The organism is Comamonas sp. CMM02 (assembly GCF_014851485.1).
Taxonomy (GTDB): Bacteria; Pseudomonadota; Gammaproteobacteria; order Burkholderiales; family Burkholderiaceae_C; genus Comamonas; species Comamonas avium.
This window is the reverse complement of sequence record NZ_JACUZW010000003.1, coordinates 861,949-912,318: the sequence shown is the minus strand read 5'-3', so window position 1 is coordinate 912,318 and position 50,370 is coordinate 861,949. Positions and strand designations below refer to the sequence as shown.

The window sequence follows — 50,370 nt, the reverse complement described above, 5'->3', positions numbered from 1 at the left end:
GGCGGTAACTTTGAAAATCTGGACACCACAGCCACGGCAGACGTGGTGGTGGCCGATACGCCTGACACGGTCAAGGTGACCTTGGTGGGCACCAGCGCCGTCGAAGGCAGCACAAACGTGACCGTGGGCGGCAGCCTTGACCATGCCCCACAAACCGAACTGGTGGTGACGCTGAGCAACGGCGCCACGATCACGTTTGGCGTGGGCTATGTGCCGGGCACGGTTGTGCAATCGACCGCGTTTGCCGTGCAGGGCGATGACGTCTACAAGGATGGCGCCACCGAGACACTGACCATTACAGGCACCAATGGCGGCGGTAACTTTGAAAATCTGGACACCACAGCCACGGCAGACGTGGTGGTGGCCGATACGCCTGACACGGTCAAAGTGACCTTGGTGGGCACCAACGCCGTTGAAGGCAGCACGAACGTGACCGTGGGCGGCAGCCTTGACCACGCACCACAAACCGAACTGGTGGTGACGCTGAGCAACGGCGCCACGATCACGTTTGGCGTGGGCTATGTGCCGGGCACAGTGGTGCAATCGACTGCGTTTGCCGTGCAGGGCGACGACGTCTACAAGGATGGCGCCACCGAGACACTGACCATTACAGGCACCAACGGCGGCGGCAACTTTGAAAATCTGGACACCACAGCCACGGCAGACGTGGTGGTGGCCGATACACCTGACACGGTCAAGGTGGATATCCATGCCATTGTGACCAAGACATCAGTGATCAATGTGGACAACGTATCGACCAGCCAAAGTTTTGTGGTCAAGGCTTATGGGGTGGATGGCAAGCCTGCTGATATCTCTACGGTGCGAGGTACAGATCACGACGGTTTTGGTGTGGCTGGTGCGGCATCGGGTGACGACAAAGAGTTGGGCTACAGCAATGGCAAGAGTGAAAAGATTGCCATTGAGTTCAAAAACGAGGTCAAGAATTTTGATGTCCAGTTCGCTTGGCGCCATAACGGCGAAGCAGCCAAGGTGGAGTTTTTTGATGCTGCTGGCAAGTCTGTAGGTTGGGCCATTGTTTCTGGCGGAGGCTCCAGCACAGAGGCGCTGGTCAAGTACTACGACGCCAGTGGCAACCTCACCAGAACAGAAAAAGCGGCAGGGGGCTCGGACAAGGTGGACTTGGCCTACACCTTTGAACCTGGCAGCGGGCAGACCTTCGCATCGGCGGTATTTTCTGCGGTAGGTGCCGGAGATGATTACTTGATTCACTCCATTGCTTATCGAGAGGTGGTGGCGGGTGGTGTGCAAAGCATTTCAGGCGTCAGCGATGTGACGTTTGAATTCCGGACCACGCATGCGCCGGATCCCAGCAAATATGATTTCGTGAATACGTTTCCTACCGCACAGGTTGATATTGCGGGACAGATTTATCGCGTGCAACTGGATGCCAATGGCTACGGCAAGCTTTCTGTGATTACCGATGGGTCAACAGATTTGCAGGCAACAGTGGTTGCTGTCGATGGCAATTTTGAGCATGTTGATGTCCCGGCGAGTTTGACTTTGACAGCTACTGATGTCGTGGCGCGCGATGACGCCTTGCAGGGCGGTGACGGCAACGACATTTTGGTTGGCGGACTGGGCAATGACAGCTTGAGCGGCGGCGCTGGCAAAGACATTCTGATCGGCGGCAAAGGCCATGACACTCTGCTGGGCGGGCCGGGTGATGACATCTTTGTCTGGCTGAAAAATGATGCAGGCACTGCCCAGGCTCCAGCCAAGGACGTGATCAAGGATTTTGGTGAAGGCGGTGCTGCCAAAGGCAATGACGCGCTGGATTTGCGTGATTTGTTACAGGGTGAAGAAAACTCAGGTGATCTGAGTAAGTTTCTGCACATCGACCGTGCTGGCAGCAACACGGTTGTCAAGGTATCCAGCTCTGGTGTCTTGGCCAGTAACGGCAATGGGTTTGATCAGCAGATCACGCTGGAAGGCGTGAAGTGGACAGATCCCGGTAACGATGCGGGGGCACAGAATGCTTTGATCAAGCAACTGATTGCACAAGGCAAATTGCTGGTTGACGGAAACCATTGATCTTGATGCTGCTGGCAGTCGCAATGCTGCTAGCAGCGTCCGCTCCAGTGGCAACTGCATCGAAGCGCATGTCCTGCAGGCATGCGCTTTTTTTATGTGCGCCCCAGCATCTGTGAACTGGTTGTCAGTGATCTTGGATGAGCAAATCTATGGCACAGGTGGTAGCGCGTAAAAACCGTGCGTTCATACAGGCATGAATGTCAGCTGTAGATAGCACTTGCATTAGAATAAAGAAATAGGAATTATTCTTATTAGTTGTTGGGTGTTCCTGACCGCAATTCTTGTAACCTCCCGCACCTCGACGGTGTAGTGCTGCAGCCGATGCGGCACGATTTTCTGACTGGAAGCTTTTCAAAATGAAACTTTGGAAGACAGCTCTGTGCATGAGCTTGGTGGGTGCTGCAACCCTGGCGCAAGCCGCGCAACCTCAGGCCGTGACCGTGTACTCCTCGCGTATTGAAGCGTTGCTCAAACCTACGCTGGACGAGTACACCAAGCAAACCGGTGTGAAAATCAATCTGCTGACCGATCGTGGAGGTTCTTTGGCAGAGCGTCTGGCCGCAGAAGGTGCCAGCTCTCCGGCAGATGTGCTCATTACGGTGGACGTGGGCAATTTGTGGAATGCTGCTGAGCGTGGCCTGCTGCAAAAGGTCGATTCCCCGACATTGAACGCCAACGTACCAGCCAACTTCCGTGACGAAGGCAATCGCTGGTGGGGCCTGTCGCAGCGTGAGCGCACCATTTTTTACGCAGCAGATCGCGTCAAGCCAGAACAACTGAGCACGTACGAAGACTTGGCTGACCCTAAGTGGAAGGGCAAGCTGTGCCTGCGCACTTCCAAGCAAGCCTATACGCAGTCGCTGGTGGCCATGTTGATTGCCAAGCATGGTGTAGAAAAAGCAGAAGCCATCACCAAGGGATGGGTGAACAATTTGGCTGGTGACGTGTTCACCAACGATGCCAGCTTGCTCAAAGCCATTGCTGCTGGTCAGTGTGATGTAGGCATCGCCAACACTTACTACTTTGGTCGCATCCTGGCCAAAGAGCCTGAATTCAACAAGACCGTCAAATTGTTCTGGGCCAACCAAGGCCCCGGTCAAGGTGGCACACACGTGAATCTGTCGGGTGCTGGTGTGGTTAAACACGCAAAGAACCCAGAAGGCGCTCGCAAGCTGCTGGAGTGGCTGTCTTCCGAGAAGGTGCAGACGGCCTATACCCATGGCACTTACGAGAGCCCGATCAACAAGAAGGCTGAAGAAGATCCTATCGTCAAGGCGTGGGGCAAGTTCGTTCCTAGCCCTCTGAATGCTGGCGACATTGGCTCGCACCAAGCAGAAGCCATCAAGCTGCTGGACCGTGTCGGCTATCGTTAATCAGTTTTTCCAATTAGGTTAGCTATTTGTCCGTTGTAGACCATACCGCGCCAGCCTACCGCTGGCGCGGTTTTGCTTTTGCGCTGCCCATTGCGTTGCTCACCATCGTGCCTTTGCTGGCGGTGGTGGGAATGGCTTTAACGCCTCAACCTGAGATTTGGCAGCATTTGTGGAACCACGTGCTGCCGCGTGTATTGGCCAATACATTGCTGCTGATGCTGATCGTCAGCATCGTGGTACTGGCAGTCGGCGTGCCCCTGGCGTGGCTGACAGCCATGTGTGATTTCCCCGGCCGTAAGTTTTTTGCCTGGGCGCTGGTGCTGCCGCTGGCCATTCCTGCCTATGTGCTGGCTTTTGTGCAGATGGGGCTGTTTGAGTATGCAGGGCCCGTGCAAAGCTTTCTGCGCGATATCTTTGGAAGCAGCCGCTGGTTCCCTGATATCCGTGGCAGCCTGTGGGGGCTGGTCATGGTGCTGGTCATGGCGTTTTACCCCTACGTGTACTTGATGGCGCGCAGTGCATTTCTCACACAGGGGCACCGCAGCATGGAAGCGGCGCAGGCACTGGGCTATAGCCCCGTAGCCGCATTCTTTAAAGTCGGCCTGCCTCTGGCACGCCCATGGATCGGTGCAGGTTTGGCCCTGGTGCTGATGGAGGTGCTGGCTGACTTTGGTGCGATTGCGGTCTTTAACTTTGATACGTTCACCACGGCGTTGTACAAGTCGTGGTTTGACCTGCACAACATTGGTGCTGCCGCACAGCTGGCGGCCATGCTCGTGCTCGTGGTTACGCTGCTGCTGGCGGCTGAGCAGCGATCGCGCAGTGCACAGCGCTTTCATGTGAGTAATCCTCAGCAGTACCGCGTGGTGCTCAAGGGGGGCAGTCGCTGGCTGGCGTTTGCGCTGTGTCTGCTGATTTTTTCTGCCGCATTTGCTGTGCCCATGGTGCAAATGGTGGCTTGGTCGCTGTCGGTATGGCAGGAAGATCTGAACAGTGATTACTGGGGCTATGCCTGGAATACGCTGTCGCTTGCATTGATGACTGCAGCCATTGCCACTGTGCTGGCGCTGATGCTGTCCTGGATTCGGCGTCGCTATGCAGATGGACTGACCAGCTGGACGGTGCGGTTGGCTGTTCTGGGTTACGCCATGCCGGGCGTGGTACTGGCAGTGGGGGTGTTCGTGCCCATTGCGTGGCTGGATGCTTGGTTGATGGCGCTCCTGGAGCCTTGGGGTGTCCAAAGTCTGGGCATCATCAAGGGCAGTCTGGCTGGCATGCTGCTTGCGCTGGCAGCCCGCTTTTTGGCAGTCGCCTACAACGCGACCGACGCTGCCATGCAGCGCATTACGCGCAGCCAGGAAGAAGCGTGTGCTTCTTTGGGACTGGGGCCGTGGCAGACCTTGCGCCGTTTGCACCTTCCGCTGCTGCGCACAGGGTTGCTGTCTGCTTTTTTGATGGTAGTGGTGGACGTGATGAAGGAGATGCCCATCACGCTGATGATGCGCCAGTTCGGCTGGGATACCTTGGCCGTGCGTGTGTTCCAGCTCACATCAGAATCCATGTGGGATCAAGCCGCTTTGCCTGCTTTGGCCATTGTGCTGGTCGGTTTGCTGCCCGTGATTTTGCTGGTGCTGCAAACGGAAAAGACGCCGTCTTCAGGCGGTTAAACATTGCCGAGATTTTTGAATGCTTGAAGTTAAAAACGTTTCGCTGGGCTATGGCGCCACCATCGTGGTGCAAAACGTGAGCATGCGTCTGGATCAGGGTGAGATTGGTTGTCTGCTTGGCCCTTCGGGCTGTGGCAAAACCACCTTGCTGCGAGCCATTGCAGGCTTTGAGCCTGTGCGGGCAGGCCAGATTGATTTACAGGGCCGGACGGTAGCTGCAGTTGCGCAGAGCGTACCGCCACAGTTGCGTGACATTGGCATGGTGTTTCAGGACCACGCTTTGTTTCCCCACCTGAATGTGGGAGACAACATTGGTTTTGGCTTGCACCGCATGACCAAGAATGAGCGCGCTGCTCGCGTGCAGGAAATGCTGGAGCTTGTGGGTCTAGAGGGCATGGGTCAGCGCTGGCCCCATGCTTTGTCCGGTGGTCAGCAACAGCGCGTGGCCCTGGCACGTGCTTTGGCGCCCAAGCCCAGTTTGTTGTTGATGGATGAACCCTTTTCCAGCCTGGACACCAGCATGCGCGAGAGCATTGCGCGGGAGGTGCGGGCCATCTTGAAGCAGGCCAAGGCCACCGCTTTGATGGTGACGCACGACCAAAATGAGGCCTTTGCCATGGCCGACAATGTGGGGGTAATGGCGCGTGGTCAGCTCATGCAGTGGGGCAACGCAGTGCAGGTGTACTGTGCACCTGCGACACAGGATGTTGCGCAGTTTGTCGGCGAAGGGGCCTTGGTGCATGCGAAAACCACCGCTGGTGGTCAATGGCAAACCGCACTGGGTCTGCTGCCCGCAGGGCACCCCCATTACGCCACTGCGCATGGCATGCAAGTTTTGCTGCGCCCTGAGCATGTGCGTGTAGCTGAAAGCGGAGTGAACGTGAAGGTGCGTGCACGCACTTTTCGTGGCAGCCACTTTGTGTTTGAACTGGAGCTGCCTGACGGGCAGCGTGTGATGTCCAAGGTATCCCTGAATGCGTTGTATGCCAACTGCGAACGTGTGAACATTGCCTTGGCGGCTGATATTTAGTCGTCAAATAAACAAGCCTGGAGCGCTCATCCTGTATAGGGTGTAGCGCTTTTTTTTATGGCTTTTTTTGCTACGAAGACACGAAGGCTGGCCGCAAATTTCCTGCGCCGTGCGGTGTTTGCAGCGCTGTTCTTCCTCTGTGCACATGCTTATGCGCATAAGGAAACAACGAATCATTCGTTGGAGTTTGGAGAGCAGGCTTTCACAATCGGCCCTCCCAAGGAGAGCATGCCATGTCCACCACCCCACCTCGCATCATCATTGTTCCAGGCTGGCGCAATTCTGGCGTCGAGCATTGGCAAAGTTTGTGGGCCCAAGCACTGCCCCACGCGGAGCGGGTAGAGCAAGAAGACTGGCTCACGCCCAAGCGTGAAGACTGGGTGCGTACTTTGGAAGCCGTGCTGCTGTCGCGCCCTGAGCCTGCCATTGTGGTGGCGCACAGTCTGGGGTGCATTACGACCACCCATGTCTCAGCAGCAGCTGCAGCGCGCATTCGCAGTGCATTGCTGGTGGCTCCGGCAGACCCTGAGCGCAGAGCTCATTTGGCCGACTTTGCGCCGGTGCCCTATAAGGCCTTGCCTTATCGCAGTGTGCTGGTTGCCAGCAGCAACGATCCATATTGCCCTGTGCGTCTGGCAGGAGCCTATGCACGGGCATGGGGCAGTGAATTTGTGCGGCTGCAAAACGCAGGCCACATCAATGTGGAATCAGGCCATGGCCGCTGGCCTCTGGGCTTTGCCTTGCTTGAATCTTTGCTGCAAGACATGGACTGGGGTATGGGCAAGCAGCAGATTGCGGCTTGATATGGGTATTGAAAGTACGGACATGCGCTGTCAGACAGGCGGATCTTGCTCATATTTTCTATATGCAATTTTTCGATAAATTTAAAAGAATATATTCTTTTGAGTTTTAAGAACTCTTCATCACAATTCGAAGCATCTCTTTAAAACGCTCCTAGTGAGCAAGGCGACCACACCATGACATCTTTGAAGCTCAAGACTCTGTTGGCAACGATTGCGCTGGCTGCCGGTGGCATGGCAAGTGCGCAGGATCAATTGCTCAACGTTTCATACGACGTTGCACGCGAGTTCTATAAGGACTACAACCAAGCGTTCGTTGCGCACTACAAGAAGACCACCGGCAAGGACGTCAAGATTGACCAAGCGCATGGCGGCTCCAGCGCTCAAGCCCGTGCCGTCAATGACGGCCTGCCTGCCGACGTGGTGACTTTCAACACCACCACAGACATTGAATTTCTGGCCAGTAACGGCGTGGTAGCCAAAGACTGGGCCAAGCAGTTTCCTAACGACGCATCGCCAACAACATCGACCATGCTGTTTCTGGTGCGCCAAGGCAACCCCAAGAACATCAAAGACTGGAAAGATCTGATTCGCCCAGATGTCAAGGTAGTGGTCGTGAACCCCAAAACTGGTGGCAATGGGCGCTACGCCTATCTGGCCGCCTGGGGCTCGGTGCGTGAAAACGGTGGCTCGGATGCTGATGCGCAGGCTTTTGTGAAAAATCTGTACAAGAACGTTCCGGTTCTGGGCAAGGGTGGGCGTGACGCAACAGCCATTTTCTTGCAGCGCAATATTGGTGATGTGCTCATCACGTTTGAATCCGAGGTGATCTCGGTAGACCGTGAATTTGGCAAAGGCAAGGTGCAGGCGGTGTACCCATCCAGCTCCATCATTGCAGAGAACCCAGTAGCTGTTGTTCAGCGCACGGCTGAGAAGAAAGGTTCAGGCGCATTGGCCAAGGCTTACCTGGACTACCTGTACTCTGACGAAGCCCAGGAAATTGCAGCCAATCATGCATTGCGCCCCCGTTCGGAAGCTGTGCTCAAGAAGCACGCCGATATATTCAAGCCCCTGAAGCAATTTACGGTGGGCAAGTACTTTGGTTCCTTGGGTGAAGCGCAGAAGGTTCACTTCAATGACGGTGGCAAGTTCGACGAAATCTACACACCAGGCAAGTAATGCACAGCGCCTTTGCGCTTTGCATGCACATAACAACAATCTAGGCTGACAGGGACACCATGGCTTCTGCATCTCCCGCCAGCCCAAGCAGTCTTAGCGCCACCGCTGCGGTTCGCCGTGGGCGTGGCGCTAAGCGCGTTTTGCCCGGTTTCGGGCTGACCTTGGGCTACACACTTTTTTATCTGAGCATCATTGTGCTGATCCCATTGTCAGCACTGATCTTCAAGACATTTGAACTGTCTTGGCCCCAGTTCTGGGAAGCAGTCTCTTCACCGCGCGTAGTGGCCTCCTACAAGCTGACCTTTGGCACATCGTTCATCGCTGCGTGCGTGAATCTGGTCTTTGGCCTGCTGATTGCATGGGTGCTGGTGCGCTACAAGTTTCCGGGTAAGAAGATCGTAGATGCACTGGTGGATTTGCCTTTCGCGCTGCCCACGGCAGTGGCAGGCATTTCACTGACGGCATTGCTGGCAGGCAACGGCTGGGTAGGGCAGTACCTGGAGCCTTTAGGGATTCAGCTGGCGTTCAACCCCAACGGGATTGTGATTGCACTGATCTTTATTGGGTTGCCTTTCGTGGTGCGCACCGTACAGCCCGTACTTGAAGACTCTGAAAAAGAACTGGAAGAAGCAGCCACCAGTCTGGGTGCTTCGCGCTGGCAGATTTTTTACAAAGTCATTTTGCCCAGCATCTTGCCAGCGTTGATGACAGGCTTTGCCATGGCATTTGCACGCGCGGTGGGTGAATACGGCTCGGTTATTTTCATCGCGGGCAATATGCCCATGGTTTCAGAAATCACACCGTTGATCATCATCGGCAAGCTGGAGCAGTATGACTACGCTGGAGCCACAGCCGTGGCTGTGGTGATGCTGGTGATCTCCTTTGTCCTGCTGCTGGTGATCAATGCCTTGCAAGCGTGGCAGCGCCGCCATACAGGAGCTCCCGCATGAACGAGCAACATTACTTTTTGTTGAAAGTGCTGCTGGCTATCCTGGTGGTGCTTGTGATTGCCTACAAGCTCACAGCCCCACCCAAAGGCAGCAGACCTGAAAAACTCTCCACGACAGAGCCACGCTGGGTGCGCTGGCTGCTGGTGGGGGTGGCACTGACCTTTATCTTGCTGTTCCTAGTGCTGCCGCTGGCCGCTGTGTTTACCGAGGCGCTGCGCAAAGGGCTGCAAGCGTATTGGGAGGGCTTGAATGAGCCAGACGCCTGGGCTGCCATCAAGCTGACCTTGCTGACTGCCGTAATTGCGGTGCCACTGAACCTGGTCTTTGGTGTGGCCGCCGCCTGGTGTATTGCCAAGTACGAGTTCAAAGGCAAAGCTTTTTTGACCACGCTGATTGACTTGCCGTTTTCTATCTCGCCCGTGGTAGCTGGCCTGATGTACGTGCTGGTGTTCGGTGCCCACGGCTGGCTGGGCCCCTGGCTGGCAGAGCATGACATCAAGATCATCTTTGCTGTGCCCGGCATTGTGCTGGCGACCGTGTTTGTGACCTTCCCATTCATTGCCCGTGAGCTGATTCCGCTGATGCAAGCGCAAGGCAATGACGAAGAGCAAGCGGCCATCGTACTGGGGGCCAGCGGTTGGCAAACCTTTTGGCATGTGACCTTGCCTAACATCAAGTGGGGCCTGCTGTACGGCGTGATCTTGTGTAACGCCCGTGCCATGGGCGAGTTTGGCGCGGTGTCGGTGGTCTCTGGGCATATCCGCGGTCAGACCAACACGATTCCTTTGCACGTTGAGATTTTGTACAACGAATACCAGTCCGTGGCGGCTTTCGCAGCGGCGTCTTTGCTGGCTTTGCTGGCGCTGGTGACTTTGCTCATCAAGACCGTGGCGGAGTGGAAGCACGAACAACAGATCAAGGCGGCAGTCAACTTGCCGCCAGAGCGTCCGACACCCCTCAAGGCATCTTGAGCGTGCAACGCATTTGAAAGAGACAGACCATGAGCATTGAAATTCGCAATGTCAGCAAGCAGTTTGGCGACTTCCAGGCCCTGCGCGATGTGAGCCTGGACATCAAGTCGGGAGAGCTGATTGCGCTGCTTGGCCCCTCGGGCTGCGGCAAGACCACACTGCTGCGCATCATCGCAGGCCTGGAGACGGCCGACGTCGGCAGCATCCACTTCAGCGGTGAAGACACCACGGACGTGCATGTGCGCGACCGCAATGTGGGCTTTGTATTTCAGCATTACGCCCTGTTCAGGCATATGACGGTGTTTGAGAACGTGGCTTTTGGCCTGCGCGTCAAACCTCGCAAAGAACGCCCCAGCGAAGCGCAGATCAAAGAAAAGGTCATGAGCCTGCTCAAGCTGGTGCAGCTTGACTGGGTGGCTGATCGTTTTCCTTCGCAGCTGTCTGGTGGACAACGCCAGCGCATTGCCTTGGCGCGCGCTTTGGCCGTTGAACCTAAGGTGTTGCTGCTGGATGAACCTTTTGGTGCACTGGATGCCAAGGTGCGCAAGGAACTGCGCCGCTGGTTGCGCCGCCTGCACGATGAGCTGCATGTGACCTCCATCTTCGTGACACACGATCAGGAAGAGGCGCTGGAAGTGGCCGACCGCGTGGTGGTCATCAATCAGGGCAAGATTGAACAAGAGGGAACACCGCAGCAAGTGTGGGACAACCCTGCCAGTCCCTTTGTTTACGGTTTTCTGGGCGACGTCAACTTGTTCAAGGGCCGTGCCAAGGATGGGCATGTCTATCTGGAAGAGGGCATGCAGCTGGAAAGCAGCGAGGCGGTCGGAGCCACTGACAAGAGTGCGTTTGCATATGTGCGTCCGCATGAGCTCGATGTGGAGCGCTATTCGCCGGGGCAGCATACCGATGGCAATGGCCGCCAGACAGGCATGGTGGTGCAGCTCAGTCGCGCGATTGTGGTGGGCCCCATCGCACGTTTGGAACTTATTGCTGCGGATGATCACCAAACCAAAGACAATGCGGATTCTGAGCATTTGATCGAGGCGCAAATCTCTGCACAGCAGTACCGTGAAATGGGGCTGCGCGAAGGAGAGACGCTGGTGGTGACACCGCGGCGCGCCAAGGTATTCTTGGACGAAGCTGCCGGCATCTAACGGCGTCGCCTGCATGGGGCAGGGGGCGTTGATGCCGCCCCTCCTGTTGATGAGAGAACCATGCAGGTTTTAAATCAGATCACCACAGCCCCGCGCCGCACTCTGGCGCTGATTGCTGCCATTTGTGTGGGCATGCTGGCCTTCGGCATGTATCTGCAGTATGTGCAGGGTTTAGAGCCTTGCCCAATGTGCATCGTGCAGCGGTATGCATTGATTTTGGTCGCTGTCTTGGCTGGACTGGCAAGCCTGAAAGGGCAAAGTGGGTGGTGGAAATCTTTTGGCGTACTGGCCTTGCTGGCCTCTGGATTTGGTGCTTTTGTGGCTGCACGCCAAAGCTGGCTGCAATGGAATCCCCCTGAGTTCGCCACCTGTGGGCGTGACTTCTACGGCATGATCGAAAACTACTCGATCAGCCGCGCCATTCCCATGATTTTCCGTGGGTCTGGCGATTGCACCGCGGTGGACTGGACGTTCCTTGGCGGCTCAATTGCCAACTGGTCTTTTATCTGCTTTGCGGGCTTTTCGGTGCTGCTGCTGGTCTTGCTGCTCAAAGGCGGAAAACGCACTTGATCTTTAGCAATCACCAGCAAAAGCCCCAGCATGCTTGTCGTGCTGGGGCTTTTTGCTTTGGCTGACAATCTGTGCTTTGAGACCTCCTGATTTCTGCATGCCCCAGTACATCCTCTTTCACAAGCCCTACGACGTTTTATCCCAGTTCACGCCTGAGGGTGGAGCGCGTTCATTGGCGGAGTTTGATTTGCCCAAGGGGGTGTATCCGGCAGGCCGTCTGGATAAGGATTCGGAAGGTCTGCTGTTGCTCACTGACGATGGCCCTTTGATTGAGCAGCTGCTGCACCCGCGCAACGAAAAGCCAAAAACCTACTGGGCGCTGGTCGAGCGTGTACCTGATGAATCGGCCTTGCAGCGCCTGCGTGCTGGTCTGCGCATTGAGGACTACACCACCTTGCCTTGCCAGGCACAGTTGCTGGAGCCACAGCCGCAAATCGCTCCCCGTGATCCACCTGTGCGTGTCCGCAAAAGCGTGCAGGATGTGTGGATGGAAATTCAGGTGGTTGAGGGCAAGAACCGCCAGGTGCGCAAGATGACGGCGGCGATTGGCCATCCGACACTGCGCCTGATTCGCCAAAGCATTGCCAACTTGGAGCTGGGTGATTTGCGCCCCGGTGAATGGCGCAGCATTGAGCGCGCAGACATCCAGTGGGGCGACAGCATGCCCGCTGGCGAGGGTCGCCGCAGTGCTGCGGCACCAGTGCTGCATAAAAAGACAAGCCCCGTGGTGTCGGCACGCCGTCCCGGGGCTTGGTTTAACAAGAAAAAATAAAAAAGACAGTGACTGGCGCTTGAAATACAGGCGCTGTAAGCCTGAGAGCGGCGAACAGTCTCTTTGATTCAGCGTCACTCTGCCTTGCCGTGCACTTTTGTGCTTTGTGAGGCTTTGTGAACTCTCTCAATCAAGAGCCCATGGCTGGCTGCGTGGTGTTAGCAAGTTTTAAAGCTTGGAGCTGTCAAAGCTTTAAGCAGATTCAATGCTGCTGGTGCTGAAAATTGGTCCCGTGGTGTCTGGTATCCAGCCTGGGTAGGTTTCCATGACTTCGGCAAACAGGGCTGAATCAATCCAGCGCTGCAGCCAGTCTTGCAGATGAGGCCAGGGCTGCTCAGCCCATTGAGCCTCATCAATGCGCGCAAACTGGCGCACAAAGGGGCGCAAAGCCATGTCGGCCAGGCTGGGGTTCAAGCCATACAGATAGCCTGTTTCTGCCAGTTGTTCATCCAAGGCTGCGAGCCACGTGATGGCATCTGTCTGAGCCTGATTGACGGCTTCGGCGGTATAGCGCTCAGGGTACTTGCAACGGTCCAGTACTTGCTTAAAAAAATCGTCGTTGCGACCAACCAAGGCCAGCATGTCATCTTGCGTGCCGTGGGTGGGGGTGAGCCAGCCATCTGGGTCATTCGTCTGCAGCGCATGCAGCATGATCGCCAGACTTTGCTCGATCACCTGGCCATCTTGCAGGACCAGCACCGGCACAGTACCCTTGGGCGATGCATCCAGCAGTGCCTGAGGCTTGGCGCGCAAATTGATTTCACGCAACTCGCAAGCCATGCCGGCATGTGCCAGAGCCAAACGCGCACGCATGGCGTATGGGCAGCGGCGAAAGGAATACAGGATGGGCAGTGCGGGAGCGGTCATTCAGTATGGTGATGGAAAATGAAAGGTAGTAGCCAAGCGCAATACGCCAGCAAGTGAAGGTTTCGAACTGTACCTGCTTGCCCAAAAACATGTGTCCAGATGCAGTAAGCTGCGCGACGCATTGAATATCGATTGAGTTGCATGTCTCCAAAAAATAGCCGGGGCTGGTTGGCCTTTGTGTGCTGGATGTGGCTGTTCACTCCAGCATTGTTAGAAGGGCTCAGCCTGCGCGCTGGTGCTCTCTGGGTTGCAGCGGCCTTCTTGTTCTGGCCATTAACGCTGTGGCGGCCTGCTTTGGCTCTGGCAATGGCGGGGCTGCTGGCTCTGGGCGCCATCAATATTGTTCACGTTGGTTTTTTTGGAAATCTGGCAGACCAGTTGCTGCTTGCGACCGCGCTGCGCACCAACTGGCAGGAAGCGCAGGAGTTCGTGGGCGTGCTGCCCTGGCCATGGGTGGCGTGTGCCGTGGCGTGGCTGGTGACGGGTATCTTTGCTTGTCGCTATGTCTGGCGTTTCGCAAGCATGTCGGCCAATGCATCGCCCGTGTTGCGCAAACTGTCCTGGGCGGGGGTGGTGATCTGGAGTGTTTTTCTTGTGTTTGTGCTGGTCAAGCGTTATGACTTTGACGAAGTGATCCGCAAGCTGAAAACCATTTACCCCATGCACATTGTGCGTGCATGGACGGCGCAGCAGCAATTGACGGACAGCTTGTTTTACACGCCACAACTGCCCAGTGCTGCGCCTGAAGCTGCACAGGTGGATACCCTGGTGGTTGTGATTGGAGAGAGTGCATCAGCGCAGCGTTGGTCACTCCTGGGGTATCAGGGTGCTGACACCAATGGTGCCTTGGCGCAATTGCAGGGTGTGCAGGTGGCGCGTGCAATGGCCCATGGTTTGAATACGGCGGCAGCGCTGCCTTATCTGCTCACTGGCATGGCGGCGCAAGACAGCGTGGAGCACCGCGCTCCCTCGTTTCTGGATATTGCCCGCCAAGCCGGCTACAAAACCTTTGTGGTGAGCAATTCGCGCTATCACAGCGCGGTAGAAGATTTTTATGGCGTCACATTCCGGCGTGCTGCGGATGTGTTTTTGAAGGCAGGAAATGGAGAGTGGGACGAGGTGCTGACACCGCATCTGCAAGAAGCACTGCAAGACCCCGCGCCCCGCAAGCTGGTGGTGCTTCACACTTACGGCAGTCACTTTCAGGTTGAAGAACGCTATCCCGCCACTGCGGCGCTCTTTCCGGATGTTTATGACAACTCACTGCGCTATTCCAGTGATTTGCTGACGCAATGGATTCAAATGGTAGAGCGCGGCGCTGGGCAGGGGAAAACAGCCTTGCTGCTGTACTCCAGTGATCATGGGGTGGCTATGCCTCCATGTGCAGATCAATACCGTACTGGCAGTGGCTTAAGCAGCCTGCAGGTGCCGCTGCTGACTTGGAGCAATGCAGCTTTGCGTGAGCGCTTCCCGCAGCTTGTGCCGCAATTTGACATGTCTGAGCGCGAGCAGCTGGAGCGCAGCAATGCAGCATTGGCAGATATCTCTGTGGCAGCGCTGGGATTTCCCGGCGTACTGACGGCGCTGACGGGGCCGCAGGGCCGTCAGCTGACATTTCATGAGCACGATTGGCCTGCGCTGCAAAAACTGGACGCCTGCAGCTTGCAGTGACGGTGTGCAGATACAAGAGTGTTGATTGCCAGGCACAAGTGATCCACTAGACCTGATGCTTTCCATCTTCATCCGATCCACGTATTCACCTTAGCCTGCTGCTTTCTGGTGCAGCAGGGGGCAGGGGTGATTGACGTGGCTACGTTGAGACGTCATCAGACGCTGGGCGCCATGTGAGCACCTGTCCATCCGAGATATCGCCTGCAAAACCGGATTCTTTCGCACATCGACGCTGTTCAGCCTCGTTCTGCGCAGCGCACCATCATCACCAGGCTAGACCTATTCGTCATTCAGCTTTCGCGCTGGCTGCGTACAGAAGCGAATCGATCCCTGCATCGACCAGATGCTCCTAGATAGCTATAGCTGCCAGTTTCACGCAATTGCGTCTCTCGAACTCTTCGCCAGCCATACACACCGCCACTACCTAGCCAGGCCTGCAGGAGTAAGCCCAGCGGGCGCTGGTCATCGGCAGCGCACTGGCTTTGCGGTTGAACTTTCCAGGCGCAGTAACCATTGGGGGGCAACTGCAGCCCCCGGCACATGCTCAGTACGTTGCTGCTTTTTTAGCATGTCACGCTCATCGGTGACCTCTTGAGCCCAGCATTCAAGCAACGTATCTCTTCGCTTTGGCTGGTTTGCTCTAAGCGTTGTGTAGCAGCAATTTGCTGCAGGCGAAGCCACTCGTGCAGGCCTTTTGTCTCGCGCTTAAACGGAGTGAATCACAAGGCCACCCTGCGGTCGTTTCGCAAAATCTGTTTAACGACCTCAATCTGAAATTTTCTTGCTAGCGTTTTGCGTTCATGCGGACTCCTATTTAAACGTAAATAGGAGGCGAAGCATTATCTTTAAAAATATGGAAAATGCAAGAGAACAGGTGAAAATTAGACCCGGACTTTCGCAAGATATCGTTTATTCATGGTTTTCGTTAACTTTTTTTCGTTGATTTATTGATTTATCTTAGTGGTTGTGTTTGTTGAAGAAATTTATATTTCGCAGGTTTTTCGGAATAGCCATGGGTAATACATGCACCCCGCGCCCCGAAAAAGCCTATGAAAGAACGAATGAAGGTTTTTTACTTAGAGTTATTAGCATTTTGTCGCAATTTTCGCTTGACAGTTGTTGCGGTATTAATCTCAGGTTTCTCGTGTTCGACTTTGGCGCAGTTGTCTGGGGTTGCAGCTATTGAACAGCAGCAGCAACAGCGGCAGCAGGAGCGGGAACGCGAGCTACGCGATCGTATGGCGCCTGATGCAGATATTTTGCGCCCCACCACAACGGCAGCGACATTAGAGATTCCTGAAAACGAGTCGCCCTGTTTCAATCTGCACAGGCTTGAACTGACGGGTAAAAAGCTCACGGAGGTTTCTTGGCTCAAGGAGTCGGCTGGTGTCGATTTCAGCACTGCGCCATGCATTGGCTCTAAGGGGGTGGAAGTTATTCTGGCTCGCATGCAGCAAGCAGTGATCGAGCACGGTTACGTTACGTCTCGTGTCATGGTGGTACCGCAGAATCTCAGAGATGGTGTATTGACAGTTGCCTTCATCCCGGGGGTATTGCGAGAAATCAGGTTCAGTGCGGACAGTTCAGGTAATACCTCATTGCTCACTGCGCTCCCTTCTAAAGAAGGTGAACTACTGCAACTACGCGATATTGAGCAAGGGTTGGAGAACCTCAAGCGCGTACCTACTTCTGATGCCGATATTAAAATTACTCCGGCAGATGGGCCCAACGTAGAGCCCGGGCAGAGCGATTTACTTATTACTTACAAAAAGGTCAATCCCCTGCGCTTTAACGTCGCTTTGGACAATGGCGGTGTCGAATCTACGGGCAAAGTACAAGGCACGGGAACGGTATCCTGGGACAATCCGCTGGGCCTGAATGACCTGATGTATTTCAGCTTCGGCGGTGGTCTTTGGAATGGTGGCAACCGTGGCACCGAGACGCGTGCCGTTCAGTATTCCTTGCCGTTAGGGTACTGGCTGCTTGCCCTGTCCGGTTCTTATAGCAAGTACCACCAAAGCGTGGCTGGCGCTTATCAAAACTACACCTACAGCGGTGAATCCAGCAACCTCGATTTCAAACTCAGCCGCGTGGTGTTCCGCAATGCCTCCTCCAAGGCCAGCGTTGGGTTCAAAGTATTTCAGCGGACCTCCAACAACTACATCGACGATGTAGAAATTGAGGTTCAGCGCCGACGAACGTCAGGCTTTGAGCTGAGCCTCAATCAGCGAAGCTATCTTGGCAACGCCATTGTGGATGCCAACCTGGCCTACAAACGTGGCACAGGAGCTTTTGCAGCCTTGCGTGCACCCGAAGAGCCCTTTGGTGAAGGCTCCTCACGCATGAAGCTCTTCATTGCTGATCTGGCATTGACCAAGCCCTTCGAGCTGGCAGACACCAAGCTCAAATTTACCAGCGCCTGGCATGGTCAGTCGAACCAAACGCCACTCACGCCACAAGACCGCATTGGTATCGGTGGCCGTTACACCGTACGAGGTTTCGATGGCGAAAGTACCTTGCTGGCCGAGCGTGGCTGGTACTGGCGCAATGAACTCAGCATTCCTTTGAGTCTGGGTGCCGCAGGAAATGCCGAAGCTTTTGTGGGTCTGGACACCGGGCATGTCAGCGGGCCATCTGCGCAATACCTCGTGGGCCAGTCATTGACCGGCGCTGCCATAGGTCTGCGTGGGGCCTGGCGCAATCTTTCCTACGAAGTCTTTATGGCAACCCCCGTCAGGAAGCCAGAGCATTTCCGTACTTCCCAAACCAATCTGGCTTTGAGCCTGGCCTACAGCTTTTGAGGGGACATCATGAACAAGAATCTTCACCGCGTTATCTTCAACAAAGCTCGTGGCATTCGGATGGTAGTGCAGGAAGTTGCCTCCAGTGAAGGCAAAGCCAGTGGCGGCAGTACTCAGACAGGCGGCTCTGGCGAAACACTGGCAAACAGTGCTTGCCCAACCAGATCGCTCCTGGGTGAGCTGTCTCTTGCCCCGGTTTCTGCTGCTGGTAAAACAGCGGGCATGCTGGCCTTGGCTCTTGCAAGCCAGACCAGTCTTGCGCAGATCATTGCCGACCCCTCTGCCCCCAATCGCCAGCGCCCAACGGTTCTGCAGTCTGCCAACGGCACGCCCACGGTCAACATTCAGACCCCTTCTGCAGGTGGCGTAAGCCGTAACACCTACAAGCAGTTCGACATTGGACAAAAGGGAGCCATCCTCAACAACAGCCGCACCAATGTGCAAACCCAGATCGGTGGCTGGGTGCAAGGCAATCCATGGCTCGCCAATGGTGGCGCCAGAGTCATCGTCAACGAAGTCAACTCTGCAGCCCAGACCCGGCTGATGGGGCCCTTGGAGGTTGCCGGCCAGCGTGCTGACGTCATCATCGCCAACCCCTCAGGTTTGGTGGTCGATGGCCTGTCTTTCATCAATGCTGCAGGCGTGACCCTGACAACGGGCAGACCCCTTTATGGTGCCAATGGCAGTTTGGGCGGCTTTAACGTTCAAAACGGGCTTATCAGCATTCAGGGCAGTGGTATGGATGCCAGCAAGGCCGACTACGCCAACATCCTTGCAAGAGCCATCTCGCTGAACGCCGGGCTGTGGGCTCAGGATTTGCGTGTGGTTACCGGCGTAAATGAGATCACAGCAGATGGCAGCGTCCAGCAAGGCAATCCCATGGCTGCAGGTGGCGATTTTTCTCAGAAGCCGCAGTTTGCCCTGGACGTGGCTCAGCTGGGCGGCATGTATGCGGGCAAGATCTTTATCGTCGGCACGGAGGCGGGGCTTGGCGTCAAGAATGCAGGCACAGTTTCTGCAAGCTCTGGTCGTTTGACCTTGAGCGCAGATGGCTTGCTGAGCAACTCCGGAACCCTGGCCAGCAATGCAGACTCTGCAGATCTGAGTATTTCTGCCAAGGGTGTCGATAACGGCGGAACGATCAGCAGCCAGCGAAATGCAGTTATTCAGGATGGAGGGGCTGGCTTCAACAACTCAGGAGCGATAAAGGCTGGACAGCAATTGTTGATTGAGGCTGGACGAATCAGCAACCAAGGCAGTGGCAGCATCACGGCTCAAAGGCTGGATGTCGCAGCAGCCGGTTTGAGCAATGCCGGAAACATCACCCAGACCGGGGCGCAAAGCCTGCTCATCAGCAGCGCCACGCTTGCTAATACCGGCTCCAATGCAGTGCTGGGGGCACCACCTGCATCAACCTCCTCTGAAGGCTCTGGAACGGGTACCGGTAGTGGCACAGGAACTGGAGAAAGCTCCGGTTCAGGAGCCGCCCCTACCTCGAGCCAAGATGGCAGCGCGATACAGACGACACCTGTTGCGCCTGTGATTTTGGCCGATGGACATATCCAGGTGGCGCAGGACATTGTCAATACCGGAAAGCTGCTTGCGAATGGGGCAAGCGATATCGCTGTGTCTGAGGCTTTGACGAACAGTGGCACCGCCAATGTTCGTCAGCTGCACAGTGAGGGCATTCTGAACAACAGCCAGGGCACCTTGGTTGCGCAAAGTTTCACTGGCTCGCAGTCCTCGTTCCAGAATGATTCTGGCTCGTTTTTTGTGCATTCTGATCTGCAGTTGAATGCACAAAGTCTGGACAACTCGGCAGGCTCCATTGGCAGTGCCCAGTCGCTGTCACTCACGATCCAGCAAGGATTGAACAACACTACAGGTACATTGGCTGCTGGCAAGGACCTGACGCTTCAGGCGCAAAGCCTGGACAGCAGCGGCGGTCGCATTGTCAGCAATGCAGGCAGCATCTCCTTGGACGTTTCTGGCGCACTGACTAACCATCAAGGGCAGATTGGCACAGTGTCTGATGCCAAAGAAGCGCAGATTGGCATTCAAGCCCAATCTTTGGATAACACCCTGGGAGAAATCTCACAAAACGGATCGGGTCAGTTGCGCATCAACGTGGCTGATGCTGTGCACAGCAAGCAGGGCAAGATATCCAGCAACGGCAGCGCTCAGATTCAAGCAGCAAGTCTTGACAACGATTCCGGAAAAATCACGGCGTTAAAGCAACTCGATATTGCAGCGGCCCAAGGCATCCGCAACGTGGCAGGCACCATGCAGTCCGGTGATGGCAATACAACCCCTGCCTCTACCTCTACTTTGGTTTCAGAGGGGTCATTCAAGATTCATGCCGGAAGCGGCATCGACAACAGAGGCGGTGCCTTGTTTGCCAGTGGTGCGTTAGATGCCTCAGCCGCTGACATCGACAACACCGAGGGGTCTGTCGCTGCCATGGGTGATGCGCGCATTCATGCATCCAGCAGCCTGACCAATACTTCCGGTAAATTGCAAGCCAATGGCGCCATAGATATTCAGGCTGGTCAGCGTGTTGACAACCAGTCTGGCGTTATTGCCAGCAGTGGCGGTGCAATTCAAATCCAGTCACAGACTCTGAACACTCAGAAAGGGCAGATCAGCACTGCCACAGATGCCACGATCGTTACGCAAACTCTGGACAACACACAGGGCTTGATCGAGCAGGCCTCCGATGGGTTGCTCTCGATTACCGCCAGCAACTCTTTGAACAACACAGATGCCAAGATTGTCAGCAACGGCGATCTTAAAGTAACGGCTGGACGCACGATCAATCAGGGTGGAGAAATCACCAGCCTGCAAAACGCACAACTGCAGGTGGCAGCGCTCCAATCAGAGCAAGGCCTGATTCAGGCTGGGGCAGCTCTTGTCATCGACAGTGCTTCTGACATCAATAACCGCAAGGGTCAGATTCAAGCCCAGGGGCCGTTGACCTTGAATGCCAAGGGTGAGCTCACCAATTCAGAAGGCAAGATCCAAAGCAGCGGGGCCATCAACGTCCTAAGTGCTTCGCTTGACAACACCGCTGGCCAACTCAGTGGCACAGAAACTGTCAGCGTACAAACCGGCGCTCTGGGCAACGTTCAGGGCACGATTGCGTCCACTAACACGCTCCATCTCAACAGTACATCACTGAGCAACCAAGCCGGGCAAATAGGTGCGCAAACCATTGCCATTGATACCCAGCAAGGCGCGCTGAACAACGACGGCGGCAAGATCATCGCCTCAGCAGGCAACCTGGATGTGCAAAGTGGATGGCTGGACAACCAGCATGGCCGTATTGCAGCCTTGCAAAATGGCACTCTTGCCTCCAGCGGCATCAACAACGATGCCGGTCGCATCACTGCCGCTTCTGTGCACATTCAAAGCAAGGATGCTGCAGGCCAATGGAGCACGGTTTCTAACCAAGGTGGCACCATCTTGGCAGATCAGTGGTTGCAACTCGATAGCTCTGCGCTGAACAACTCCGCAGGAGCCATCCAGACAACCGCTTCGACCAGTCAGCTGCAGATCAACAGCCATGGTGGAGACATCATCAATCAGCACTCGGGCAGTGCTGGCGGCATTGTCTCGTCAGGCTCGTTGCACATTGATGCGCAAGGCGCAAACATCAATAACAGCCATGGCGGCTATATCGGTGCCTATGGTGAAACCCGGTTAACGGGTGGCCAGGTCACCAATCAGGGCGGCGCGATTGCGTCCAATAACACTTTGCAAATCAACAGCACCGCAGGCAGCGGTGTGGGAATTGACAATACGGCGGGTGGAACCATTCAATCCACCACGGACGTCAAGCTCAATGCCTTGGCAGCAGAAATAGCGAATGTTGGCGGATCCATCACCTCCAACAACGATGTGCTCATTCACAGCAGTGGCAAGGTCAACAACAACCAGGGTGTGATCAAGGCAGGGCACAACCTGTCAGTGGTTGATGCTGGCATTGCCAGCGGCGCGGCGTTCAGCAGCGCAAGCCAGACACTCAGCAATCAAGATGGAACCTTGTTTGCGGGCAACAACCTCGGTATCAAAAATCAGTCTGTCTCAGGGGCTGGCAGTCTCCAGGCGCAAGGCGGCATGCAACTGGCCTTTGCTGGCAATTACACCCATCAGGGTGATCTGAGCGTCAATGGCGATCTGTTGGTTGAAAGCGCTGGGGACTTCACCAACCAGGGGCTCATCAAAGGCGGCAGCAGTGTCACCGTCTCGGGCAACAACGTTGACAACCACAGTGGAGCAGAAATCAGCTCTGCCGGGGTGACCAGCGTCAATGCCAACCAGACATTGGCCAACCGCGGCCTGATTGATGGCAGCGACACCCGCATCAATGCCACCACGGTGGACAACGTGGGTACGGGCCGCATTTATGGCAATCATGTGTCCATCCAAGCGGACACGCTCAACAACCGTGCAGAAAACGCAAGCAGCGCAACGATTGCTTCTCGGCAGGATCTGGACATTGGCGCACTTGTATTAAATAACACAGGCGGTGCCAGCATTTTGAGCCTCGCAGACATGCGCTTCGGCGCCACGCTTGATGCCAATCGAGTAGCGGCAGGGCAGGCGCAGGCCATCAACAACACCGGCTCAAAGATTGACGCGGCCGGCAGCATTAATTTGAATGCGGAGGTTGTTAATAATACTAATGCTGGAATTGAAATTGCGAAGCAAGAGCTGGTAAGAAGCCAGGCCGGTGAGAATTTGGTGCAGTTTCTAGGACAACAAGTTGAAAGTGCAAGAAACTATCGCGAAGTTGGGAGTGGAACATTCGTTCCGTATTTCAAGAATGGCAGTATTGGGTTTTTAAATCGAAGAGATATTCCAGGAGCTTCTTCCGATGGCCGAATGTTCAAGGTTGTCCATCCAGATAAATTCCTGACAACAATTCCTGTTGCAATTAAGAGCTCTAGATCTTGCTATAGCAGCGATGACAGTGATTCCTGCACGACCACTTACCAGTATGAAGCAGCAGGGTCGGCTAGATTTGCTCAGTATGGCATTGATGTTCCTGCAATATATAACACGATTAAACCTGATCCAGTTAGATATGGAGCATCTACCGATGATAGTGGCGCATTTTATTGGTACCCTAGCGATAGAACAAAAAAAACTGCTTATGAGGCTGCTTTAAAAATATACGATGAATCTATCGCTGCAGTCACTAAATTAAACGATGCGATTTTGGCGGAAATAAAAGAAAATAATAGATTTGTGGCTGCGGAGCGCAGTTATACAATTGTGAGTGGGGTCACTGACTATTTTTATAAAGATCGCGTTATATCTTCTAAAGCTGGAGAAATTACTGCAGGCGGAAATATCAATGTCAGCGGATTGCTTAATAATTTTGATTCCACTGTTATTGCTGGTGGGAATGTCACTGCAGGAAATCTGAATAATAAATCAACGGTCACTGGTACTGAGACAAAGACTTCCAATGGAACGGCAGTCCTCTATTCATGGAAATACCACGGAGGATTCAGTGATTCTCAGAAGCGGCATGCATCTGCTCCTGCGGCATTCAGCAGCTCCGAAAGCACAAGTTTTGAACTCCCAACGGTCGTATTCCTTCAAAACCAGGCAGGCACAGGTACCGGCGGCGGCGTAGGTGCCAACAGCAACACGGGTAATAACGTTGGCGATATTGGCGCAGCTTCCGGTGGAGTGGGGCAGTCCGTAGGCAGCTCGGGTTCTGGTAATGCGAGCAGCGGCGGCTCGGTCAACTCCGGCGGGTACAACGCAGCAGGCTCCGGTTCCGGCAATGCCCCTGCCACCGTAACCCAGCAGCCGGTCACCACAGCAGCGGGCGAACAGGTCTTTATTCGTACGGTGGCCTCTGGCCCTTCGCTGCCCAGCAGCAGCTTGTTCGTGGTCAATGCGCAAAACGGCAACCGCCCTTTGGTGGAAACCGACCCCGCATTTACGAGCTACAAAAATTGGTTGTCTTCGGACTACATGGTCAATGCTCTAAGGCTTGATCCCGCCTTGATGCAAAAGCGCCTGGGTGACGGCTTTTACGAGCAGCAGCTCATACAGCAGCAAATTGGGCAACTGACAGGCCGCCGTTTCCTGAGTGACTACACCAGCAACGACGAGCAATACATGGCCTTGCTGCAAAACGGCGTGACCTTTGCCCAGTCGCATGGACTGCGCCCAGGGGTTGAGCTGTCTGCAGCGCAGGTTGCGCAACTGACCAGTGATCTGGTATGGCTGGTTTCGCAAAACGTCACCATGCCCGATGGTTCGGTGCAAAGCGTGCTGGTGCCCAAAGTCTATGTAATGGCCAAGCCTGGAGACTTGAGCGCAACTGGAACGCTAATCAGTGCAGACACTATCTCTGTCAAAACCGACGGTGATGTGCACAACAGCGGCACTATTGCTGGCCGCCGTGCGGTACTGATTGCTGCCAACGATATTAATAACATCGGTGGCCATATCGTCAGCGACTCTGTATCGCTCAATGCGCAGCGCGATATCAATGTGGTGGGCGGAACTGTTTCAGCCGCACTGCAACTGCTGGCCCAGGCGGGCAACGATATCAACGTGGAGACCACCACACGCACCACCAGCGGTGGAACCGCCCAAAACGGATACTCCAACACCGTGGTGGACAGGGTTGCAGGCCTCGTGCTCACCGGCCCGCTGGACAGCAAAGCGGCAACAGGGGGATTGATGTCCCTGATTGCAGGCAATGACATCAATCTTGAGGGTGCGCAAATCGCCAATGCAGACGAAGGCGGAGTTACCCGCATCCATGCAGGCAACAACGTCAACCTCTCTACAGTCGATACCTCCTCAGACAACCGCATCACCTGGGATGCCAAAAACCATCTCTTCTTTGGCAGCAGCCAGGAAGTGGGTACACAGATCAACACCCAGGGTACAACCGTCATCAATGCAGGCAACGACATCAATGCCCGTGCAGCCCAGGTGCAAACCACACAAGACCTGCGCCTGAACGCAGGCAATGACGTCAACATCACCGCAGGCCAGGCCAGCCAGTCGCTTGATGATGCGTATTTTATGAAATTCTCCGGTACGTTTGGCTCCAGCACCCGCACCTGGGCGGACAAAGTCCACCAGACCCAGGCCCAGGCAAGCAGTCTGGGGGGAGGCACCATCGGTATCAACGCAGGTCGAGATATCACCGTGGCAGGCAGTAATGTTGTCTCTGACAGCGGCACTGCACTGCAAGCGGGCCGTGACGTCAACATCCTGGCCGCCACAGAAACATCCAGCGAGCAGCACTTTCATAAAGAGACCAGCAGTGGCCTGCTCAGCGGTGGAGGCATTGGCTTCACCATTGGCAGCAGGATGCAAAGTACAGACCAAGCGGCCACCAACAGCACTGCAGCGGCATCGACGGTGGGCAGTGTCAAGGGCAATGTGAATGTCGTCGCTGGCAATGCCTATCGCCAGACGGGCAGCGATGTGATGGCTCCGCAAGGTGATATCAACGTAGTGGCAAAAGACATTGCGATCACTGAAGCCGAGCAAACCCATAGCAGCGAAACCCACACTAAATTCAAGCAAAGCGGCCTGAGTGTCTCGCTGTCGGCACCCGTCATATCCATGGTGCAAACGGCATCCAGTCTGGCTGATGCGGCCGGTAAAACCAGCGATGGGCGCATGCAGGCATTGGCTGCGGGTGCCGCCGCATTGACGGCCTACAACAGCAAAGATGCCGTCAGTGCCCTGGCAAATGGCGATATGAAAAATGCTGGTTTTAGCGTCTCGATCACAGTCGGCTCCAGCAAGAGCCAAAGCGACAGCTACCAAAACAGCACCTCCAGCCATGGCAGTAACCTGCAAGCCGGCGGCAACGTCAACCTCATCGCCACCGGTGCCGGCAAAGACAGCAACATCCTGGTGCAAGGCAGCGACATCACGGCAGGCAAAGACGTCACGCTGATTGCTGATAACCAGGTCAACCTGCTGGCTTCCCAAGACAACAGCCGTGACAGAAGCACCAATAGCAGTAGCAGTGCAGCAGTGGGTGTAGCTATCACCTATGGCCCTAAGGGACTGGCCGCTGGTATTACCGCCAGCGCCAGCAAAGGCAAGGGGCATGCCAATAGCGACGATGTGGTCTACAGCAACACCCATGTGAACGCAGGCAACACCGTGACGATTCAGTCCGGTGGTGACACCACGCTCCAGGGTGCCGTGGTCAGCGGCAAGCAGGTGGTGGCCGATGTGGGCGGAAACCTGAATCTGGAGAGCCTGCAAGATACCAGCACCTTCAGCGGCAAGCAGCAAAACATCGGCGGCTCCGTCACTGTCGGTGCCGGTTTCTCTGGCAGTGTCAGCTATAGCAAAAGCAAGGCCAAGGGCGACTTTGCCAGCGTCAACGAGCAAACCGGCATACAGGCCGGTGACGGCGGCTTCCAGGTCAACGTTAAGGGCAATACTGACCTGAAGGGCGCAGTGATTGCCAGCAACCAAACTGCGATTGACAACAACCGCAACAGCCTGACCACCGGAACGCTTACCCACAGCGATATTGAAAACCACAGCGACTACAAAGCCAGTGGCGTCAACCTTTCGGGGGGCTACAGCCAAAGCATGGGCGGCGGTAAGTCCGCAGGTTCACCGAACACTGTTGGTCAGGGCACCAGTTGGTCGGCACAGCAATTCGGTACAGGGGTCCAGGGCGCAGCTGCAGGCGTCAGTAGCGACAGCGGCAATGAACGCAGCACCACGCACAGCGGCATCAGCGCAGGCGCTGTGACCATCACCGACGAAGCCGGTCAGCAGCAAAAAACCGGCCAAAGCGCCAGTGAAGCCGCAGCCATTATTCAAAGCAATGTGCTAACCGGCGACGGCAGCAATGGACTCCAGAAAAACTGGGACGGTCAAAAGCTGCTGCAAGAGCAAGCGGCCAATGCACAGATCATGGCAACGTTTGGGCAGCAGGCCAGCAAGGCCGTGGGGGACTATGCCGAAGCACAGATGAAGATTGCGGAGCAGCTGCGAAGTCAGGGCAAAGACGCAGAGGCTGATGCCATTAACGCGCTATGGGGCGACAACGGTAGCCTGCGCTTGGCAGCACACACAGTGGTCGGTGGACTTACGGGTGGCGTCAGCGGAGCTGCTGGTGCGGCAGCCGGAACTCTGACGGCACCAGCGGTGGCGCAGGCGTTGAGTGAAGCGGGTATCACGGGGGCATTGGCAGATGTACTGACGGCGGCGGCTAGCACAGCAGCGGGAGCGGTGACGGGTGGCGTCAGCGGAGCTGCAGCGGCGGGCAATGAGGTGACGAATAACTTCCTCAGTCATCAGCAATGGGATGAGTTAGCAAAAAAACTGGCCAGCTGCCGTTCCGAGAAAGAGTGTGCAGATATCAAAAAAGAGTACGCCCAGAAAAGCCAACTACAAGATGCGCTGCTAGCCACCTGCGATGGGCGCGGTGATTGCCAGCCGCTTACTCAGGCATTGAAAGAAGGAGCAGATCATAGAATTGCACTCATTCAAAACGGAGAGCTTGCTTTGGCATATGCCGGTGCATATGACTTACAACGCATGGGCGAACGCCTTGCAACTGATGAAAAATTTCGCGAGCAAGTTGGGAAATCTGTCAGCTTTATGAGCTGGTGTACGGAAAATCCTAGCGCTTGCAATAGTGATCAGATGAGAAAAGCCATAGGCTTGGGTGGAATCGTACTGTTGCCATTTATTGCAGCAAATCCTGGTGTGGTTTATGCGGCACTCTCTGCACAGCAAGGGATGCGTGCGACAAGTGCGACTATTGGAGCAACTGTGAATGCGGGAGTCCAAGCAATCAGCGGAAATGAATTTAGTGGTACAGATGTCATGATGGCTGCGGCCACTGCATATATAAGTTCAGGCATGAGCATGGCTGGAACTATTGGTGTAAATACAGCAGGAACTGTCGCTGGGGAGATAATTAAAAATGGGACTGATGCGCTGAGTAAAGATCGCCAAGAAACCTCCAAAAAGGTATTATTAACTGTTGCTGGGACAGCTTTGGGATTTAAGGCGGGAGAGTTGACAAAAGGATTTTTTGATCCCTTGCTAAATCCAGTTAAAAATTTATATCAAACGAATCAAGTAAATGCCATGTTTCCTAATGGAATTCCTCTTGTTCTGGAGCAGGGTATTCCTAATAGCAATATCCCATCAACAATGGGGAATAGTTTTGACAGTGTAATTCAGGAATATATAAACAGCTTTGATTATTCCAAAAAGAAATGAAAAAAATTATCGTTGCAATTATATTTGGAATCAAAGTTGGAGCTATTCTTTCTTTAGCTGTTGCATTAACTATCTACTTGTCAGTAGCTCCAATTATATATTTTGTTGATATTGTTTATGAAAGCGTATCTTTTCTTGATTTTTTCCAAAATTGGTCTTCGGACGACTTGTTTTTAATGTGGTGGGGTATATTTAAAGATTATAAAACTGCAATATATATTTTAAAAATATTTTTTTTGTTTTTTTTGATTTGTGCAGTGATTAAGTTTATTTCAAAAAACAACTGCGATTAATTTTTAGATCCCGGCTGATCATATATTCGTTAATTGATCAGTTCGGCTTGCGTGTGATGGCATTGTTTCATGGCATTAATCGGTGCTTGGCCTTTCAACGCTGGTTGCGACAATCGGTCGTTGAACAAGGGGATAAGGAATCGTCGTCTGGCATTCAAATGCACTAAAAACTCAAAAAACATAGCTGTATGCGTAAGATATGCATAGTTTTTAGATATAAAACACTTTAAAAGTGTGAAATAGAAAGCGCTAAATGCTCATTTTTTAGATGAAGCAGGCCGCTCTACACGTCACGGCAGAGCCTTTGACAGCCGCGCTTGCCGCATCACCTGGGATGCCAAAAACCATCTCTTCTTTGGCAGCAGCCAGGAAGTGGGTACACAGATCAACACCCAGGGTACAACCGTCATCAATGCAGGCAACGACATCAATGCCCGTGCAGCCCAGGTGCAAACCACACAAGACCTGCGCCTGAACGCAGGCAATGACGTCAACATCACCGCAGGCCAGGCCAGGCCAGCCAGTCGCTTGATGATGCGTATTTTATGAAATTCTCCGGTACGTTTGGCTCCAGCACCCGCACCTGGGCGGACAAAGTCCACCAGACCCAGGCCCAGGCCCAGGCAAGCAGTCTGGGGGGAGACACCATCGGTATCAACGCAGGTCGAGATATCACCGTGGCAGGCAGTAATGTTGTCTCTGACAACGGCACTGCACTGCAAGCGGGCCGTGACGTCAACATCCTGGCCGCCACAGAAACATCCAGCGAGCAGCACTTTCATAAAGAGACCAGCAGTGGCCTGCTCAGCGGTGGAGGCATTGGCTTCACCATTGGCAGCAGGATGCAAAGTACAGACCAAGCGGCCACCAACAGCACTGCAGCGGCATCGACGGTGGGCAGTGTCAAGGGCAATGTGAATGTCGTCGCTGGCAATGCCTATCGCCAGACGGGCAGCGATGTGATGGCTCCGCAAGGTGATATCAACGTAGTGGCAAAAGACATTGCCATCACCGAAGCCGAGCAAACCCACAGCAGCGAAACCCACACCAAATTCAAGCAAAGCGGCCTGAGCGTCTCGATATCGGCACCCGTCATATCCATGCTGCAAACGGCATCCAGTCTGGCTGATGCTGCCGGTAAAACCAGCGATGGACGCATGCAGGCCTTGGCTGCGGGTGGTGCGGCATTGACGGCCTACAACAGCAAAGATGAACTCAGTGCTCTGGCCAACGGCAAACCTGCCGACGCCAACGTGAGTATCTCCATCACCGTCGGCTCCAGCCAAAGCCGAAGCGACAGTGTCCAAAACAGCACCTCCAGCCATGGCAGTAACCTGCAAGCCGGCGGCAACGTCAACCTCATCGCCACCGGGGCCGGCAAAGACAGCAACATCCACGTGCAGGGCAGCGACATCATGGCAGGCAAGGACGTCACGCTGATTGCTGACAACCAGGTCAATTTGCTTGCATCCCAAGACACCAGTAGCGACCGCAGCACCAACAGCAGCTCAAGTGCCGCCGTCGGTGTAGCCGTAACGGTGGGCCAAGGAGGTGCATCATTCGGCATCACAGCCAGCGCAAGCCAAGGCAAGGGTCATGCCAATAGCGACGATGTGGCCTACAGCAACACCCATGTGAACGCAGGCAACACCGTGACGATTCAGTCTGGTGGTGACACCACGCTCCAGGGGGCCGTGGTCAGCGGCAAGCAGGTGGTGGCCGATATTGGCGGAAACCTGAATCTGGAGAGCCTGCAAGACACCAGCACCTTCAGCGGCAAGCAGCAAAACATCGGCGGCTCCGTCACTGTCGGTGCCGGTTTCTCCGGCAGCGTCAGCTATAGCAAAAGCAAGGTCAAGGGTGACTTTGCCAGCGTCAACGAGCAAACCGGCATACAGGCCGGTGACGGCGGTTTCCAGGTCAACGTCAAAGGCAATACTGACCTGAAGGGTGCAGTGATTGCCAGCAACCAGACAGCGATTGACAACAACCGCAATAGCCTGACCACCGGAACGCTTACCCACAGCGATATTGAAAACCACAGCGACTACAAAGCCAGTGGTATCAACCTTTCGGGCGGCATCAGCGTGGCGGGCAGCAAGCCGGCAGGCAAGCCAGAAAGCTCAGGAGGCAACACGGGTAACAACGGAGCCAACTGGTCTTGGCACAACCCAAATAAATCAGGAGTGAACAGCGCAGCTGCAGGCATCAGTAGCGACAGCGGCAATGAGCGCAGCACCACGCACAGCGGCATCAGCGCAGGCGCTGTGACCATCACCGACGAAGCCGGTCAGCAGCAAAAAACCGGCCAAAGCGCCAGTGAAGCCGCAGCCAGTATTCAAAGCAATGTGCTAACCGGCGACGGCAGCAATGGACTCCAGAAAAACTGGGACGGTCAAAAGCTGCTGCAAGAGCAAGCGGCCAATGCACAGATCATGGCAACGTTTGGGCAGCAGGCCAGCAAAGCTGTGGGGGACTACGCAACTCAAAAATTCAAAGAAGCGCAGGCCTCCGAGGACAAAGCAGGAATGGAGGCCTGGAGGGAAGGTGGCGCAGCCCGAGTGGCATTGCACACCTTGGTCGGAGGTTTAGGGGGCGGGTTGGCAGGGGCCCTCGGAGCGGGAGCCGCCAGCGCGGCAGCACCTGCCCTTGATCAGCTGCAACAGCAATTCCAGAGCGCTCTTCAAAACTCGGGGCTGGGTGAGGAAGCTGCAAAGGCAATTGCCAGCCTAGCTGGTGGTGCTACAGCTGCGACTGTGGGGGCGGTAGCCGGCGGCGGGAGTGCAGCAGGCGCTGCAGTGGGTTTCAATGCTGATATGAATAATCGCCAGTTACACCCGAATGAGAAGCAGCGCGTAAAGGAGCTTGCTAGCAACAAAGCCAAGGAAATATGCCAAGCTGATACTACTTGTTTAACTAGAGCAACGCTGTACTGGACAGATATGCTGGAGCGAGTGGCAGAAGCTCGGGTTGACATTCAGGAGGCTTCTAAAAACCAAGCTTACTATAAACAGATCATTGGGGCTGCGGCGCAGTTTGGCAGCGAAGCTGCTATGGGTGGAACACAGTATTTTTTTGATAATTTGAATCAAGCTATACAGATGCTCAACGCCGACGCTGGGAAAATTATTGTGAATAGTCAAGGAGTTCCAGTACTTGGCTCTGATGGAAAGCCTCAGACCTATTTCAGTGCGACGCAGGCCCAACGGGAAAACTCTTATGGAAACATATTTCCAGGAGGTTCACCAGATACGCAGATTTCGATAATTCCTGGTAGGGAAAGACGAGATCAGGAATGGTTAGACCGGTTGAATACACTCAATGGTCAAACTAAGCCTGACACTACCTTTGAAGAATTTTTCATGGGTGGTAAAGCTGCGGAATCTGTGGCGAAAGGTATTGTACGGCTTTTAGGAAGTGAAGCAGATGTTCTGTTTGCTGGTAGCGTGAATCCATCGTTGAAGGGGAATATAGGCATTCGCCAAGTAACAGAGCAAGCTTTACCTGTTCAATTGACTAAAGAAGAAATATTGTTGCTTGGTCAACTAGACAATGCTCCCTCTGCAGAGGCAGGAGGGTATTTAAGGGAATATATTTCGAATAATTATTTTCTGAGAAATGGATATCGTTCTTTAGAGGGTAAATGTGGGGGCGGAAATTGCTTTGACGGGGTTTATATCAGAGGTGATAAAGTTATAATTAATGAAGTTAAGCCAATGAGTGCTAATGGTTCGATAAAACTGAGTGGAGCGAATCCTGCAACTGGATTACCTACACAAATGACAGATGCATGGGTGAGAAATGCTGTCGCACGGCTCGAGAACTCTGGGAATGATGCCGCGAAAGAAACTGCAAAAATTATAATCGATGCCTATGATCGAGGAAACTTAATTAAGACGATAACAGGTGTTCGCAGCGACGGAATTAACTTGGTGAAAATTCCATGAAAATTATGAAAGAATTAAATATTGATGCTCTGATCGGCGCAATAAAATTGTGCGAGGAACGTGAGGAAAAAAATATTTCATCTGTTATTTATAATAAAAATAGAGGATCTATTGGAGCTGTTCTCTGTTTCATGAGCCATCTTCCGGAATATCGAGGAATTTACGAGTATTTCGTCAATGGGAATAAATTTTCACTCAAACAAGAGTTTTATTTGAGAAGTAAGCTTGTTTTGGCCAGTGTTGGTCATGCCGGTGGAGCCTCCTTTGAGGTCAGCATTGATTTTTTATTTGCATTGTTATCAGATAATATTGAAGCCATTAAAGAGATGGCTAGATTGGAAACTCCAGAATTAATATCACAAAGAGATGATCCTAGAAGTTCAAGATTTCAGGTTTACATGCTGCAGCAAGCTATTTTGGGAAATGATGAGAAGTTAAGTGTATTGATTAATAAGTTTGTGAAAGGTGGAGGGAGTAAAATTCGCGAAGAGTATGAACGGGGTGAGAATTTTTTCTATTTATTACTAAATGGCGATAAGTCGGCGCTTGAGAGTTTGATTGAAAATAAACACTCCAAGATTAAATCTTCTCTGCCGGTAATTTCTGACTATATGGCCGTTACTGCTACTATTGAGACAAAGCTTTGCTGGTTTAGAGGTGTTGACGTACATATTAAAAATCCTCGAGTACCAATGGATCTAATGCCAATTGAACCGTTGGAGGTATATGATGATGTTTATAATTTTCTCAGGCCTGGATGGACGCAACCTAAATTTTCAATAATTGATAGGATGCGGCGTTTTTTTTAAATGCGTCGGTGCATAAATAGCTCGTGCTTAAATATATACCAAATAAAATCAATGCTTTAGGGTTGATTAAATTTTTCAAAATTAGAAGAAATAATATAAATTATAAAAGATGGAAATTTTGTTTTTACATTTAGAACTTTTTTGATTTTTCTGGATGCTGGAATAATATCTTTTCAGTTTTCTTTTTGGAAAATAAAAATCATATATACATTCACAATTCTAGGGGTGTAATAGGTTCTGTTGGTGCATACACAATTTGTGTATGAAATAAAAAATTATATAAAAACTAAATTTTCATTAATAAACCATTTGCTCGGCGATGTTGCATAAATCAACTTTGGTGAAATTCACTCGAGACCCTAGCCGTAGCTAGCAACTGCTAGTGTCTATCGTATTATCAATAATGGCGTTGAGCAAAATATCGCAATTGGGGTTTCGTCAAATGGTTTTGTTGTTCGAGTAAATCCTGTAAGTTTTTGGAAATAAGAGCTATGATAAATTTAAAATTGGTTAATGAGTATTTAGCTCCCCCATTATTTTGTTCTGACTTGGGGGGATGGGATATATTGATAATTTTCCTCTTTCTCGTAGTTTAAAGAAAGAGCTGTTTTTATGGGGTAAAGAATATCGAGAAACATTCAATGATGATTATCCTCAAGATTCTGGTTTCTCTTCTTTGGAGGACGAAATTCAACATAAAAATGTAGGAATGCTGCTTGCAAAAAAAATACAAAAGGAGCTTGAAGGGAGATATCTGATTGAATATCTTCCATACAACGTCAAGGGCAATACTGACCTGAAGGGTGCAGTGATTGCCAGCAACCAAACAGCGATTGACAACAACCGCAACAGCCTGACCACCGGAACGCTCACCCACAGCGATATTGAAAACCACAGCGACTACAAAGCCAGTGGTATCAACCTTTCGGGCGGCATCAGCGTGGCGGGCAGCAAGCCGGCAGGCAAGCCAGAAAGCTCAGGAGGCAACACGGGTAACAACGGAGCCAACTGGTCTTGGCACAACCCAAATAAATCAGGAGTGAACAGCGCAGCTGCAGGCATCAGTAGCGACAGCGGCAATGAGCGCAGCACCACGCACAGCGGCATCAGCGCAGGCGCTGTGACCATCACCGACGAAGCCGGTCAGCAGCAAAAAACCGGCCAAAGCGCCAGTGAAGCCGCAGCCAGTATTCAAAGCAATGTGCTAACCGGCGACGGCAGCAATGGACTCCAGAAAAACTGGGACGGTCAAAAGCTGCTGCAAGAGCAAGCGGCCAATGCACAGATCATGGCAACGTTTGGGCAGCAGGCCAGCAAGGCCGTGGGGGACTATGCCGAAGCACAGATGAAGATTGCGGAGCAGCTGCGAAGTCAGGGCAAAGACGCAGAGGCGGATGCCATTAACGCGCTATGGGGCGACAACGGTAGCCTGCGCCTGGCAGCACACACAGTGGTCGGTGGACTGACGGGTGGCGTCAGCGGAGCTGCTGGTGCGGTAGCCGGAACTCTAACGGCACCAGCGGTGGCGCAGGCGTTGAGTGAAGCGGGTATCACGGGGGCATTGGCAGATGTACTGACGGCGGCGGCTAGCACAGCAGCGGGAGCGGTGACGGGTGGCGTTAGTGGTGCGGCTGCTGCTGGCAATGAGGTGACGAATAACTATCTCAAGCATGCCGATGTTCAAGCTCTGGAGAAAAAACTCAAGGCATGCACCAGTCAAGAGTGCAAAGACGATGCCATTGCAGAGGCTTATCGCATCAGTGCGAAAAACGATCTCGAACTGCTCAACTGCAAATCCAACTGCGATGCGCTGATTGCTGAATACCGCCAAGGCTATACAGAAATTGCCAATTTACTCGATAGAGGCGTTAGCGCTAACGACGTAGAGAAGATCTTAAAGTTAGAAAGCATTGCGCAAGTTGCCATTCGCAATCAACTGTCAGAGCGTCAATGCAGCACAGCCGCATGTCAGGCCAACACCCAATACCTTGTGGGTTTGGCAACAGGACTGAGCAATGTCACGCCAGCAGGAGCAGTACTAGGGACGGTGCAGGCTGTCGACCAACTGGTAACTTCCCTTGCGAACAGAGGCTTGGAAGGCACGGCTCTATTAATTGTCAAGGGTATAGCAGATCTGCCTGAAAACATCGTCAGCGGTCTTAACAGCGAAGATCTGAAGGTACGAGGAGAGACGCTGGTCAATGCTTTGCTGATTGGCGGAGTTGCTACCACCGTAGGGGGCAAGCTTGGAATCAAGGTGCTGGACAATGCGGGGGCAGGGCCTTTGCCTGGTTCCTTAGAGTCACAGCGGGGCGGAGTGAAGATCTCAAGTGGTGATAAGAGTGGTGGCTCGAAGGTGGAAATGGGGGGCGCCGAGAAGGCCGCAAACGTCATCGTGCCTAAGGGTTACCTCACTAATGCAGATGGTACGATCACAGGACCAAGAGGTGGGACATACTCACCAACTGGTGCTTTTGACGGTGGAGGTAATCCGGTATTCATTGATGGTACAGGTAACTATTACAAGATGACACCAAGCGGAGCGGCAAGAGTTGTGTCGCCGAATCCGTCATCAAACATCGGTGTGACAGGGCAGATTGGAGAAAATGCACTCAAATCCCTAGGCGGTCAGTCACAAGCACCATTCCAAACCAGTCAAGGGGTGCGTGTTGTCGATCAACTCACTCCAAACGGTATTGCGAATGAATCAAAGGTAGGCTACACATCACTCGATCCAGAAACGAGAATGCAGGTGGCGAAAGATACGGAGCTATTGCTGAGCAATGCCGTTAATGGGGGTACTTGGAATTTCTACACCAGCCCGGTAACAGGGCAAGGGGGACCATCCGTACCTTTGCTTAAAGCATTAACGGATGCAGGCATTAAAGTGATAATTCATTAAATATGCATAATACAAATAATTACACCATCCGTCCGGGAACTAATTATTCGCCCAATTCGGATATCTTCCTGGCGATGGATAAGAAGAAGCTCAACGAATTTTTTCAGTGGTTTATGGAAATTAAGCCTTACTGCATTGAGGAATTGATGCAGTTGATTGGAGATACTCCTGGTTTTGAAAAGTGGGAGGCAAACGATTCAGCGGATTCACTAGATGGGCTTGGCGAATGGTTTGCTAAGAAAGTCAGAAAGCGGGATTATACTCCAGAGGAAATTGAGAAAATTAGAAATAAATTCGATCCAGATTCAAAAATTGAATTTCCCACTTGGGATTTGACGGATGAAACGAAGTCATTGGCTCTCTATGTAGGCATGTACTACGGAGATGTTGCGCTAAAAAATAACTCGCCACTTAAATGGGAGCAATTCTTAGTCAGTAAAAAAAATGCTGATTATGGTCAGCCTGTATTAAATGGGCGTGGTTTTGTGTTAATTAATCCTGTACGGGTTGCTCATTCAGTTGCTTTCGGGTTGATTGATGGTGCAAAGAATGGGGGGGATTTGCGCAAAGGCTATGATTATTGGAGAAATCTTCGAATATCTAGTTGAAAACTCAGAAGATAGTTTCTTGTTTGATACCTATTTTTATAATAGAGCATGATTTTTTAAGGTGCGCGGTAATCTCAGAACCGCAACCGCAACTCCTATGCCAGTGGCGTCAACCTTTTGGGCAGCACCAGCCGTGGCAGCAACCTTCAAGCCGGTAGCAACGTCAAACTCATCGCCACCGGAGCCGGCAAAGACAGCAACATCCTCGTGCAGGGCAGCGACATCACGGCAGGCAAAGACGTCACGCTGATTGCTGACAACCAGGTCAATTTGCTTGCATCCCAAGACACCAGTAGCGACCGCAGCACCAACAGCAGCTCGAGTGCCGCCGTCGGTGTAGCCGTAACGGTGGGCCAAGGAGGTGCATCATTCGGCATCACAGCCAGCGCAAGCCAAGGCAAGGGTCATGCCAATAGCGACGATGTGGCCTACAGCAACACCCATGTGAATGCAGGCAACACCGTGACGATTCAGTCTGGTGGTGACACCACGCTCAAGGGGGCCGTGGTCAGCGGCAAGCAGGTGGTGGCCGATGTGGGCGGCAACCTGAACCTGCAGAGCCTGCAAGATACCAGCACCTTCAGCGGCAAGCAGCAAAACATCGGCGGCTCCGTCACTGTCGGTGCCGGTTTCTCTGGCAGCGTCAGCTATAGCAAAAGCAAGGTCAACAGCGACTACCTCAGTGTGGTGGAGCAAAGCGGCATCAAGGCCGGCGACGGCGGCTTTAATGTGCAGGTGAAGGGTGACACCAGCCTGAAGGGTGCTGTCATCGCCAGCAACCAGGTGGCGGTAGAGCAAGGCAAGAACCACTTCAGCACCGAAGGCGAGCTGACCACCAGTGACCTGCAAAACAGCGCTAAGTACGAAGGCAAAGCCATAGGCGTGAACGCCAGCATGGGCAAAGATAGCGGCAAGTTTGGCGTATCTGGCATGGGGGCAGGGGGGGGGCAGGACAGCGGCAGCGCAAGCAGCACCACTACCGCTGGCATCTCAGGCATGGCGGGCGACACAGCCGTCAGAAGCACCGATGCCGAGACCGGCATACAGCGCATATTTGACAAGGAGAAAGTACAAAAAGAGATCGATGCTCAGGTGGCGATCACGGCGGAGTTTGGCAAGCTGGCGGCCAAGTCATGGGGTGAATATGCCAACAACCGATTTGTCAATGCCGAAAATGAAGAAGAGGTGCGTTGCTGGGGCCCGGATGGCGTATGCCGCGCTGGTGGTCATGCACTACTTGGCGGATTAGCTGGTGGGGTGGCAGGTGCGGCAGGTGCAGGGCTCACTAGTGTTGCTGCACCGCATGTCGCAGGTTATCTGGTTGGGCAAGGGGTCGAGCCAAGCACAGCGGCTGCGCTGACGGGCTTGCTAGCTCTTGGGGCCGGCAACGCCGCTGGTGGTACGGCAGCAGGAGCCGGTGCGCTCAATGAGGCTGCGCAGAACACCCTAGCTGTTATTACTGCCGTTAATGCTACTGTTCAACAGGGGCAGCGCTTTGGGGCGGGAGGACTGATGTTGCTGGACCAAGCCGGCCAAGCGCTATTGCGCACGTGTGCGAGCAGTAGCGTGTGCATGAATCTACTGCCTGCGGCAGCGGCGGCGTGGTTGGCTGCACAGTTGACCCAGGAGTTTGAGGCGAAGCAACCGAGTCTGGCGGATCAGATACCCGGCTACGGTGGTGGCTACGGACCGAAGCCGGGGCCGAGCCACACGGGCAATGACAAGCCTGCAAATCCCACGCCAGGAGGTTCATCGACGGAATATCCTGCGGAGGGGCCGAAAGAGAGCGGGGTTGTGGGTGGCAAACCACTTGACCCCCAGACGCCTGAGGGCAGTATCCTCCCCGGAAAGCCTGCAGATCCTTTGCCGGGAATTGGGCCAGTCTTTAGTGATGACGCAAATAGCCCAAAAGGAGGCAAGCCGATTGAATTTGATGGTCAGTTCTACTCGGTTGATGGACTAAAGTTTAGTAAAAGCTACTATGAACGCTTATGGCAGCAAGGTAGGCCTGCTCCTTTCGTGCAAGCCAAAGAGGTTTTGGCTAGCAACCCTAAAATTACTCCTGACCCACGTGGTGCAGAAGGATACTTTCGTTATGAGGGAGCGGGTTTGGAAATGATTTACAACCCATCGACAGGGCAGATTGGACACATTCAACCAATAAGGTCTAAGTAATGGATATTTGGGAAAATTTACTGGAAAATTTAGAGAGCTATAGAAATGTTAATATTGCTATTCGGCACTGTATGAGTTTTTATGAAAATAGGTGTTCTGCAATTATTAAAGAAATCAAAAGTAAATCATATGATGAGTCTCAGACACTTTTTAATGAGATTTTTGATATTCAAAATAAATTAGCGACTGCAAAGTATAAGTATGAATTTAAATTGAATGATAAGCTTGAGGATCTTGTTTTTTGCTTTGAAAGAGATGATTCTTATTCCAGAGAATATTGGTATAAATGTTTCAAAGAAGGCCTTGAGTGGCCTGAAGAAAAATGAAAGGCTAGTTAATAAGCAGCTGTAGTCGGCGGCGTAATCAATTCAAGACTGACGGTAGCTTGCAACTGGAAGACCTGCACAACAGCGCACACTATGACGGCCAGGCCGTGGGGAGGCAACGACGCGGGCAAGTTCGGCGTCAAGGGCGTGGGAGCCGGCGTAGGCCAGGACAGCGGCAGTGCCCAAGGCACCACCACGGCGGGTATCTCGGGCATCGCCGGCGACCAGAGCGTGCGCACGGGCGATGCTACGGGTATCGAGCGGATCTTTGATCAGGACAAGGTGCAGCGCTACATCGATGTGCAAGTGGCGATCACGGCGGAGTTTGGCAAGCTGGCGGCCAAGTCATGGGGTGAATATGCCAATGGCCGATTTGCCAACGCCAAGAACGAAGAAGAGGCGCGTTGCTGGGGTCCGGATGGCGCATGCCGCGCTGGTGGTCATGCACTACTTGGCGGATTAGCTGGTGGGGTGGCAGGTGCGGCAGGTGCAGGGCTCACTAGTGTTGCTGCACCGCATGTCGCAGGCTATCTGGTTGGGCAAGGGGTCGAGCCAAGCACAGCGGCTGCGCTGACGGGCTTGCTAGCTCTGGGGGCCGGCAACGCCGCTGGTGGTAAGGCAGCAGGAGCCGGTGCGCTCAATGAGGCTGCGCAGAACAACCTAGCTGTTATTACTGCCGTTAATGCTACTGTTCAACAGGGGCAGCGCTTTGGGGCGGGAGGACTGATGTTGCTGGACCAAGCCGGCCAAGCGCTATTGCGCACGTGTGCGAGCAGTAGCGTGTGCATGAATCTACTGCCGGCGGCAGCGGCGGCGTGGTTGGCGGCACAGTTAACCCAGGAGTTTGAGGCGAAACAACCGAGTCTGGCGGATCAGATACCCGGCTACGGTGGTGGCTACGGACCGAAGCCGGGGCCGAGCCACACGGGCAATGACAAGCCTGCAAATCCCACGCCAGGAGGTTCATCGACGGAATATCCTGCGGAGGGGCCGAAAGAGAGCGGGGTTGTGGGTGGCAAACCACTGGATCCTCAGAAGCCTGGGGATAGTGTCTTGCCTGGAAGTCCTGCAGAGCCGTTGCCTGGGATAGGGCCAGTTTTTAGTGAAAATGCAAATAATGGCATTCCGCGAGCTTTTACCTCTGCAGATCCGATCGTTGGGAGCACTGCTACGACGATTGATAAAGCCTTACCGGGTGTTGTTCAGGATGTCAATGTGCCCATAAAAAATTCGACAGTGGGCTTGTCGTCAGACGCAGACATCATGCTGAAAAATGGAGATGTAATTGAGGTCAAGTCCGGCGGAGGGAAAGGTGCAACTACGCAAGTTATTAATCAAACTAAAATAATTGGTGATTCTGGGGAAGTAATTGTTTATGGCCCTGAATTGAAGTCCTCAGTAATAAAAGGAATAAGAAATTCAGGTACAAAAGTTTTTGTAAATTTAGATGATCTAATTTCTTATATAAAATCTAAAGGTTTATAGCATGTTTACTTTTATAATAATATCAAATATCGTAGATATTTCATCCAACGTTAATTTGGCTTTTTCTTCATTCGGCTCTCCTAAAGAAGAAGATGGCGGCAGGTTAATCGTTGAAAGCATAAATGGGATGCAGGATGGATGGATTGCATTCCAGCCGATTGGAGATGCTCAATATGACTATGAAAAAGACGAGCTTTATGAAATCAAAAAAGTAATTAAAAATCCTTCTTTTTATTTAATTGAAGGTCGAGATGGAATAGAAAATTTCTCTAACGAATTTATCAAAAATTTTAATTGTCAGGGAGAGGTATTGATTGATAATGATCATGGAAAAATTAGTGATTTGATGACTATTAAAAATTATATTGAGTTAGGTAAGGATTGGCTCCATTTAAAATCGTGACTAGAGATTGTCCAAATACGGCCCACTTGTTACACGGCTGCTGATGGTTCAATATTTGGAGTGCATGCATATCGCAATGCGATTACCGGTCAAGTAGTGGAGCCAAAAACTATTCAGCCTGTAACGTTCCCAGGGGGTAAGCCATGAGTGTGTCCGTGAATCCGCAGGAGGTAAAGGTAACTGCACGCAATCAACTTGTGCAAATTGTGCAGGCGATGCTCAATAATCAATGCACTTTCTTTGAGGGGGCCAAAACTGTCTTTGAATTGCGTAGCCAAATTGGCGGAGTGTCGGAGTCTGATCCGGATTTCAATGCGTTCGTTGCAATCTATTCAGAAACCGATCACTTGCCTTATGAGGCGCAACGTCATCTTTGGAGCCCTGACGCACTTGCCAAACTTAAGCCTGAGTATGAAAAAACCGAGTTGTGGGCTGCATCATTTGCTCCAGAGGCTTGTGAGAATTTATTGAAACGCTTTGGTGGCAAGGGTGTGACGTAGGTTCTCTGCCCAACATTCAACTTCAGGCGCTACGCGCAGAGCGTCGATTGCAGTCCAGTCCAGGCATCGAGCCCGGCCCGTCCTGGCAGGGTCTGCGGGGTAAATTGCCCTTCGGTCAAGTCAACATAACTGCCTGTTTGGCAAAGTACGGACCGAAGCCGGGGCCGAGCCACACGGGCAATGACAAACCTGCAAATCCCACGCCAGGAGGTTCATCGACGGAATATCCTGCGGAGGGGCCGAAAGAGAGCGGGGTTGTGGGTGGCAAACCACTGGATCCTCAGAAGCCTGGGGATAATATTCTTCCGGGCAGTCCTGCAGACCCTCTGCCTATTATTACGCTTGCTGTACCCCCAAGAGATAAAGAGGCTATAGATTCAAGTCTATCTGGTGTAATGGGAGGTGCCCCGGTCCTAGATGATATAAAAGGGAAAAATTATATTTCGCATTATCCTAGTGGAACACAAGAGAATGCGGAAAAAGTTTTTAATAGCATGCCATTACGGGATGTTATTTCTATTAACTCTGATTACGGGGGCTGGGGGCGTCGTGGAACTTTGCCAGATGGAACTATGGTGATAGTTAGGCCAAGCAAAGATGGGCGTCCAACTATTGAAATTCAGGATACAAATCGACCTGGCGGTACGCGCAGAGTTCAAGAAATTAGATTTGGGGAAAAATAATCATGAATTTATCTAGTCAAAATAAGAAAAACATAGAGATTTCAATTGATTCTATTAGAAAGTGCTTTACTTTGGAAAAATTCCCACTGAATCTAATCGAGGAGATAGAGAACTTGGTAAAAGGGAGTACAGAGTTTAATATTGACAATATCAAAGCTATTAATTGGCGGGTAATTGTAAGTAATAATAGTGCTGGGCAAATTTATTCTGAACTTGAAGCGTTGGTTAAATGGTGGCGAAAAGAAGGTATTTCCCCAATCTATGCAACCTCGTTGCAAAGGTTGAAAAATGGAAAAAGCGAACCCACTATTGTGATGAAATTCAGTCGTGCTAGTTTTTGGGAGATAAATCAGGTTCAACAAGGGGCGTGGATGTTTGGTGATGACCTACCAGATATCGCATCGAAGAGGATCTCAGACTGGAGAGATGATGTTTATTTTTCATGGCCACTGAGATTTTTGGTGTTGTCAACATATGATGGCGATGGAGGAACTGCAATTGCAGGGCCGTCAGAATTGATAGACATCATATTGGATGCATCAAAAAATAACTTAGAGGAAGATCATATTTCTTGGCAAGAGATATGATGAAAATATAGTACAGCGACACTCGAAGTCAATAATTCTGAAATTCTTGCTATAAATAGAAACGAACAAGCAAAGTTTAAATTTCCAAAAAAATGATAAATATTAAATTCTCCTCAGTTTTATATCAAAAAATATTAATCTGTGCATCATTGGATAGTATCAATGGGTTTGATATTTTAGACGAAAAAAACTATGAAGAACTTTCCCCTCCTGCAAGATGGAAGGGGCGTTATTTTGTTGCTGATTTTATTTATAGAAATTTGCAATCAGAATTAATCAAAAAAGTAACATATGGAGAGATTGCTGCTGGGGATGAAAGCAGTCTAAGTATAGCTGAAAGGTTCCTTGTTACACCATTTGATAATAATTCTGAGAATTCTCTTTTGTTATGGAATGCAGTGAATTTTGAAGGTACAAATAAACTTATGGAAATACTGGGTAAATATGGATTGCTTGACTGGAGTGCAATCGATAGTAATGTGAATGAGAAATTTATTAATGAATTAAGTAGTCTCTATCATGATTATGGATTGGGTGATTTTGAATTTTGTATTTAATAAAAAGTTTTATTATTAAAATTAGCGTTCTCATCGGCGTTTTTGCATAACTAGGTATGAGGATGGGCCTCCCCTTACTCTAGGCGCAGTTATGCCACGCGCGCAGTGGCATTCCCAGGCTGGTAAATCTATTGAGTATGGAGGCAAGGGTCTGTAGCTCCGTGATCTGCCGACCGAAGTCACGGACCATCATCCACTCACCCTGTCGCTTGAAGCAGCCCATCTTGGTCTCTACCAGGCTGTGGCGGTGGTAGCCGTTCCACTTCCTCCAGATGGTACGCCACGCTTGTGGGGTGTTCTCAGGATCTCGTTGCAGGCAAAGCGTCACCGAGCAAAGCGGCATCCAGGCAGGGGACGGCGGCTTCCAGGTCAACGGCCAGGGCGATATGACCTCAAGTGCGGTGTCATCGCCAGCACCCAGGCGGCGGTAGAGCAGGGCAAGACGTTTTAGCACCGAAGGCGCACTTACCACCAGCGACCTGCAAAACAGCGCCAAGTACGAAGGCAAAGCCGTAGGCGTGAGCGCCAGCGTGGGTAACGACAACGGCAAGCTTGGTGTATCTGGCGTGGGGGCAGGGGTGGGTCGGGACAGCGGCAGCGCAAGCAGCACCACTACCGCTGGCATCTCGGGTATTGCCGGTGACCAGTCCGTCAGGCCAGTTGAGCCCACCAGCAGGTGCAAGCCTGCTTTGCTGCGTGTGTACGGAATCTGAACATCCAAATCTCGTTGGCGTCTGCACAGGGTGCTGAAGTCTGGAACAGACCAAGCAAGGCCGCACAACTGAAGCACCGACTCCACCAAGCCTGTGGTTTGCCTGAGCGCTAGGCCAAATAGGTTCTTGAGGGTCAAACAGAATTGAATCGCTGCATCCGAGAAATTCGGGCTCCGCCCGCGTTTGCCGCTGGCAGCGGCAAACCAAGTCAGGCGCTTATCCACCCAAATTGACAGGGAGCTCCGAGCCTTGAGGGCAGTGTTGTAATGTTTCCAGTTGGTGGTGCGGTAGCGGGGCTTGATGGACTGGCCCATGCTGCAAGCGTACAACCGCTAGCACTGCGATTTATGCAACAACGCCGCTAATTTCCAGATAAGAGATCCGATCACTGGTTCATTAATTTCGAACGGACATATGATAATTAAATGAGTAAATTGAATCTTAAAGGAATAGATTTTGGAGCAGAAAACCTTGAAACTTATATGCCAGAGGTGTCAGGAAACTTCTGTGTTTGGCTAAATCTGACAATTGGATTGGAGAATATTGATGGTGGCCATATTTTTCAGGTTGGCATATGCACGGTTTCGTGGGTTGAGCATCAAATATCGGCTAAGAGGTTTTATATTCCTAGGCACATGATAATTGTTGATAATTTTGATTATGATTTGATCAAATCTGCAATTGAGGAAATAATTATTAGCTCTGAGCGTTCAAATTGGGAGCAATCATTGAAAATACTCTGTAGATTTTTCTCATGGGAGTACGAAGATTATAAAGCATAGGTTGATTTCACATTAAAAATGGCACTGTTGCTTCAAGCTATATTAATTAAATCTAATCTTTCAGTTGTACTAGGGCGCTGTTGCATAAATCCAATTTGAGGAGAGTTACCCCAAACCCCGGCCGTGGCTATGCCACGGCTGCCGTCTGAGGGCGGCTCAGTTCAGTAAATCGGTTCAATATGGCTGCTCGGATATGCAGCTCGTTGACTTGTCGCTTAAAGGTGCGAGACATCACGCGTTCGCCCAGTCGTTTGATACAGTTCATCTTGGTTTCCACCAAGCTTCGCCGGTGGTAGCCAATCCAGTGCTTCCAAACACTGCGGCCCAGCCGTTTGCACACTGCAATAGCTGCATTGCGATGCCCAAACACAGCACCCTTGCGAATTCGAGCATTCTTGCGGGGAGGAATGATTGGAATAGCACCATGCATAGTCACCGCTTCGTAGATGGGCTGTGTGTCGTAGGCACCATCGCCAGTAAGACTCTTGAGCGCTTCATCTGCTGGCAACTGCGCAAGCAAATCAGGCACTACCGAAGCATCACTGACGTTATTGCTTGTTACGCTGAGAGCCCGAATTAGCAAGGTATCCGCATCAATACCTATGTGCAGCTTGCGCCACTGACGGCGGTATTCAGCACCGTGTTTTTTACACTTCCACTCACCTTCACCCAGGAACTTGATGCCAGTTGAGTCCACCAGCAGGTGCAAGCCTGCTTTGCTGCGTGTGTACGGAATCTGAACATCCAAATCTCGCTGGCGTCTGCACAGGGTGCTGAAGTCTGGAACAGACCAAGCAAGGCCGCACAACTGAAGCACCGACTCCACCAAGCCTGTGGTTTGCCTGAGCGCTAGGCCAAACAGGTTCTTGAGGGTCAAACAGAATTGAATCGCTGCATCCGAGAACTTCGGGCTCCGCCCGCGTTTGCCGCTGGCAACGGCAAACCAAGTCAGGCGCTTATCCACCCAAATTGACAGGGAGCCCCGAGCCTTGAGGGCAGTGTTGTAATGTTTCCAGTTGGTGGTGCGGTAGCGGGGCTTACAGGACGGGCTCATGCTGCAAGCGTACAACCGCTAGCACTGCGATTTATGCAACAACGCCATATATAGACAAATTTTCAAATGAATTGAAAATTGTAAAAGTGAATGTATAAAATGTTTATTTCTGATTACCAAGAAAGTCTAAACCAAGGTTTGACACATGTAAAAGGATGGGGTGATCCATCAACAATTGAAAGAGCAATTGAATTGCTTGAAAATAACGAGGGTTCTAGAGTCAACTGCCTTACAGCAATTGAACGTTTTTTCAAGTGCAAAGCAATTATAAGTTTTTTCGAAGAAAAAGATTATTATGATTTTAAAAAAAATGTATCTATAGCTTCTAAAATATCCATAATGATACAAGCCGATGATCCATCAAAAGAGTATTTGTCAAAAAATCTTATTTGGCCACTAGTTAGCGAGAATAAAAAATATATTGACTGGTGGTGTAAAAATGATTCTATGTTTACGAATGTAAATAGTGGGGGGGGCAAGGATTTAGTGGGGAATTGGTTATTTTATCGTTATCAAATCTGGCTCGCGATAAATTCAAAATGGAATGAGTTAGGTGAGCGATCAGAAAAACTATTATCATGTGCCAAAGAATTAAAAAAAGATAGGGCATATATTATTGACTATGAATTCTATCTTGCTTTATCAAGAGGAGATAAAGCAAGCATGCAGAATATTATTCTTGAAAAATGCACAGTTAAAAATAGAAGGCTTAGATACGAAAAAGATTCAGGATTAACTAGAGATGTTATTTGTACATATGCAACAATGTTTGCAAAGTTAGCAAAAATTTCTGGATTTGAATTGACTATTGATAGTCCATGGGTTCCAAATGGATGGGTTAGCACATCGAGTGTTGGAGAAGTTAAATCAGGGTTGAAGTTTATTGATGACTACGACGTATCGGAATGACTATCAACAGGTATCTGCAGGTAAGAGCGGATGTATTGGTGATGACGGAGGTCACTTGATAGCTTCGAGCTTGGGCGGAGTAGGTGATCGGTTGAATATCGTTCCGCAGGCATCCACTCTCAATCGAGGGGACTGGAGAGCAATGGAAAACTATTTACGTGGTGAGTTGCAGGCGGGGAAGAATGTGAGTATGAGAATTGAGGTAGGGTATCCGGTTTCGGACGGTGTAAGGTCTGATGGTTTTATAGTCGATGCAATAATTGATGGCGATAAATTTCAATTCAAGTTTAAACAGTGAAAGAGCATGTAATGAACATCGTAGAAGATGCATATCAAGAAATAGCTAAATCAATAATTGATTTTGTGAGTGATCGATCATGGGATATAGGTGTTTTTGAATCAAAAATTTATTCAAAAATGGCTAGAAGTAATTGGTATTTAATTTCTGCTGGAGTTAAGAATACAAAGGCCGTTGGATGGGGAGATAGTTCAATAGATAGCGGAGGCGCTGCGATCTTCCTGCGCGATAATTTGTTGCACACTACAGGTCAACGCATTTGGGGATTGACGTTTACGCTTTTCCCAGATGGTAAATTCAAAATAGAGTATGACTACATCAAGCCCGATGGATATGAAGAGACGGATGAGGTCATTACGGGAGATGAAATCAATGCTTCTCTTTTCAATTTGAATGAGAAAAACAAAAAGTCATAACTGACTTGCTTCCGCCTTTTGTCATTGCAGGCTGTTCAGAATACGGCCAGCGCTCAGCAGTGCAGCAGTGGGTGTAGCTATCACCTATGGCCCTAAGGGCAGGCAACACCGTGACGATTCAGTCCGGTGGTGACACCACGCTCCAGGGGGCCGTGGTCAGCGGCAAGCAGGTGGTGGCCGATGTGGGAGGCAACCTGAATCTGCAGAGCCTGCAAGATACCAGCACCTTCGACGGCAAGCAGCAAAACATCGGCGGCTCCGTCACTGTCGGTGCCGGTTTCTCCGGCAGCGTCAGCTATAGCAAAAGCAAGGTCAAGGGTGACTTTGCCAGCGTCAACGAGCAAACCGGCATACAGGCCGGGGACGGCGGCTTCCAGGTCAACGTCAAGGGCAATACTGACCTGAAGGGTGCAGTGATTGCCAGCAACCAAACAGCGATTGACAACAACCGCAACAGCCTGACCACCGGAACGCTCACCCACAGCGATATTGAAAACCACAGCGACTACAAAGCCAGTGGTATCAACCTTTCGGGCGGCATCAGCGTGGCGGGCAGCAAGCCGGCAGGCAAGCCAGAAAGCTCAGGAGGCAACACGGGTAACAACGGAGCCAACTGGTCTTGGCACAACCCAAATAAATCAGGAGTGAACAGCGCAGCTGCAGGCATCAGTAGCGACAGCGGCAATGAGCGCAGCACCACGCACAGCGGCATCAGCGCAGGCGCTGTGACCATCACCGACGAAGCCGGTCAGCAGCAAAAAACCGGCCAAAGCGCCAGTGAAGCCGCAGCCATTATTCAAAGCAATGTGCTAACCGGCGACGGCAGCAATGGACTCCAGAAAAACTGGGACGGTCAAAAGCTGCTGCAAGAGCAAGCGGCCAATGCACAGATCATGGCGACGTTTGGGCAGCAGGCCAGCAAGGCGGCTGGCACTTACGCAGATCAGCAAGCCATTGCCGCACGCAGGGCAGAAAACGAAGCCGAGGCTCGTAAATGGGACGAAGGAGGTGAATACCGAACTGCGCTTCACGCAGGAATCGGTGCATTGACCGGAGGAGTGCAGGGAGCGGTAGGGGCTGCTCTAAGCGCCACTGCATTGCCGGAAATCGGAGAGCGCATAGCAGCGCTTAACTTGCCAGATAGCGTGCGAGATGCGTTGAATGCGTCGATTGGAGCGGCTCTAGGCGCTGTTGGCGGCGCATCAGGTGCCGCAGAGGGCCTGAATCAGGCAGGCAACAACTACATCAGTCACAGCCCGTTCCGGCAGGTCCGTCAAACCGTCAGTCAGGAAAATGCCCGGCTGCTCAACGAATGTGGCGCTAACTGCACTCAGGCGGACTTTCTGAGCATCGACCAGCAAGTAGCTCAGGTGGAGCGAGCGGCTAATCTGGCAGCCATTGGACAGATAAGCTCCATGACACAGCGTCAAGCCCAGGAACTGGCGCAACTGATGTTGGAGTTGGCTCCGTTCTATGGCACGGGAGAGTCTGCGCTGCAACTGATTACAGGCCAAAGTAGCATGACAGGGGAGGAGGCTAGTCGCTTCTGGGCTGCTATTGGGGTAGTGCCAGTGGCGGGGGGGTGTTGAAGAAAGTGGGAGAGGCTTCTGCTTTGTTGAAGGATTTGCGTGTAACTAATGAGGTAAAAAAGGGTACTGACCTTGCCGGTGATCTAGCTGATTTTCGAAAAACCCTCGGACTTCCGCCAGCTGGTTCTGTTGCGGATAAAAGCACTTGGCGGTAATCGAAGTTAATGGTAAGAAAATTTATGGTATCAATGCCCATGGTCAACCAGTTTCTGGGGTAAACGCAATTTCGGCTACGCATGCTGAAATTGATGCACTAAATCAAATCAAGCAACGAGGACTTGATGTTTCAGGTGAAAATTTGATACTTTATGTAGATAGAATGCCATGTGTTGCCTGCGGAGTAAATGGTGGCATCAGGTCAATGGTAGAACAATTAGGATTGAAAGAATTGAAAATTATTGGTCCCGATGGGCCGTTGATAATAACCCCTAGATAAATTATGAAATTAATTATAGATAGCCGTATTGGTGTTCATGGAGAAAATGAGGAAATTTTAGACGCAAGCGTTGATGTTGCTTTTGCGTGGTTAAAAAAACTGAATGGAAAAGAGCGCACACTTTTAAATATTGATAGATTAGATGGTAGCAATCTTATGATCGGAGGAGGTCCATCTTGGTATATAGTTGTTTTGAACGATGGGCGAAATAACTTGACGCTTAAAAATTCTCATGGTCTTGAAGCAGAGTTAATTGAGCTATGTGCAGGTGGGCAATATGGTGAGTATCCTAAGTCAATGTGTGTAGATGAAGATCAAGTGCAGCAAGTTGTGAGGCAATTTTTCGAAGGAAAAGAAGACTTTGCAGATTGGGTTTAGATTTCTATATTAAGAGATTTAAAATTTATCTGTCATTTATATAAATTAATTAATTCTTCTGTTTTCGAAAAGGCGTTGTTGCATAAATCGCTGTGCCGCAAACCGTAGGCTAGTGGCATGATTCCTGCCAGCAAGCCTCGCTACCGAATCACGAGCTAGAAGCAGTACATCGCAGCCCTTAAGGTCAGTGCACACAGAAAGCTGAAGATTATTCGATGGCACTTCAAAAATGGTTAGATGCAAACCCAAGTGCATCATTTAGCGATCGTTCTGCAGCAAAAAATGTTTTACGCGATCTTCAGAATGCCTTACAAGGAAAATGATGGGAGAAGCAAATAATTTTTTAAAAAATCTGACCAGTATTGACCTCATTTGTCAAGCAGAAGTAGAAGCTGTTAAATATTGGGGG

General features: G+C 52.0%; 38 protein-coding genes and 2 pseudogenes (1 of these 40 only partly in view). 36 read left to right on the top strand and 4 right to left on the bottom strand.

Translation table 11 applies throughout. From position 1 onward, the window contains the following. From IB213_RS18305 to IB213_RS13585, 11 genes are all read left to right on the top strand, one after another. The coding region (locus tag IB213_RS18305) for an immunoglobulin-like domain-containing protein (protein ID WP_192407119.1) at positions 1–2,052 on the top strand (2,052 nt) is incomplete at its 5' end. Between the two features lie 356 nt (positions 2,053–2,408). Beyond that, complete coding sequence (locus IB213_RS13630) at positions 2,409–3,425, top strand: extracellular solute-binding protein (RefSeq protein ID WP_191721462.1); 1,017 nt, start codon at positions 2,409–2,411, stop codon at positions 3,423–3,425. Between the two features lie 26 nt (positions 3,426–3,451). After that, positions 3,452–5,092 carry an iron ABC transporter permease gene (locus IB213_RS13625; RefSeq protein ID WP_225213908.1) on the top strand — a complete coding sequence of 547 codons (1,641 nt, stop codon included), beginning with the start codon at positions 3,452–3,454 and terminating at the stop codon, positions 5,090–5,092. Positions 5,093–5,111: 19 nt separating this feature from the next. Next, on the top strand, positions 5,112–6,122 hold the full coding sequence (locus IB213_RS13620) for an ABC transporter ATP-binding protein (protein WP_192407117.1): 1,011 nt from the start codon (positions 5,112–5,114) through the stop codon (positions 6,120–6,122). 233 nt (positions 6,123–6,355) lie between these two features. Next, positions 6,356–6,925, top strand: a complete 570-nt coding sequence (locus IB213_RS13615) for an alpha/beta hydrolase (protein WP_192407115.1) — start codon at positions 6,356–6,358, stop codon at positions 6,923–6,925. Between the two features lie 174 nt (positions 6,926–7,099). Then, the gene (locus tag IB213_RS13610; RefSeq protein WP_191721465.1) at positions 7,100–8,101 is read left to right on the top strand and encodes a sulfate ABC transporter substrate-binding protein; all 1,002 of its coding nucleotides are present in this window, start codon (positions 7,100–7,102) and stop codon (positions 8,099–8,101) included. Between the two features lie 59 nt (positions 8,102–8,160). After that, positions 8,161–9,051, top strand: a complete 891-nt coding sequence (cysT, locus tag IB213_RS13605; protein WP_191721466.1) for a sulfate ABC transporter permease subunit CysT — start codon at positions 8,161–8,163, stop codon at positions 9,049–9,051. After that, positions 9,048–10,022 carry a sulfate ABC transporter permease subunit CysW gene (cysW, locus tag IB213_RS13600; protein WP_225561106.1) on the top strand — a complete coding sequence of 325 codons (975 nt, stop codon included), beginning with the start codon at positions 9,048–9,050 and terminating at the stop codon, positions 10,020–10,022. Before cysT ends, cysW begins: the two co-directional genes overlap by 4 nt. 29 nt (positions 10,023–10,051) lie before the next feature. Then, positions 10,052–11,179, top strand: a complete 1,128-nt coding sequence (locus tag IB213_RS13595; protein ID WP_191721467.1) for a sulfate/molybdate ABC transporter ATP-binding protein — start codon at positions 10,052–10,054, stop codon at positions 11,177–11,179. A gap of 60 nt (positions 11,180–11,239) precedes the next feature. After that, positions 11,240–11,749: a disulfide bond formation protein B gene (locus tag IB213_RS13590; protein WP_192407113.1), complete on the top strand. Its 510-nt coding sequence runs from the start codon at positions 11,240–11,242 to the stop codon at positions 11,747–11,749. 97 nt (positions 11,750–11,846) lie between these two features. Then, the gene (locus IB213_RS13585; protein ID WP_191721469.1) at positions 11,847–12,521 is read left to right on the top strand and encodes a pseudouridine synthase; all 675 of its coding nucleotides are present in this window, start codon (positions 11,847–11,849) and stop codon (positions 12,519–12,521) included. Positions 12,522–12,713: 192 nt separating this feature from the next. On the opposite strand, the gene IB213_RS13580 is transcribed toward IB213_RS13585, so the two are convergent. Next, on the bottom strand, positions 12,714–13,388 hold the full coding sequence (locus tag IB213_RS13580; protein ID WP_192407111.1) for a glutathione S-transferase: 675 nt from the start codon (positions 13,386–13,388) through the stop codon (positions 12,714–12,716). Positions 13,389–13,529: 141 nt separating this feature from the next. Between IB213_RS13580 and IB213_RS13575 the strand changes: the two genes are divergently transcribed. The 17 genes from IB213_RS13575 (at position 13,530) to IB213_RS13495 (ending at position 43,386) form a co-directional block, all read left to right on the top strand. Continuing rightward, positions 13,530–15,059: a sulfatase-like hydrolase/transferase gene (locus IB213_RS13575; RefSeq protein WP_192407109.1), complete on the top strand. Its 1,530-nt coding sequence runs from the start codon at positions 13,530–13,532 to the stop codon at positions 15,057–15,059. A gap of 1,238 nt (positions 15,060–16,297) precedes the next feature. Further along, the gene (locus IB213_RS13570) at positions 16,298–17,860 is read left to right on the top strand and encodes a ShlB/FhaC/HecB family hemolysin secretion/activation protein (protein ID WP_225561105.1); all 1,563 of its coding nucleotides are present in this window, start codon (positions 16,298–16,300) and stop codon (positions 17,858–17,860) included. 9 nt (positions 17,861–17,869) lie between these two features. Then, entirely contained in the window at positions 17,870–28,111 is a 10,242-nt protein-coding gene (locus IB213_RS13565; RefSeq protein ID WP_192407104.1) for a hemagglutinin repeat-containing protein, read from the top strand. Next, positions 28,108–28,404, top strand: coding sequence for a hypothetical protein (locus IB213_RS13560; protein ID WP_192407103.1), 297 nt, complete (start codon positions 28,108–28,110; stop codon positions 28,402–28,404). Before IB213_RS13565 ends, IB213_RS13560 begins: the two co-directional genes overlap by 4 nt. A 372-nt stretch (positions 28,405–28,776) precedes the next feature. Then, complete coding sequence (locus IB213_RS13555) at positions 28,777–28,953, top strand: hemagglutinin repeat-containing protein (protein ID WP_192407101.1); 177 nt, start codon at positions 28,777–28,779, stop codon at positions 28,951–28,953. Next, positions 28,950–32,351: a hemagglutinin repeat-containing protein gene (locus IB213_RS13550; protein WP_192407099.1), complete on the top strand. Its 3,402-nt coding sequence runs from the start codon at positions 28,950–28,952 to the stop codon at positions 32,349–32,351. The genes IB213_RS13555 and IB213_RS13550 overlap by 4 nt, the downstream gene beginning before the upstream one ends. Further along, positions 32,348–33,160, top strand: a complete 813-nt coding sequence (locus IB213_RS13545; protein WP_192407097.1) for a hypothetical protein — start codon at positions 32,348–32,350, stop codon at positions 33,158–33,160. The genes IB213_RS13550 and IB213_RS13545 overlap by 4 nt, the downstream gene beginning before the upstream one ends. A gap of 556 nt (positions 33,161–33,716) precedes the next feature. Next, positions 33,717–36,062, top strand: a complete 2,346-nt coding sequence (locus IB213_RS13540; RefSeq protein ID WP_192407095.1) for a hypothetical protein — start codon at positions 33,717–33,719, stop codon at positions 36,060–36,062. A 2-nt stretch (positions 36,063–36,064) separates the two neighbouring features. Then, positions 36,065–36,670, top strand: a complete 606-nt coding sequence (locus IB213_RS13535; RefSeq protein WP_192407093.1) for a hypothetical protein — start codon at positions 36,065–36,067, stop codon at positions 36,668–36,670. Positions 36,671–36,787: 117 nt separating this feature from the next. Next, positions 36,788–38,845 carry a hemagglutinin repeat-containing protein gene (locus IB213_RS13530; RefSeq protein ID WP_192407091.1) on the top strand — a complete coding sequence of 686 codons (2,058 nt, stop codon included), beginning with the start codon at positions 36,788–36,790 and terminating at the stop codon, positions 38,843–38,845. Beyond that, positions 38,845–39,171 (top strand): hypothetical protein, encoded by a 327-nt coding sequence (locus IB213_RS13525; protein WP_192407089.1) that lies wholly within the window; start codon positions 38,845–38,847, stop codon positions 39,169–39,171. The genes IB213_RS13530 and IB213_RS13525 overlap by 1 nt, the downstream gene beginning before the upstream one ends. 93 nt (positions 39,172–39,264) lie before the next feature. After that, positions 39,265–40,656: a hypothetical protein gene (locus IB213_RS13520; protein ID WP_192407087.1), complete on the top strand. Its 1,392-nt coding sequence runs from the start codon at positions 39,265–39,267 to the stop codon at positions 40,654–40,656. Between the two features lies 1 nt (position 40,657). Then, entirely contained in the window at positions 40,658–41,059 is a 402-nt protein-coding gene (locus IB213_RS13515) for a hypothetical protein (RefSeq protein ID WP_192407086.1), read from the top strand. A 143-nt stretch (positions 41,060–41,202) separates the two neighbouring features. Further along, positions 41,203–41,559 (top strand): DUF2489 domain-containing protein, encoded by a 357-nt coding sequence (locus tag IB213_RS13510; protein WP_192407084.1) that lies wholly within the window; start codon positions 41,203–41,205, stop codon positions 41,557–41,559. A 257-nt stretch (positions 41,560–41,816) separates the two neighbouring features. Beyond that, complete coding sequence (locus IB213_RS13505; protein ID WP_192407082.1) at positions 41,817–42,242, top strand: hypothetical protein; 426 nt, start codon at positions 41,817–41,819, stop codon at positions 42,240–42,242. 2 nt (positions 42,243–42,244) lie between these two features. After that, on the top strand, positions 42,245–42,829 hold the full coding sequence (locus IB213_RS13500; RefSeq protein WP_192407080.1) for a hypothetical protein: 585 nt from the start codon (positions 42,245–42,247) through the stop codon (positions 42,827–42,829). Between the two features lie 92 nt (positions 42,830–42,921). Then, on the top strand, positions 42,922–43,386 hold the full coding sequence (locus IB213_RS13495; protein WP_192407078.1) for a hypothetical protein: 465 nt from the start codon (positions 42,922–42,924) through the stop codon (positions 43,384–43,386). A 79-nt stretch (positions 43,387–43,465) separates the two neighbouring features. On the opposite strand, the pseudogene IB213_RS13490 reads toward IB213_RS13495, so the two are convergent. Both IB213_RS13490 and IB213_RS13485 read right to left on the bottom strand, forming a co-directional pair. Further along, positions 43,466–43,666: pseudogene (locus IB213_RS13490) on the bottom strand (hypothetical protein); the annotation flags it as partial. Between the two features lie 372 nt (positions 43,667–44,038). Next, positions 44,039–44,413 (bottom strand): annotated as a pseudogene (locus tag IB213_RS13485) (transposase); the annotation flags it as partial. A gap of 111 nt (positions 44,414–44,524) precedes the next feature. Here IB213_RS13485 and IB213_RS13480 point away from each other — a divergent pair. After that, positions 44,525–44,881, top strand: coding sequence for an Imm8 family immunity protein (locus tag IB213_RS13480; protein WP_192407076.1), 357 nt, complete (start codon positions 44,525–44,527; stop codon positions 44,879–44,881). Positions 44,882–45,008: 127 nt separating this feature from the next. Here the strand turns inward: IB213_RS13480 and IB213_RS13475 are convergent, their stop codons facing one another. After that, complete coding sequence (locus tag IB213_RS13475) at positions 45,009–45,935, bottom strand: IS5 family transposase (protein ID WP_192407074.1); 927 nt, start codon at positions 45,933–45,935, stop codon at positions 45,009–45,011. Between the two features lie 99 nt (positions 45,936–46,034). Between IB213_RS13475 and IB213_RS13470 the strand changes: the two genes are divergently transcribed. The 7 genes from IB213_RS13470 to IB213_RS13440 form a co-directional block, all read left to right on the top strand. Further along, positions 46,035–46,844: an Imm49 family immunity protein gene (locus IB213_RS13470; protein WP_192407072.1), complete on the top strand. Its 810-nt coding sequence runs from the start codon at positions 46,035–46,037 to the stop codon at positions 46,842–46,844. Next, positions 46,822–47,142, top strand: coding sequence for a DNA/RNA non-specific endonuclease (locus IB213_RS13465; RefSeq protein WP_192407071.1), 321 nt, complete (start codon positions 46,822–46,824; stop codon positions 47,140–47,142). Before IB213_RS13470 ends, IB213_RS13465 begins: the two co-directional genes overlap by 23 nt. Before the next feature lie 11 nt (positions 47,143–47,153). Beyond that, positions 47,154–47,558 carry a hypothetical protein gene (locus tag IB213_RS13460; protein WP_192407070.1) on the top strand — a complete coding sequence of 135 codons (405 nt, stop codon included), beginning with the start codon at positions 47,154–47,156 and terminating at the stop codon, positions 47,556–47,558. A gap of 110 nt (positions 47,559–47,668) precedes the next feature. Further along, entirely contained in the window at positions 47,669–49,147 is a 1,479-nt protein-coding gene (locus IB213_RS13455) for a hemagglutinin repeat-containing protein (protein ID WP_192407069.1), read from the top strand. Between the two features lie 145 nt (positions 49,148–49,292). Then, positions 49,293–49,583 carry a deaminase gene (locus IB213_RS18145; protein WP_225561103.1) on the top strand — a complete coding sequence of 97 codons (291 nt, stop codon included), beginning with the start codon at positions 49,293–49,295 and terminating at the stop codon, positions 49,581–49,583. Positions 49,584–49,586: 3 nt separating this feature from the next. After that, positions 49,587–49,961, top strand: coding sequence for an Imm1 family immunity protein (locus IB213_RS13445; RefSeq protein ID WP_192407068.1), 375 nt, complete (start codon positions 49,587–49,589; stop codon positions 49,959–49,961). Between the two features lie 322 nt (positions 49,962–50,283). Then, positions 50,284–50,370, top strand: partial view of a hypothetical protein gene (locus IB213_RS13440; protein WP_192407067.1) — the start only. It continues 282 nt past the right edge of the window; the window shows 87 of its 369 coding nt (coding positions 1–87); its start codon is at positions 50,284–50,286; its stop codon lies off the right edge, out of view.

What these genes read in the sequence shown, in the direction of transcription:
- IB213_RS13550 (WP_192407099.1), top strand. Translation starts at nt 28,950, where the DNA reads ATGAAATTCTCCGGTACGTTTGGCTCCAGCACCCGCACCTGGGCGGAC.
- IB213_RS13515 (WP_192407086.1), top strand. Translation starts at nt 40,658, where the DNA reads ATGTTTACTTTTATAATAATATCAAATATCGTAGATATTTCATCCAAC.
- IB213_RS13500 (WP_192407080.1), top strand. Translation starts at nt 42,245, where the DNA reads ATGAATTTATCTAGTCAAAATAAGAAAAACATAGAGATTTCAATTGAT.
- IB213_RS13475 (WP_192407074.1), bottom strand. Translation starts at nt 45,935, where the DNA reads ATGAGCCCGTCCTGTAAGCCCCGCTACCGCACCACCAACTGGAAACAT.
- IB213_RS13630 (WP_191721462.1), top strand. Translation starts at nt 2,409, where the DNA reads ATGAAACTTTGGAAGACAGCTCTGTGCATGAGCTTGGTGGGTGCTGCA.
- IB213_RS13590 (WP_192407113.1), top strand. Translation starts at nt 11,240, where the DNA reads ATGCAGGTTTTAAATCAGATCACCACAGCCCCGCGCCGCACTCTGGCG.
- IB213_RS13580 (WP_192407111.1), bottom strand. Translation starts at nt 13,388, where the DNA reads ATGACCGCTCCCGCACTGCCCATCCTGTATTCCTTTCGCCGCTGCCCA.
- IB213_RS13585 (WP_191721469.1), top strand. Translation starts at nt 11,847, where the DNA reads ATGCCCCAGTACATCCTCTTTCACAAGCCCTACGACGTTTTATCCCAG.
- IB213_RS13445 (WP_192407068.1), top strand. Translation starts at nt 49,587, where the DNA reads ATGAAATTAATTATAGATAGCCGTATTGGTGTTCATGGAGAAAATGAG.
- IB213_RS13460 (WP_192407070.1), top strand. Translation starts at nt 47,154, where the DNA reads ATGAACATCGTAGAAGATGCATATCAAGAAATAGCTAAATCAATAATT.
- IB213_RS13540 (WP_192407095.1), top strand. Translation starts at nt 33,717, where the DNA reads ATGGGATATATTGATAATTTTCCTCTTTCTCGTAGTTTAAAGAAAGAG.
- IB213_RS13510 (WP_192407084.1), top strand. Translation starts at nt 41,203, where the DNA reads ATGAGTGTGTCCGTGAATCCGCAGGAGGTAAAGGTAACTGCACGCAAT.
- IB213_RS13570 (WP_225561105.1), top strand. Translation starts at nt 16,298, where the DNA reads ATGGCGCCTGATGCAGATATTTTGCGCCCCACCACAACGGCAGCGACA.
- IB213_RS13495 (WP_192407078.1), top strand. Translation starts at nt 42,922, where the DNA reads ATGATAAATATTAAATTCTCCTCAGTTTTATATCAAAAAATATTAATC.
- IB213_RS13520 (WP_192407087.1), top strand. Translation starts at nt 39,265, where the DNA reads ATGACGGCCAGGCCGTGGGGAGGCAACGACGCGGGCAAGTTCGGCGTC.
- IB213_RS13465 (WP_192407071.1), top strand. Translation starts at nt 46,822, where the DNA reads ATGACTACGACGTATCGGAATGACTATCAACAGGTATCTGCAGGTAAG.
- IB213_RS13535 (WP_192407093.1), top strand. Translation starts at nt 36,065, where the DNA reads ATGCATAATACAAATAATTACACCATCCGTCCGGGAACTAATTATTCG.
- cysW (WP_225561106.1), top strand. Translation starts at nt 9,048, where the DNA reads ATGAACGAGCAACATTACTTTTTGTTGAAAGTGCTGCTGGCTATCCTG.
- IB213_RS13470 (WP_192407072.1), top strand. Translation starts at nt 46,035, where the DNA reads ATGTTTATTTCTGATTACCAAGAAAGTCTAAACCAAGGTTTGACACAT.
- IB213_RS13560 (WP_192407103.1), top strand. Translation starts at nt 28,108, where the DNA reads ATGAAAAAAATTATCGTTGCAATTATATTTGGAATCAAAGTTGGAGCT.
- IB213_RS13610 (WP_191721465.1), top strand. Translation starts at nt 7,100, where the DNA reads ATGACATCTTTGAAGCTCAAGACTCTGTTGGCAACGATTGCGCTGGCT.
- IB213_RS13575 (WP_192407109.1), top strand. Translation starts at nt 13,530, where the DNA reads ATGTCTCCAAAAAATAGCCGGGGCTGGTTGGCCTTTGTGTGCTGGATG.
- IB213_RS13545 (WP_192407097.1), top strand. Translation starts at nt 32,348, where the DNA reads ATGAAAATTATGAAAGAATTAAATATTGATGCTCTGATCGGCGCAATA.
- IB213_RS13480 (WP_192407076.1), top strand. Translation starts at nt 44,525, where the DNA reads ATGAGTAAATTGAATCTTAAAGGAATAGATTTTGGAGCAGAAAACCTT.
- IB213_RS13615 (WP_192407115.1), top strand. Translation starts at nt 6,356, where the DNA reads ATGTCCACCACCCCACCTCGCATCATCATTGTTCCAGGCTGGCGCAAT.
- cysT (WP_191721466.1), top strand. Translation starts at nt 8,161, where the DNA reads ATGGCTTCTGCATCTCCCGCCAGCCCAAGCAGTCTTAGCGCCACCGCT.
- IB213_RS13595 (WP_191721467.1), top strand. Translation starts at nt 10,052, where the DNA reads ATGAGCATTGAAATTCGCAATGTCAGCAAGCAGTTTGGCGACTTCCAG.
- IB213_RS13525 (WP_192407089.1), top strand. Translation starts at nt 38,845, where the DNA reads ATGGATATTTGGGAAAATTTACTGGAAAATTTAGAGAGCTATAGAAAT.
- IB213_RS13620 (WP_192407117.1), top strand. Translation starts at nt 5,112, where the DNA reads ATGCTTGAAGTTAAAAACGTTTCGCTGGGCTATGGCGCCACCATCGTG.
- IB213_RS13565 (WP_192407104.1), top strand. Translation starts at nt 17,870, where the DNA reads ATGAACAAGAATCTTCACCGCGTTATCTTCAACAAAGCTCGTGGCATT.